Below are 57011 nucleotides of genomic sequence, written 5' to 3'. Positions count from 1 at the left end.
CCCCGCCCCCGGCTCGCTCGGCCTGTTCTCCCAGAGCGGTGGCGTCGGCGTCGGCCTCCTCGCGTCCGTCGCCCGTCGACGCCTCGGCGTCTCGGTGTTCGCTTCCGCGGGCAACCGCGTCGACGTCTCCGGCAACGACCTCATGCAGTACTTCATCGACGACGACCAGACGACCACCGTCGGCCTCTTCCTCGAATCCGTCGGCAACGCCCGCAAGTTCTCCCGCATCGCCCGCCAGCTCGCGATGAACAAGCCCGTCGTCGCCGTCAAGACCGGCACGAGCGGCACCGTCCCGCCCGGCCACCGTGCGCGTGCCTCCCAGGTCGGTCAGGCGGCGTTCCACTCCCTCCTCGCGCAGGCCGGCGTCATCCGCGCCGCCAGCATCCACGAACTCGTCGACATCGCCGAGCTCGTCGAGCACCAACCCCTGCCCGCCGGCAGCCGCATCGCCGTCGTCGGCAACTCCCTCGGCCTCAACGCGATCGTCGCCGACGCCGCCCACCGCGCGGGCCTCGAGGTCACCCACGGCCCCGTCGCCCTGCCCACCGGCTGCGACGCCACCGGTGTCGCCGCCGCCACCGAGGCCGCGTTCACCGACCCCGAGGTCGACAGCGTCATCGTCGCCGTCACCTCGCCGATGAAGTCCTCCGACGAGGAGGTCGCGAGCGCCATCGCCCACACCGCGTGGCCCTACGGCAAGCCGTGCATCGCGACCTTCTTCGGCCTGCGCGACGTCACCGAGATCATGCACCGCGCCGGCCGCCCCCGCTCCAGTGGTGGGCGCTACATCGTGCCCGTCTACAAGACCCCCCTCGACGGCATCGCCGCCCTCGGCGCCGTCACCCGGTACGCCCTGTGGCGGCAGGCCGACCACGGCGAGGTCGTCCTGCCCGACGGCATCACCAAGGGCGCCGCCCGCCGCCTCGTCGATCGCGTCCTCGCCGAGACGCCCGCGGGACGCGCCCTCCACCCCGAGGAGGTGACGACGCTCCTCGCCGCGTACGGCCTCGACGTGTGGCCGATGCTGCCCGTCGCGAGCCCCGAGGAGGCGGTCGACGCCGCCCGCCGCCTCGAGGGCACCGTCGTCGTCCGCTCGATGCTCCCGGCCGTCCGCACCCTCCCCGGCAGCGTCCGCGGCGGCCTCACCGACGACGCGGCCGTCGCCGCCGCCTACACCGCCCTCGCCGAGCAGCTCTCCTACGCCGACGACCCGATGCTCGTCGTCCAGCAGATGGCACCCGTCGGCGTCGCCACCCTCGTCCGCTCCGTCGAGGACCCCCTCTTCGGACCGGTCGTCTCCTTCGGCGTCGCCGGAGCCACGTCCGAGCTCCTCGACGACGTCTCCCACCGCATCCCCCCGCTCACCGACGTCGACGCCCGCGGGCTCCTGACCGACATCGCCTCCGCGCCGCTCCTCCAGGGCTATCGGGGTACCCCCGCCGCCAACACCGACGCCCTCGTCGACGTCCTCTTCCGCGTCGCCGCGCTCGCCGACGACATCCCCGAGGTTGCCCACCTCGAACTTCACCCCGTCAACGCCCACCCCGGCGGCGCCGACGTCCTCGGCGCCGAGGTCGTCCTCGCCCCCGCGAACGCCCGCACCGACGCCGGCCGGCGGGCCCTCACATGACCCGCCGCCGCTCGGGGGACACTGGGGGAATGAGCTTCTCCTCCCGCGCCTCGGGTGGGTTCCCGCCCGCCCTCGTCCGAGACATCGAACGCGCCGGGTACTACCCCGCGCTCGTGCAGGACGTCGTCGGCACCGCGCTCGCGGGCGACGACGTGGTCTCCCACCTCGTCCACCAGGAGACGACGTTCGACCACGACTCGGTCCGACGCCACGTCACCGTCCTCGTCCTCACCTCGACGCGGCTCGTCGTCGCCCACGCCGACGACCACACCGAGGAGGGCGCCCCCGTCGGTACCGCCACCGCGACGACGGAGAGCGTGCCGCTCGCCGGGGTGCGGGGCGTCATGCTCACGCACGTCGTCGCCGACCCGGCCTCCTACCGGCCCGGCATCCTCGGCCACGAGATCACCGTGACGATCGGGTGGGGTTCGGTCACGCGCGTCGACCTCCTGCCCGCGACGTGCGGCGATCCCGCCTGCGACGCCGACCACGGTTACGAGGGCACCCTCACCGCCGACGACATCAGCATCCGCGTGAGCGCCGTCGCCGACGGCGACCAGGCCCTCTCGCAGGCGGTCGCGTTCGCCTCCGCGCTGCAGGCCGCGACGGCGCGGTGAACGCCCCCAACGGTCCCGGGCCCGATCTCGCGGCGACGCCCGGCGGGGACGCGACGGCGGGGACGCCGGAGGACCTTCTCTCGCCCGCGCCCGCCTACGACGGCGGCGGCCTCGCGGACGTCCTCCCCTCGGTGTGTGCCGCGCTCGGCGTGCCCGACGTCGTCGGACGCCTCGACGTCCCCGAATGCGCCCGCGCCGTCGTCGTCCTCGTCGACGGGCTCGGTGACGTCCTCCTCCGGCGCCGCGGTGGTCACGCCCCGTTCCTCCGGTCGCTGCTGCCCACCGGCCGGTCGCTCCTCTCGGGCTTCCCGTCGACGACCGCGACGAGCATGGGCTCGTTCGGAACCGGCCTGCCGCCCGGTGCGCACGGCATGCTCGGATACACCGTCCTCGTGCCCGGCGCCGACCAGCTCTTCAACGAGCTGAGCTGGGAGGACGGCCCCGATCCCTACCTGTGGCAGCCCCGCCCCACCCTCTTTTCCGAGGCCGATCGTGCCGGGGTCCCCGTCACGCGCGTCGGACCCGGGTTCTTCGACGGGTCCGGCCTCACGAACGCCGCCCTCCGCGGAGGACGGTTCACGGCCGCGCACTCCCTGCCCGACCGGGTCGACGCGAGCCTCGCCGCCCTGCGCCGCGCACCGCGGGGACTCGTCTACCTCTACTGGGGCGACGTCGACAAGGTCGGCCACGTCCGCGGCCCCGACAGCTGGCAGTGGGGCGCGGAACTCGAGGCGCTCGACGCCGAGCTCCGTCGACTCGCCGCGTCGGTGCCCTCCGACACGGCGGTCGTCGTCACCGCCGACCACGGCATGATGACGTGCCCGCACGAGAACCGCATCGATCTCGCGACCGACGCCGAACTGGCCGCCGGGGTGCGTCACGCCGGGGGAGAACCCCGCGCGCTGCAGCTCTACTGCGAGCCCGGCGCCGCGTCCGACGTCCTCGCGACGTGGACGGCGCGTCTGGGGGATCGGGCCTGGGTCGTCGGCCGGGAGCGTGCGGAGGGGCTGTTCGGCGGGGTCGACCCGCAGATGGCCGATCGCGTCGGCGACGTCGTCGTCGTCATGCGGGGGGACGACGCGATCGTCGACTCACGCACGCAGCGGCAGGAGTTCCGCAGCCTCCTCGGACTGCACGGCTCCCTCACACCCGACGAGCTGACGATCCCGTTCCTCGTCGTCCCGCCCCGCGGGAGGTGACCCGTCGGGTCGGCCGCACGACCGATCCGAGGGTGCGGGTCACTCCTCGCCGGGCTTGGCCCCGAACATGATGTCGTCCCAGGCGGGGACGCGGGCACGGCCGCGCCGACGCGACGCCGACTGCTGGCGCGCGGAGGACGATGCGGAGCCGTCGCCGTCGTCGGCGGCCCCGCTCGGGGCGGGACGGCTCTTCGCGGGCGTGTCGGTGGTCTTCGCGGCGCCCGCGGCGGGGGCGGCGGGGTCGGCAGGCGCAGCGGGGTCGGACGTTCCCGAGGTGGCGGTGTCCTCGGCCGGGGCGGCAGAGCCGGGCATGCCGGAAGCGGGGGCGGCATCGGTGGCCGGCGTCGGGGCTCCAGCCTTCTTCGTCGTCCGTCGACGCGTGCGTCGCGGACCCTTCGCGGGCGCCTCTGCGGGGGCAGGCGTCTCGGCCGCCGGGGCCGGCGACGGCGTGGGGGAGTCATCGCCGGTCGTCGTCCTGGACGTGGCCGCGGGGGCCGCTGTGGGCGCGGCCATGTCGTCGTGCGTGGAGCGCGGTGTCTCGTGCCGCTCCGTCGCCTCCTCGGACAGCGGGGCGGACGTCGGGGCCTGATCGGCGGGGACGTCGTCGACGGTGGGGGCGTCGGGGTCCGGCGGGAAGGTGTCGTCGTCGGCGGCCGTCCGGTCGTCGTCGGCCGTACGGGTCTCGGTGGTCGAACGGGACCCGGAGGTCGCGGAGATGTCGCTCGTCGCCACCTGGCCCGTCGACCGTGCCGGGGACGTGCTCTCGTCGGCCGGGGTGCCCGCGGCCTCCGCGATGTCGGTGGTGCGGGGGGCGTCGTGCGTGTCCGTGGACCGGCGGTTCTCCCGCGTGGGGGAGGGGCGTACGGCGGCCTCGGCGTCGGCCTCGAGGGCGACGGCGGAGGCGGTCAGGTCGGAACGGGCCTCGGCGACGGCGGCGGCCGTGTCCGCGTCCGTGCGCTCGGCCGTGTCGCCCCGGGGTGTGGGCGAGGTCGACGCGCCGGCGTCGGTGCTCGCACGTGCCGCACGCGACGTGGCGTCCTCGGGTGTGGCGGTGTCGGTCGGGGTGGGCGAGGAGATGTCGGCGGACGGCGCGTTCTCGACGTGGTCGGCGGGAGACGGGGCGACCGCGGCGAGAGATTCCCGCGCCTGCCTGACGATCTCGTGCTCGGCGGGTTCGACCGTGACGGCCGCGAGGTCGGCGCGGGCGTCGGCGACGGCCTCGTCGACGTGACCCTCCGGGGCGGGCGAGACCGAACGGGCCTCGGGCGCGGGGGTGGGACGGCTCTCGGTGTGCGACTCCTGCGCCGTGCGAACACCCTGCGGGCGCCGGGTCGGGGGGAGGGTCTCCTCCTCGACGAGGATCGGGTCCTCGTGCGTCGTCGTCGTGGCGCCGGAGTGGGCGCGGCGCTGGCCCCGGCGTCGGTTACGTGCCCGGGAGGTGGAGCGGAGCGTCGCCATGAGGTCGGCCTCGACGTCACCGGTGTGCTCGGGGTGACGTCGCTCGTGCTCGGGCGCGAACGGAGCGACGTGCGGGACGTGCGGGACGTGCCCGGGGTCGCCGAGACCGTAGCCCGAGCCGTACACCCCACCCTCGGGGGCAGGGTCGGCCGCGTCGTAGACGGTGGGGGCGAGGGGGGAGTCCACCTCGTACGGCTCGGGGTCGTCGTCGGTGAGGAGCGAGGCCTCGCGGTCGAGGGGACGCACCGACATCGACGACTTCTCGAAACTCCACGAGGCGCGCGTGCGGTGACCCTCGTGGGTGTAATCGAGTTCGAGGACCCACCGGCCGTCGTCGTCGCGCCAGGAGTCCCAGTCGACGTCGTCGACGGAGACCCCACGCTCGCCGAGGCGGCGGGTGACGCGGTCGAGCAGGGTGGGGGAGCCGGAGGCTGGGCCACGGGGACGGAGTCGGCTGCCGATGGCGATGCGGGCGACGTGCTCGCGCTCGGCGAGGATCGGGCCCTCGTAGCGGCGGACCTTCTCGACGCTCCACCCTGCGCGCTCGGCGGCCTCCTGGGCGTCGGCGCCGCCACGGATGAGGGCCTGCACCTCGACGGGACTCATCGGCTGGTCCTTCGTGTGCCCGGGGATGACGTGTCGGGTGTCGCGGCGGAGGGCCGCGCGCAGTGCGGCGTCGATCGGCAGCGCGTACTCGGCGTCTCCGTCGGTGAGGACGAGGTGGGTCGCGTCGTCGCTGACGCCGGCGAGTCGCAGTGCGTGCATCGAGTCTCTCCCATCGCGTGGACCGCCACGTCGTGGTTCACGGCTGGCCGTGGGGGCGTTCCCCCGGCAGGGTGGGGGTGTGCGTGGGCGGTCGACAGTCCTGGTCACGATAGCGTGAGCAGGCACGTCCGCTGCACGACGTGTCCGAACGGAATGTCCGCGTGTGCCGGGCCGTACGCCTCGTGCGTGCCCGCCGGGCGGCGTCGACCCGCGGCGGGGTGCGACCCCGCGGCCGAGGAGGATCCTGGTGAATGCCCTGGCGCCCTATGACGCAGTCCTGCTGCTCTCGTTCGGTGGGCCGGAGGGGCCCGAGGAGGTGCTGCCCTTCCTCCGTCACGTCACGGGCGGCCGGGGGATCCCCGACGGGCGTCTCGCCGAGGTGGCGCATCACTACGACATCCGTGGCGGGGTGAGCCCCATCAACGGGGAGAACCGCCGTCTCGTGGCCGCGCTCGAGGCGCAACTCGCCGAGCGCGGGGAATCGCTGCCGATCCTCTGGGGCAACCGGCACGCGGCCCCGTTCACGGCCGACGCGCTGCGGGAGGCGCGTGAGCGCGGCCTCACCCGGCTCGTCGCGCTCGTCACGAGCGCCTACCCCTCCTACTCCGGCTGCCGTCAGTACCGGCAGGACCTCGCCGACTCGATGGTCGAGCTCGGTCTCGACCTCACGGCCGAGGGTGGGCGCGACGGCGGCGGCACGCTCGTCGTCGACAAGGTGCGTCCGTACGCCGACCATCCGGGATTCGTCGAGGCCGTCGCCTCCCGCACCGTCGCCGCGGTGCAGGACTTCCTCGCGGCCCACGAGCTCGCCCGCCCGCACCTCGCGTTCGTCACGCACTCGATCCCCACGGCGATGGCCGGGGCGTCGGGCCCGGCAGGGGACGAGTACGTCCGGCGCCACGAGGAGATCGCCGAGCTCGTCACGGCCGCGGTGCGCGAGGCGCTCGCCGGGACGACCGCCGCGGACGCCCTCGACATGAGCCTCGTGTACTGCTCCCGCTCGGGCCCGCCGCACCAGCCGTGGCTCGAGCCGGACATCTGCGACCACCTGCGCGACCTCGCCGACGCCGGGGTCGACGGCGTCGTCGTCAGCCCGATCGGGTTCGTCGCCGACCACATGGAGGTCGTCCACGACCTCGACACCGAGGCCGCGGAGGTCGCCGCCGACCTTGGGATCGCGTTCGTGCGGGTGCCCACCGTGCGCGACGACCCGGCCTTCGTCATCGCGCTCGCCGACCTCCTCGAGGAACGCGCGGCCGAGGCCCGCGGGGAGGACGTGTCCCCGGCGACCGTGTCGCCCTCCGGGGCCCTCCCCTCCCTGTGCGTCCCCGGATGCTGTCCCGACCTGCGCCCGGGCGGTCCCCGCCCGGCGCTCTGCGGCGTCGACAGCCCCGGCCCGGCCGACGACACCGACCCCGGGCCCGGGGGAGCGGCCACGTCCTCCCGCACACCCTCGTCGGCGGCCGGAGCCCCCGCCACCGCCTGCCCCACCCCGCTCTCGACGAAGGAGAACCGATGACCCCCACGACGGAGTCACCCGTGCCGCAGGAGGAGCTCCGGGAGCTCGAGGAGCTCGCCGTCTCGGTCGCCGCCGAGGCGGCCCGGTTCGTCGTCGGGAGTCGCGCGGCCGAGCTCGAGGTGACGACGAAGTCCTCCGACGTCGACATCGTCACCGTCATGGACGCCCGCAGCCAGGAACTCCTTGGGCGCCGGCTGCGCGAGGCCCGGCCTGCCGACGGGTTCTTCGGCGAGGAGGGGGGCGCCGACGCGGCCGCCGCGGGCGCGACGAGCGGCCTCACGTGGGTCGTCGACCCCATCGACGGCACCGTCAACTACCTCTACGGATTCCCCCAGTACGCCGTGTCGGTCGCGCTCGTCGAGTGTGACCCGACGACGCCGGGCGGGTGGCGGCCGATCGCCGGGGCCGTCGCCGACGCCGTGGCCGGGAGCGTCCACCACGCCCGCCTCGGCGGAGGTGCGTGGACCCGCGAACCCGACGGGACCGAGGCCCCCCTCCACGTGAGCGACGCGACCGCCCTCGCGACGAGCCTGGTCGGCACGGGGTTCGGTTACGACGCCGCCAAGCGGGGCCGTCAGGCACGCGCGCTCGTCGAGGTCCTCCCTCGGGTGCGTGACATCCGTCGCGGCGGGTCGGCCGCGCTCGACCTCTGCCACGTCGCCGCGGGCCGCCTCGACGGGTACTACGAGATGGGGATCAACCCCTGGGACATGGCCGCGGGCTGGATCGTCCTCACCGAGGCGGGCGGGTCCTGCACCGGCGCCGAGGGCGCCCCGCCGTCGACGGACTGCGTCGTCGCCGCCGCACCCGGCATCCGCGAGGCGCTCACCGGCCTCGTCGACGAGGTCGTCCTGATCGTCCGGAACGACTGAGGGCGCGGACGACCCGGGACCACGCAGGCGATCCCGGCGCCGCACGCGGCCCCGCCGTCGCGCGAACCGCCCACACCGGAGCGTCGAGATGGCACCGGTGACCCGAGGTGACCCACGACGACGCACGGGCCCGACCCCCGTCGGCGTGGGGGTCGGGCCCGTGCGCGTGTGCGGCGAGCGTCTCGCCCGTGCCGGACGTGCCGGTCGGGACGGTCAGGCCACCTGCGGCGCGTAGGGGCGCAGCTGCGGCACGTCGAGGTCGTGCTCGTCCGCGGTGCGGGCGAGGGACTCGAGCTCGCCGAGCCGGATGTGCGCGAGGTGAAGGTCCTGCTCCGCCTCGGCGGCCTGCAAGGATGCCAGCGCCTCCTGCGCCCGGTGAACGATCTGCATCTGGAGTTCGGTCATGACCCACCTCCTGAGGTGTCTACGGGGAGGCCTCGCCGGCGGGGAGGGCCCGGGTCGGGCCGTCCGGGATGCGGGCGGGGCGTGGACGACGTCCGCGCCGAGACTAGACGACGTCGGGGACCACTCGTGACCACCGCCGGACGACGATCGGGTGACGGCCCGGGGACTCCCGGTCGTCCGTCCAGGAAAAGCCCTGGTGAGCCTGCGGGGACACCGTTCGACGGGTCCGCCGGAAGACAGGTGGGCGGCCGGGGTACTCTCGCCCCCCACGATGGGGCACAATCCCGGCGTCGGAAACGTTGTGCCACCTGGCGCACGGGTCCGGTGACGGCCCGCGCCGGACCGTGTTGAAGAGATGACGAGGAGAGACGAGCCGGATGGCCACTGACTACGACGCACCCCGCAAGACCGACGACGACGAGCTCGGCGAGGACAGCATCGAGGAGCTGAAGTCGCGGCGAGTCGACAAGTCCGCCTCCAGCGTCGACGTCGACGACGCCGAGCAGGCCGAATCGTTCGAGCTGCCCGGCGCCGACCTCTCCGGCGAGGAGTACTCCGTCCGCGTCGTGCCCAAGCAGGCCGACGAGTTCACGTGCTCCCGCTGCTTCCTCGTGCACCACCGCAGCCAGCTCGCCAAGGAGGTCAACGGCCTGCCCGTGTGCCGCGAATGCGCGAGCTGACGCCGGACGGCGCGGCGGGCCGGGACGTCGACGGCGGTGGGCTCGGCATCCGTGTCCGACGCCTCGACGCGGAACTGCCGCTCCCCCGGCGCGTCCACGCCGACGACGCCGGGGCCGATCTCTTCGCCGTCGACGACCTCACGCTTGCGCCGGGGGCCTGCGGGCTCGTCGGCACCGGCGTCGCGATGGAGATCCCGACGGGATGGGTGGGCCTCGTCCACCCGCGCTCGGGACTCGCGGCGCGCCACGGCATCACCGTCCTCAACGCGCCGGGCACGATCGACGCGGGTTACCGCGGCGAGATCAAGGTGAATCTCGTCAATCTCGGCGCCGAGGAGGTCGTGCTGCGCCGCGGCGACCGCATCGCCCAGATCCTCTTCATGTCCGTCCCACCGGTGCGGTTCGTCGAGGCCGATGTGCTTTCGGACACCCTCAGGGGTGACACTGGACATGGCGACAGCGGCGGATTCGGGTCCGGGACGGGCTGATCCGCCGGTCCACAGCGAGGGACGGCACCCGGGGGTGCCCACGAGGAGGAGATCGACATGGCGTGGTTCCGCCGCGGCAGGAAGAACGACGACACGCAGGCGTCCGAACCTTCGGGCGCGGAGGTCGTCGACGCCCGGGCGGGCGACGCGCCGGTGGCCGACGCCCCCGACGAGATGGCTCCGATCGACCACGCCGTCGACGCCGAGGACGTGGGCCGGGGGCCCTACGACGCGGCCGACGTCACCGACCCCGAGGGATACGTCCGTCTCGGAGCCGTGTGGATCCCGGCGTTCGAGGGGCTCATGCTCACGTTCGAGATGGACCAGACCCAGAGCCAGGTGGCGGCGGTCCAGGTCGTCCTGGGCGACTCCACCCTCCAGCTCCAGGCGTTCGCCGCGCCCAAGTCCTCCGGGATCTGGGACGAGATCCGCACCGAGATCGCCGAAGGCATCGCCGGTCGGGGCGGCACGGCGACCGAGGAGCAGGGCGACTTCGGCACCGAACTCGTCGTCTCGGCGAACGGCACGCTCATGCGCTTCCTCGGCTGCGACGGTCCGCGCTGGTTCCTCCGTGGTGTCCTCAGCGGACGCGCGGCCCAGGACCCGTCGGCCGCGGCCCCGCTGCGCACGGTGTTCGCGCACGTCGTCGTCGACCGTGGTCACGAACCCATGGGGCCGCGCGAGCTCCTCGCCCTACGCCTGCCGGACGACGGCGTCGAGGCCCCGTCCGAGGCAGACGCACGCAGCGCCGACGACCTCGACCCCTTCACGCGAGGCCCGGAGATCACGGAGATCCGCTGACGTGAGCGGGAACCACCGATGAACCTGCTCCACCGCCTGCGTGACCGCATCGCCGGGCGCGTGCAGGAGCACGAGGCGCGGGAGGTCCGGAGTCGCACGGGGGCGCACGGCACCCCCATCGCCGACGTGGAGGACCGTCGGCCTGCGGAGGTGTGCGGCGTCGTGCGCAACCTCACCCATCCTCCGTCGACCGGAGGGCCCCTGGAGCTCGTCGTCGAGTTGTACGACGGCTCCGGCACGCTCGACGTCGTCTGGCTGGGACGCAGGTCGATCCCGGGGATCCGACCCGGGACGACCCTGCGCGTGCGCGGCCGCATGAGCCGCCGACGCGGCGTGCGGACGATCTTCAACCCCGACTACGAGATCCTGCCCACCTGATCGTCGCCCCGGCGGGACCGACCGGAGGGCCGGTCGCGCCCGGGTGCCCAGACCGAGGCCGGAGGCGGGGTGTCCTCGGTCGGAGCCGTCGACGCACGCGACTCGTCGTCGACCGCCGCGGTGGTCGAGGTGTCGGCGTCGCCGGGGTGGGGGGAGTCGGGGCCCATCTCGACGACACCCTCCGTGGTGAGGAGGAGCCGGGCATCCGGCGCGAGTTCGCCCACGGGGGTCCACCCCGGGTGACCGCCGACGCCGTGTGCTCCTCCCGACGTGTCGTCCTCGTCGTCGAGGCGCACCGAGGCGGGGTTGAGCAGCCGTGCGAGCTCGCGTTCCTTGTCGACGGCGGTGACGAGGATGAGCTCGTCCCCGACCTCGAGCACGTCGTCCCCGCTGGGGGCGATGGCGCGCTGCTCCCGCACGAGACAGGTGAGCACGGTGTCCGCCGGCCACGGCACGTCCGCGACCAGCCGACCCGTCCACGGGCTGCCCTCGGGGAGGGTGAGCTCGACGAGGATCGCCTGCGACCGGGAGAACTCGAAGATCCGTACGAGGTCACCGACGCTCACGGCCTCCTCGATGAGGGCGGTCATGAGTCGCGGCGTCGAGACCGCGACGTCGACGCCCCAGGTCGAGTCGAAGAGCCACTCGTTCTTCGGGTTGTTGACGCGGGCGACGGTGCGCGGGACGCCGAACTCCGTCTTGGCGAGGAGGGAGACGACGAGGTTCGCCTTGTCGTCGCCGGTGGCCGCGACGACGACGTCGCAGTTGTCGAGCCCGGCGTCGTCGAGGGCCGTGAGCTCGCAGGCGTCGGCGAGGAGCCAGGAGGCGTCCGGCACGCGGGAGGACTGGACGTCCTCGGCGTCGTTGTCGATGAGGAGGACCTCGTGGCCGTTCTCGATGAGTTCGCGCGCGATGGAGCGACCGACGCTTCCGGCTCCGGCGATGACGACGCGCATGGGGGTCCTTTCGGGGGGATCGGTCCGGCGAGCTCGGGCGAGCGGGTCAGTCCGGCCGCGCAGGCGGTTCGAGGAGCACGCCGGAGACCTGGGGGAGTTCGTCGGCCTGGCAGAGGACGTGGAGCACGTCGAGCTCCTGGTAGACGGTCGTCGGCGTGGGGAGCATGCCCCGGTCGAGTCGGGTGAAGTAGGCGATGCGGGCGCCACAGGCCGACTCCATCTCGCTCATCCGGTGGCCGATCCACGCCTCGTGGGCGGGGACCTCGGCGAGGACGACCCTGCCGCTCGGGTCGGTGTAGACGGGCACCGCACCGAGGGGGAGGAGCCGCCGCAGGATGCGGTCGGAGGTCCATCGCACCGTGCCGACCGTGGGGATCCCGAGGCGCTGGTAGACCTCGGCGCGGCCGGGGTCGTAGATGCGGGCGACGACGTTGTCGACGCCGTACGTCTCGCGCGCGACACGGGCGGCGAGGATGTTGCTGTTGTCGCCGCTGCTCACCGCCGCGAACGCGTAGGCGTGCTCGATGCCGGCCTTGACGAGGGTGTCGCGGTCGAATCCCACACCGGTGACGCGGCGGCCGTCGAAGTCGGGGCCGAGGCGACGGAAGGCGGCCTTGTCGCGGTCGATGACGGCGACGTCGTGCCCCCGGGCCTCGAGACTGAGCGCGAGAGCGGCGCCGACACGGCCGCATCCCATGATGACGAAGTGCACGGATCCCACGCTAGCCGGTGACGGCGAGGGTCGTCGCCACCCGTGCGCGTCCGAGGCCCCGGCGGGCCTACATTTGGGGGTGTGTCCGATCTGACCCGTGCCCTCAAGCGACTGCTCGTCGGTCGCGCGATCCGTAGCGATCGCCTGGGAGAGACGTTGCTGCCGAAGCGCATCGCGCTGCCGGTGTTCGCGAGCGACGCGTTGTCCTCCGTCGCGTACGCTCCCGACGAGATCTTCCTGACCCTCGCGATCGCGGGTGGGACGATGGTCGCGCTGCACAGCTGGCAGATCGGTCTCGGCGTCGTGTTCGTCATGGTCGTCGTCGTCATGAGCTACCGCCAGAACGTCCACGCCTACCCCTCCGGCGGCGGTGACTACGAGGTGGCGACCGTCAATCTCGGACCGCGTGCGGGCGTCACGGTGGCGAGCGCACTGCTCGTCGACTACGTGCTCACGGTGGCCGTGTCGGTGAGCTCCGGCGTGCAGAACGCCGCGGCGGCGCTACCGTTCGTCCGGGGCCACGAGGTGTGGGTGGCGCTCGGGCTCGTCGCGCTCCTCACGACGATCAACCTGCGCGGCGTGCGCGAGTCGGGCACGGCGTTCGCGATCCCCACGTACGCGTTCATGATCGGCATCCTCGGGATGACGATCTGGGGCAACGTGCGGGCGGCGACGGGCACCCTGCCGCAGGCGCCCAGCGCCGGGTTCGAGCTGCGTCCCGAGCCGGGGTACGAACTGCTCACGGGTGTCGCGTTCATGTTCCTCATGCTGCGGGCGTTCTCGTCGGGCTGTGCCGCGCTCACGGGCGTCGAGGCGATCAGCAACGGTGTGCCCGCGTTCAAACCGCCGAAGAGCCGCAACGCCGCGACGACGCTCGTCATGATGGGCACGATCTCCGTCGTCATGCTCATGTCGATCATCTCGCTCGCCCGCCGCACGGGCGTGCAGTTCGCGGAGAACCCCGCGACCCAGCTGTACCGCGACGGTGTCCCGGTCGGGCCCTCCTACGTGCAGGAGACGATCATCGGGCAGCTCGCGACGACCGTCTTCGACGGGTTCCCGCTCGGCGTCGCGTTCATCGCGATCTGCACCGGCATCATCCTCATCCTCGCCGCGAACACGGCGTTCAGCGGGTTCCCCGTGCTCGCCTCGGTGCTCGCCAAGGACGGGTTCCTGCCGCGGCAGCTCTCCCAGCGTGGCGACCGCCTCGCCTTCAGCAACGGCATCCTCATCCTCGCGGGCGCGGCGATGCTCCTCATCTTCGTGTACGACGCCGAGGTGACGCAGCTCATCCAGCTCTACATCGTCGGCGTCTTCGTGTCGTTCACCCTCAGCCAGATCGGCATGGTGCGGCACTGGAACCGGCGCCTCGACGAGGAGAACGACCCCAAGGAGCGGGCCCGGATGATGCGGTCACGCGTCGTCAACGTCGTCGGCGCGACGATGTCGGGCGTCGTCCTCCTCGTCGTCCTCGCGACGAAGTTCGTCCGCGGCGCCGGGTTCGCGATCGCCGCGATGATCGTCCTCTTCTTCATCATGCTCGCGATCGACAAGCACTACCGGCGCGTGTCGGAGGAGCTCGAACTCTCGCCCGACGCGCGGACGGAGCGGGCGCTGCCCTCCCACGTGCACGCCGTCGTCCTCGTGAGCAAGCTCCACAAGCCGACGACGCGGGCCCTCGCCTACGCGCGGGCCTGCCGGCCCTCCGTCCTCGAGGCGGTGTCGGTCGCCGTCGACCAGGAACGCAGCGACGAGCTCATCGCCGAGTGGGACGCCCTCCAGGTGCCCGTCCCGCTCAAGCTCCTCGACTCGCCCTATCGCGAGATCACCCGGCCGGTCACCGACTACGTCCGGTCGATCCGCAGCAGCAACCCCCGCGACGTCGTCACGGTCTACGTGCCGGAGTACGTCGTCGGTCACTGGTGGGAGCACATCCTCCACAACCAGAGCGCCCTGCGACTCAAGGCGGCGCTCCTCTTCACCCCCGGCGTCATGGTCGTCTCCGTGCCGTGGCAGCTCCGGAGCTCGGAGGGCGTGGAGGACAGGTACATCGGAGCGACAGGCGCACCGGAGACGGTGCATGGACCGGGAGGCGGTCAGGCATGAGCGACGGACACGACGCACGACGGGACGGGCGGGGGCGCAGCGGCGGCCCCCGGCGGGAACGGAGCGCAGGAGGCGATCGGCGTCGCGGGCGCGAACGGCCACCCGCCCCGAACAAGGAGTCGCTCGTCGGCGCCGAGGCGGAACTGGACCTCACCGACATCGCCCACGGCGGACGCTGCGTCGGCCGGGTCGAGGGCCAGGTCGTCTTCGTCCGCCACGGCATCCCCGGCGAGCGGGTGCGCGCCGTCGTCACCAAGGGACGGGAGGGCGACCGGTTCGTCTTCGCCGACGCCGTCGAGGTGCTCACCCCCTCCGAGGATCGCGTTGAGCCCCGCTGCCCGGTCGCCGTGCCCGGCGGCTGCGGGGGGTGCGACTTCCAGCACGTCACGCTCCCGCGTCAGCGGCACCTCAAGGCGCAGGTCGTGCGGACCCAGCTCTCGCGGCTCGCCAAGATCGACCGTGACCTCGAGGTCCGCCCCGTCCCGGGCGACACCGACGGTCTGCGGTGGCGCACCCGCGTCGAGTTCGCCGTCGACGAGGCCGGACGCGCCGGTCTGCGGCCGCAGCGCAGCCACGACGTCATCCCCCTCGCCGACTGCCCCATCGCCACCGAGGGCGTCGTCGGCACCGGCGTGCTCGACGCCGATTGGAGCGGGATGCGTGCCGTCGACGTCGTCGCCCCCTCGGTGGGCGAGCCGACCCTCGTGCCGATCCCCGTCGAGGACGACGTCGTCGTCGAGATCGACGGCGTCGAGGCGGGGGAGCAGTGCGTCGTCGAACACGTCGACGCCGCCGCGTGGCAGGGCGACTTCGAGGTCCACGCCCGCGGTTTCTGGCAGGTCCACCCCGGTGCGGCGGCGACGTTCGTCGACCACGTCCTCGGTCTGCTGCGACCGGAGCCGGGGGAGCGGGCACTCGATCTCTACGCCGGCGTGGGCCTCTTCGCCCGGGCGATCGTCGACGCCGTCGGCCCGGACGGTGCCGTCCTCGCGATCGAGGGCGACGAACGGGCCTGCGTCTCGCTCGCCGCGCTCACGCCCGACGTCGAACAGCTCGAGGTCCGTCACGGTGACGTCGCCCGCGAGCTCGCCCCCCTCGTCGAGGGCGGGGACGAGGTCGACCTCGTCGTGCTCGACCCGCCGCGCACCGGCGCCGGAGCGGACGTCGTGCAGGCCCTCGCCGCGCTGCACCCGCGGGCGATCGCCTACGTCGCGTGCGATCCCGCGGCCCTCGCCCGAGACATCGCCACCGCCGCCGGGCACGGCTACGAACTCGCCGACGTCGTCGCGTTCGATGCGTTCCCCATGACCCATCACGTCGAGACGATCGCGCTGCTCGTCCCCTCGGCCTGAGCCTCACGGGGGGCCGCGTGGATCGGTCGGCGGGTTGGGCCGCGTCGGCACCCGAACTGCGAGAGGATCGGGAGTGACGCGGTCGTCCGCCACGACGCATGTGATTGAATGACCGTAGATGTCTCGATATCGAGAGACTCGGTGGAGCTGCCCGGCCGAGGGCCGGGCGACGACGCCGGACGCGCGTGGAACCGGGCGCGCGGGACTCAACGCGAAGGAGTACAGGTGAGTCAGGACAGCTTCCAGGCCAAGGACACGCTCGAAGTCCGCGGCAAGAAGTACGACATCTTCCGCATCGACAAGGTCGAGGGCAGCAAGACCCTCCCGTACAGCCTCAAGGTCCTCCTCGAGAACCTGCTGCGTACGGAGGACGGCGCGAACATCACCGCCGACCACATCCGCGCCATCGGCAACTGGGACGAGAACGCCCAGCCCGACACCGAGATCCAGTTCACGCCCGCCCGCGTGATCATGCAGGACTTCACCGGCGTGCCGTGCATCGTCGACCTCGCCACCATGCGGGAGGCCGCGGCCGACCTCGGTGGCGACCCCGAGCGCATCAACCCGCTCAGCCCCGCCGAGCTCGTCATCGACCACTCGGTGCAGATCGACGTCTTCGGCCGTCGCGACGCCTTCGAGCGCAACGTCGAGTACGAATACGACCGCAACGGCGAGCGCTACCAGTTCCTCCGTTGGGGCCAGGGCGCCTTCGACGACTTCAAGGTCGTCCCCCCGGGCACCGGCATCGTCCACCAGGTCAACATCGAGCACCTGGCCCGGGTCGTCATGGAGCGCGACGGCGTCGCCTACCCCGACACGTGCATCGGCACCGACTCGCACACGACGATGGAGAACGGTCTCGGCGTCCTCGGCTGGGGTGTCGGCGGCATCGAGGCCGAGGCCGCGATGCTCGGCCAGCCCGTCTCCATGCTCATCCCGCGGGTCGTGGGATTCAGGGTCACCGGCGAGATCCCCGCGGGCGTCACCGCGACGGACGTCGTCCTCACGATCACGCAGATGCTCCGCCAGCACGGCGTCGTCGGCAAGTTCGTCGAGTTCCACGGGGAGGGCGTCGCCTCGATCCCGCTCGCCAACCGCGCGACGATCGGCAACATGAGCCCCGAGTTCGGCTCGACCTGTGCGATCTTCCCGATCGACGACAAGACGATCGACTACCTGCGCCTCACCGGCCGCAGCGACGAGCAGGTCGCGCTCGTCGAGGCGTACACCAAGGAACAGGGCATGTGGCTCGACCCGAGCGCGCAGATCCGCTTCTCCGAGCAGCTCGAGCTCGACCTCTCCACGGTCGTCCCGAGCATCGCCGGGCCCAAGCGTCCGCAGGACCGCATCCTGCTCTCGGAGTCCAAGGCCCAGTTCGCCGCCGACCTCAAGAACTACGTCATCGACGGCAACGGCATCGACAAGAGCAGCGTCGACACCGAGCTCATGGAGTCCTTCCCGGCCTCCGACGCCCCCTCGCACGACGTGTTCGACGTCTCCGAGGCCGACGGTGCGCCGGTGCTCTCGCCCCCGCTGCGCAAGGGCATCGACCGGGCGACCAACCCCGTCACCGTCACTCGCGACGGCCAGAGCTTCGAGATCGACCACGGCATCGTCTCGATCGCCTCGATCACGAGCTGCACCAACACGTCCAACCCCTCGGTCATGCTCGCGGCGGGTCTCCTCGCCAAGAACGCGGTCGAGAAGGGCCTGAAGGTCAAGCCGTGGGTCAAGACGTCGATGGCGCCCGGCTCCAAGGTCGTCACCGAGTACTACGAGAAGGCGGGTCTCTGGCCGGCGCTGGAGAACCTCGGCTACCACCTCGTCGGCTACGGTTGCACCACGTGCATCGGCAACTCCGGCCCGCTGCCGGAGGAGATCTCCGCGGCGATCAACGAGAACGACCTCGCCGTCACCTCGGTCCTCTCGGGCAACCGCAACTTCGAGGGCCGCATCAACCCCGACGTCAAGATGAACTACCTCGCGTCCCCGCCGCTCGTCATCGCGTACGCGCTCGCGGGCACGATGGACTTCGACTTCGAGAACGAGCCCCTCGGGCAGGACTCCGAGGGCAACGACGTCTTCCTTCGCGACATCTGGCCGAGCAGCGAGGACGTGCAGTCGACGATCGAGAACTCGATCGATCGCGACATGTTCACGTCGCAGTACGCCGACGTCTTCGCCGGCGACGAGCGTTGGCAGGGTCTCGACACCCCGTCGGGCAACACGTTCGAGTGGGACGCGCAGTCCACGTACGTCCGCAAGCCTCCGTACTTCGAGGGCATGACGATGGAGCTCACCCCGGTGAACGACATCTCGGGCGCCCGCGTACTGGCCAGACTCGGCGACTCGGTGACGACCGACCACATCAGCCCTGCCGGTGCGATCAAGCCCGACAGTCCGGCCGGCACGTACCTCGCCGAGAACGGTGTCGACCGCAAGGACTTCAACTCCTACGGGTCGCGTCGTGGCAACCACGAGGTGATGATCCGCGGCACGTTCGCGAACATCCGCCTCAAGAACCAGCTCCTCGACGGCGTCGAGGGCGGCTTCACCCGCGACTTCACCAACGGTGGCGAGCAGAGCACGATCTACGACGCGTCCGTCAATTACCAGGAGGCGGGCATCCCGCTCGTCGTCCTCGCGGGCAAGGAGTACGGCTCGGGCAGCTCCCGTGACTGGGCGGCCAAGGGCACGCGTCTCCTCGGCGTCAAGGCGGTCGTCGCCGAGAGCTACGAGCGCATCCACCGCTCGAACCTCATCGGTATGGGCGTCCTGCCGCTGCAGTTCCCCCAGGGTGAGAACGCCGAGAGCCTCGGCCTCGACGGCACCGAGACCTTCGACATCTCCGGCATCACGGAGCTCAACGAGGGCCGCACGCCGAAGACGGTCAAGGTCACGGCCACCAAGGATGGCGGCGAACAGGTCGAGTTCGACGCGGTCGTCCGCATCGACACCCCCGGAGAGCGGGAGTACTACCTCAACGACGGCATCCTGCAGTACGTGCTGCGTTCGCTCGTCGAGCACTGAGGCACGCGCCTCTCGCGAGGGCTGTCCGGGTTCGCCCGGGCGGCCCTCGCCGTGTGTGTCGGGTCCTCCGAGCGCCGGCGCCGTGCTGTCGGCGCCGTGCCGGTCGGGGATTCCTCGGCGCCGCACGTGCCCGTCCTGTCGACCCGAGAGGGTCAGGAGACGGCGGAGAGAGGGACGCCGGTGTGGTGGAGGGCGACGAGGTCGCCGTCGAGGTCGTGCACGGCGATGCGGAGGCCGAAGACGTCGCCGAGCACCGTGGGGTCCATGATCTGCGCGGGGGTGCCGTCGGCGACGATGCGTCCGTCGCGCAACGCGACGATGCGGTCGGAGTAGGCGGCGGCGACGTTGATGTCGTGGACGACCATGACGACGGTCTTGCCGAGCTCGTCGGCGGCGCGGCGCACGAGCCGCATCATCGACGCGGCATGGGCCATGTCGAGGTTGTTGAGCGGTTCGTCGAGGAGCAGGTGGTCGGTGTCCTGCGCGATCGTCATCGCGACGAACGCGCGCTGGCGTTGTCCGCCGGAGAGCTGGTCGAGGAACCGCCGCCGGTAGGGCAGGAGGTCGAGGAACTCGAGTGCCCGGTCGACGTGGTCGGTGTCCTCCGGGGTGAGGCGGCCGCCCGAGTGGGGGAAGCGCCCGAACGCGACGAGGTCCTCGACGCGGAGGCGCGCGGTGAGGTGGTTGTCCTGCCGGAGGATCGCGAGGGTGCGGGCGAGGTCCCGGCGGGGCGCGGTGGCGACGTCGAGGCCACCGACGGTCGCGCTGCCGGTCGTGGGGTCGAGGAGGCGCCCGAGGATCATGAGGAGCGTCGACTTCCCGGCACCGTTGGGGCCGACGAGGCTCGTCACGCCGCCGTCGGGGATGGTCCCGCTGACGGGGCCGAGCACCCGGGTGGCCCCGTAGCTCTTCGTGACGTCGGTGAAGGTGATCACAGGCTTCTCCTTCGGAGCAGCAGGACGAGGAAGCACAGGCCGCCGACGAACTCGATGAGCACGGTGAGGAACCCGGCGGCGTAGAAGACGTGCTGGAGGAGGAACTGACCGCCGGCGAGGAGGATCACGCCGAGCGCGGTGGCCATGGGGACGACGGCGGCGTGTCGGTAGGTGCCGGTGAGCTGGTACGCCAGGGTGGCGACGACGAACCCGAAGAAGGTGAGCGGTCCCACGAGGGCGGTCGAGAACGACACGAGGACGGCGACGAGGACGAGGGTGATCGTCATCTCGCGCCGGTGGTCGACGCCGATGCCGCTTGCCGCCTCACGGCCGAGGAGGAGCGCGTCGAGGGTGTGACGGCGGCGCCACGCGACGATCCCGGCCCCGACGCAGACGGCGAACGCGAGGGGAAGGGTGTCGGTGCGGACGTCGGTGATCCGGCCGAAGAGTTCGACGGACAGGAGGTCGTGGTCGGTGGGGTGGAGCAGCCGCTCGAGGAACGTCGAGAGGCTGCGGAACGCCATGCCGACGACGACCCCGACGAGCAGGAGGACGTGGAGGCTCGCGAAGGTGCCCGAGAAGAGCCACCGGTAGAGGAGGAGCGCGAAGCCGACCATGACGCCCGTCTGGGCGAGGAGGAGGGGGACGCCGTCGAGGTCGGTGAGGATCAGACCGCCGAAGAGGGTGACGAGCAGGGTCTGGACGAGGACGAAGAGGCTGTCGAACCCCATGATCGACGGGGTGAGGATGTGGTTGTCGGTGACGGTGTGGAACACGACCGTGGCGAGGGCCTGGGTGAAGGCGGCGACGAGGATCGCGGCCGCCGTGGGCAGACGCAGCGAGAGGGCGAAGTCGACCGGGCCGACGATGGACGCGAAGAGGTAGAGGCCGAGACATCCTGCGGCGAGCACGGCGGCGACGGCGAGGCGCAGGGCAGGACGAGGCGGACGATCGGCCCGGGCGGGCCGCGCAGCGGTGGCGGGCGCGGCGAGGTCAACCGACGTCACGACGACTCCTCACGACGAGGACGACGAAGAAGACCGCGCCGACGACACCGAGGATCACCGAGGCGGGGATCTCCATCGGCGCGACGACGACCCGGCCGACGAGGTCGCAGACGAGCAGCAGCGCCGTCCCGGTGAGCGCCACCCAGGGGAGGTTCCGGCGCAGGTCGTCGCCGAGGACCATCGACACGAGGTTGGGCACGACGAGGCCGAGGAACGGGACGAACCCGACGACGACGGACGTGATCCCGGTGGCGAGGGCGACGAGGCACGTGCCGAGGAGCACGACGGCGTGGTAGTTCACGCCCAGACTCGTCGCCGTGTCCTCGCCGAGCCCGGCGACGGTGAAGCGGTCCGCCGCGATCCAGGCGAGGGCGGTGACGACGAGCACGGCCCAGAGCGGTTCGTAGAAGCCCTCGACGATCGAGCTGAAACCGCCGGAACGCCACGCCGACATCGACTGCAGGAGCGAGAACTGTCCGGCGAGGAACGTCGAGATCGCCCCGACGACGGCGCCGAGCATGATCCCCGCGAGGGGGACGACGACCGAGTTGCGGACGGCGATGCGACGGAGGATCGCGAGGAAGACGAGGGTGCCGATGAACGCGGCGGCACTCGCGAGGGCCATGCGGGCGAGGACGGGGGCGCCCGGCCACAGGACGAGCGTGAGGAGGATGCCGAGCCCGGCCCAGTCGGCCGTGCCGGCGGTCGTCGGTTCGACGAACCGGTTCTGGGTGATCATCTGCATGATGACGCCGCAGACGCTCATCACCGTGGCGGCGAGGACCAGCGCGAGGGTGCGGGGCACGCGCGAGACGAGGAACATCCGCATCTGCTCGGGGTCGTCGGCCATCTCGCGGGGGTCGATGTCGTACCCGCCGACGAGGAGCGAGGCGACGACGAGGACGGCGACGCCTGCGAACAGCGCGCACAGGGCGGGGGTGCCGCCGCGACGAACCGGTGCCCCGCGGGCGGCCGTGTCGAGGGACTCGGCCGGCCGCCCACGGGTGAGGGTCGGGGTGCTCACCGCTGCAGGGTCTCGGCGATCCGCGTGTAGGCGTCGGTGTAGGCCTGGATGCCCTCCGTCGTGTAGAACGTGTCGCGCAGGTACACGATGTCGCCGTTCTTCGCGAAGGTCGTGTTCTTCCAGGCCTTCTGCGCCTCGATCGTCCTGCTGGCGGGCGTGACGGTCTCGCCGGGCTTTGCGACGGCCGCGTCGCGGTCCATGACGATCATGACGTCGGGGTTCTTCGCCGCGATCGTCTCGGGGGAGAGGCTCGAGTCCTGGTGGACCGACTCGGAGTTCGGCGTCGTGCCGAACACCTCGGTCATCGGCAGCGGCTGGAGGAGCGCGCCGATGCGTCCGGCGGCGTTGTCGATCTTTCCGCCGTTGTGGTTGGCGAGGAAGACGGTCTGCCCGGAGGTGGCCTTCGCGGCCTTCACGGCCTTCGCCACCGAGGCGTCGAGGGCGTCGTTGAGCGCCTTCGCGTCGGCCTGCCTGCCGAAGATCTCGCCGATGGTGGTCGTCTGCTTCTTGAGGTCGGCGACGTAGTCGCGCGACTCGACCTCGGGGGCGAGGTCGACGACGGGGCTGAGCTTCTGGAGGTCATCGGTGACCTTCTCGAACCGCTTGCCGCCGACGATGAGGTCGGGGCGGGCCTGGGCGACGACCTCGAGCTTGGGCTCGCGGTGGTTGCCGACGTCGAGGACGTTCGGGTCCTTCTTCCACGCGTCGAGGTCCTTGGGGAGGAGCCCCTTGGGTGCGGCGACGGGGGTGATGCCGAAAGCCTGGAGCGTCTCGAAGGACGTGTTGTCGAGGGCGACGACCCGCTGGGGGTTGCGGGGGACCTGGACGTCGCCTCCCTTCGAGGCCACGGTGAGCGTGCCCTGGGCGTCGGGAGAGGAGGAGGCGGCGGCGCCGGTAGCGGCCGCCTTCTCGTCGGTGGGGGAGCCGCAGGCGGCGAGTCCGAGGGTGGCGGTCAGGGAGAGGGTGATCGCGAGCGTGCGTGACATCGTCGTCTTTCCGGACGGGGGCGATTAGGTGAGGCAAACCTAACATGACCTGCGAGGGTGCCTTCCACTCACGCAACGAGGTTCGGCGGCCCGCTCCTCGCGCGCCGGCGGTGGCGGGTCCTCGCATCCGGAGACGACGACGCGGGCCGGCGACCAGGTGGTCGCCGGCCCGCGTGCGGGGCCAAGAGGGTGCGTCAGTGCCTGGCGGTGGCGGCTCGGCTCGCGCGCCGGGCCCGGGCGTCGTCGGAGGCCTGGCGGCGCATGTCCTCGATGTCCTGCATCTTGCGCTGGGTCCACGGCACGAGGAACCACAGGACGAGAGCGGTGACGAGGGTCATGCCACCGAGCGTGTAGTAGAAGACCGAGTTGGACAGCCCGGCCATCGCCTTGATGAGGAGGGCCGCGACGCCCTGACCGACGGCGGAGGTAAGCAGCCACAGTGCCATCGCCTGGCTCGCGAACGCCCGCGGGGCCAGCATCGTCGTCGCGGACAGGCCGACGGGCGAGAGGAACAGCTCCGCGACGGTCTGGAGCGCGAACGCGAGCGCGAGGAACCAGAACGGCGCGAGGGCCGTCCCGCCGGGCCACGTGGCGAAACCCCATCCGACAAGGATGGCCGAGAGGCCGATGCCGGTCACTGCGAGAGCGAACTTGGCCGGGGTCTGCGGGAACCGGCCCGCGCGGCGGGTGAAGAACCATCCGATGACGGGCGCGAGGAGCACGATGACGAACGGGTTGATCGACTGGTACCAGGCGGGGTTGATGTGGAAGGAGCCGACGTCGAGCTGCGTGTGGCCCTTGGCGAACGTCGCCATCTTCACGGAGGCCTGCTCGAAGATCATGAAGAACAGGGCGCCACCGACCCACAGGGGCAGGTAGGCGAGGAGGTGGGTGCGTTCCGCGTCGCTCACCTTGGGGCTGCGGAACATCGTCGCGAAGTAGCCGACGGCCGCGATGATCGACAGGGTGGCGACGACGTCGACGATCGCGGAGGTGACAGCGCCCTTCTCCATCCACACGAAGAGGAGGTAGAGGGCCGCGGAGAGCACGACGACGGCAAGGGCGCCGAGGCCGAGGCGGGCGCCGTCCTTGCCGGTGAGCGGGTTGGGCACCTGGGAGCCGACGCCGTGGAGGGCCGGGCGGCCGATGAGGAACGCGATGATCGCGAGACCCATGCCGAACGCCGCGACGGAGAACCCGGCGTGGTAGCCCCAGCGGGCCTGGATGACGCCGACGAGGAGCGGGGAGAAGAACGCGCCGATGTTGATCGACATGTAGAAGATCTGGAAACCGGCGTCGCGGCGCGGGTCGTCCTTGTCGTACAGCTCACCGACCATCGTCGACAGGTTCGGCTTGATGAAGCCGGTGCCGAACGCGACGAGGCAGATGCCGACCCAGGCGGTGGCGTGGGTGGGGGTGGCCAGGCAGATGTGGCCCAACATGATGATGATGCCGCCGTACAGCGTGGACCGCCATGCACCGAGGAGGCGGTCGGCGGCGATCCCGCCGGGGATCGCGAGGAGGTAGACCGCCGCGCCGTAGGTCGCGACGATCGCCTCGCCGGTGCTCTCGGAGATGCCCATGCCGCCGTTGGCGATGGTGTCGACGATGAAGTAGAGGAGGATCGCCTTCATGCCGTAGTAGGAGAACCGCTCCCATAGTTCGACCTGGAACATCCAGGCGAGGCCCTTGGGGTGGCCGAGGAAGCCGCGGTCCTCGAGGGAGGAGGGGCGGCTCGGGGATGCCCCCACGGGGGGAGGGGCGTCGGGGGTGGTCGCCATGGTGGTGGCTGCCTCTCGTCGCGAGGCCTCGCCCGCGTCGACGGGTGGGCCGGGTGTCGTACCGTCCGGCGCCCGGGTTATCGGGTCGGACGCGCGAGGCACGGAACGGCCTCGGCGGGCTCACTGTACAGAGGGGTGACCCGCGGCACACCGGGTACGCGACTCGGGGGTCACGGGTCCCGGGTGTGCGGTCCGGGCGCGGGATCGTGGGGGATCGCGTCGGTGGCGGGCGGCCGGGCGGCCGGGGCCGGGGCCGGGGTGCCTCGTGCCCGCGGCGTCGACTGTCGGTGGCAGCAGGCACGGTGGAGGGCATGGACGAGGTTCACGTACCCCCGGGGTGGCCGGTGGAGGTGCCGCCGCCCGGTGACGACGACTTCGTGGAGTCGGCGGTGGGTTGGCTGCTCGACCTCTGTCCCGCGGACTACCGCGGGTACGACGTGTGGCGTCGGCATCCCCGGGCGCTCGCGTGGATCGCGGTGCAGCACGTCGAAGGGCAGGTCGCCGTCATGCGGGAGGCCTATCGGCGGGCCCGGGTCGATCTCGGTGAGCGGGTGCCTCCCGAGGCGTTGCGGGAGGTGCTCGGCACCCTCGAACGTGAGGGGCTCAGGTTGCGGGCCGCGGTGCGTGCCGCCTCGCTCGTCCGTGACGCCCTCGACGGGCAGCGGTTCACTCCCCGGTTGTGAGACACGAACGGCCCGCCGCCGTGCCGTCGGTGGGCGACGTCGCGGCGGGCCGATCGGGCCGTGTGTCAGTCCTGGGGCTCGGTGGGGACGTGTTCGCCGTGGCCGAGGCTGCGGAGGCGCTCCCGCAGGCGGTGTGCGGCCTCGTCCATGCGGGCGGGGTCGGGGTCCTGCTGGACTCGGCGGAGGTCGAAGTCCTCGGGGGAGTTCACGGGCCACACGTGGACGTGGAGGTGGGGGATCTCGAAGCCCTGGACGAGGAGCCCGACGCGGGCGCTGTCCCACTCCTCCTGCTGCGCGGTGCCGATGCGCCGCGCGACGGCGGTGAGGTGGGCGAGGAGGTCGTCGTCGGCGTCGAGCCAGTGGTCGATCTCCTGCCGGGGCACGACGAGGGCGTGCCCGTCGGTGATCGGGCCGGCGGTGAGGAACGCGACGCACGTGTCGTCCTGCCACACGAAGCGGCCGGGGATCTCTCCGTCGATGATGCGCGTGAAGATCGTCGTCATGCAGGCAGCCTAGATGTCGGCGAGGAGTCGGACCGCGTCTCCGGGGTGGTCGCAGACGACGGCGTCGACGCCGCAGTGGGCGAGGTGGCGGAGGTCGGCGGGGTCGTCGACGGTCCACGGGACGACCCCGAGCCCGGCGGCGTGGGCGCGGCGGACGAAGTCTGCGTCGACGACGTCGTAGGCGGTGAGGTCTGCGGCGGCCCGTCCGGGGATCCCCTCGTCGAGGGCCTGCGCGCGTCGGCGGGCGCGGTGCCGGGGACACACGTAGTGGGCGCCGACGGCGCGGGCCGCGTCGACGAGGTCGCCGTCGTGGTCCTCGTAGACACCGGAGACGAGCCAGTCGCTCCCGGCGAGGAACGTCTCGCCGGGGAGCGCGAGGGCCGATCGGGGCAGGTCGGGGGCGAGGTCGGCGACGAGGGGGAGGACGGACCAGTCGAAGGAGTGCATGACGACCCGGTCGCGTGCCCCGGCGGCGTCGACGTCGCGCAGGGTGGCCTCGACGAGGCGTCGACGCCGGTCGGGGGCGGCGGCACCGCGGGGGTCGCTCTTGACCTCGACGATGACGACGAGGTCGGGGGCCTGGTCGCGAAGCACGGCGAGGACCTCGGCGAGGGTGTGGGGACGAGCGCCGGGCACGGCGCGCTGGTGGGGGAAGGCCGCCTGCGTGCGGGAGCCGATGTCGAGATGCATGAGCTCGCCGAGGGTGCAGTCGAGGACGGCACGGCCGACGAGACCCGGCAGGTCGGTCGTGCACTTGTCGTCGGCGAGGACGGGGTCGTGCCAGACGATCGCCGCGTCGTCGGCGGTGAGGAGCACGTCGAGCTCGACGCCGAGCGCCCCGACGCGGGCGGCGTGGAGGAAGCCCTCGACGGTGCTCTCGCAGACGTCACCGCGGGCGCCGCGGTGACCGAACACCGCGACGTGCTCCCGCGGCGCCGGCAGGAGCGGGTGACCGCCACGGGCGGGTACGGCGGGGCCCGGGGACGCGGTGGGGGAGGACGACGCGGGACGAGTGCTCACGCCGCCGATCATTCCGGAGACCCCGGAGGCGGCCCGTGGGAGGGCGGCACGGACCGCCTCGCCGCTCTCCCACGGGCGGTCGGGGGAGGGCGTGCGCGCCGCGCCCGCTCCACCTGCCGGTGCCGACGTCGACCCACGCACGAGGCCCCCGCCGTGGTGCGACGGGGGCCTCGTGCGTGGGGCCGGGTGCGACTCAGCCGGTGTTCTGGAGACCGGCGGCGGCGCCGTTGACGGTGAGGAGGAGGGTCTGCGTCCAGGCGGCCCTGTCGGGCCGGTCCTCCCGACGCGGGTCGACAGGGAGGCGGAGGACGCGCAGGGCCTTGTGCTGGAGCAGGCTCAGGGCGTCGATGTACGGCAGGCGCAGCCCGACCGCGGTGCGCAGGTGCGGCTTGCGTTCGAGGAGCTCCTCCTGGTCGAGGACCTCGAGGACGAGCCGCCGCGCGAGGTCGTACTCGGTGAGGATCTGGTGCGCGAGGTCCGGACGCTCGCCGAGGGCGAGGAACCGCTCCGCGAGCGCACGGTCGGCCTTGGCGAGGCTCATCTCCGCGACGTCGATCATCGACGCGAACAGTGGCCACTCGGCGTACGCCCGGCGGAGGAGCTCGACGTCACCGACGGCCGACAGGCCGCTGCCGAGGCCGTACCAGCCGGGGAGGTTGACGCGGGTCTGCGCCCACGAGAACACCCATGGGATCGCCCGCAGGTCCGCGAGCGACCGGCCCGTGTCGGTGCCGCTGCGCCGCGACGGACGCGACCCGAGGCGCAGGTCGCCGATCTCGTCGAGCGGGCTCACCGCGGCGATGAGGTCGGCGAACCCCTCCTGGCCGACGAGGGCGAGGTAGCAGCCGCGGCTCTGCGCGTCGACGACCTCGGCGAGGTTGCGGTACCGCTCGGCGGCGGCCTCCCGCGCGCTCGCGACCTGGGGGGCGTCGGCGAGGAGTACCGCGGAGGTGAGGCGCTCGAGGTGACGCTGACCGATCATCACGTCGCCGTACCGGGCGAAGATGACCTCGCCCTGCTCGGTGACCTTGAACCGACCGTCGACCGAGCCGCTCGGCTGGGCCATGATCGCGCGGTGCAGCGGGCCGCCGCCGCGCCCGAGCGAGCCGCCGCGGCCGTGGAAGAGCGTGAGCTGCACGTCGCTCTCCGCCGCCCACGCGACGAGTTCGCGCTCGGCCCGGTCGAGGGTGAGCGTGGCGCTCGCGGGGCCGACGTCCTTGGCGGAGTCGGAATACCCGACCATCACCTCGACGCGCCGACCCTGCGCCGCCCACACCTCCTGGGTCCCCGGCAGTTCGGCGAGGTCGGCGAGGATCGACGGCGCGTTGTGGAGGTCCTCACCCGTCTCGAAGAGGGGGATGACGTCGAGCTCGAGGGGGCGGTCGCCGACGGCGAGCCGCGCGAGGGCCCGCACGGCGGCGAGGTCACCGGCGCGGCGGGTGAAGCTGATGATGTAGCGGCCGCACGAGCCACGTCCCCACCGCTTCTGCAGCCAGGCGACGACACGGATCGTGTCGAGCACCTCCCGCCCCATGTCGGTCGACGGGCTGACGTGCCGCGGCCATCCCTCGCGGGCGAGCCGGTCGAGGAACTCGGCGTCGGCGACGGCAGCCTCCGGGTCGGCGACGTGCTCCGGGCCGAGCTGGGCGAAGAGGTCGAGGAGGACCCTCTCGTGGACGTGGCTGTGCTGACGCACCTCGAGCTCGGCGAGGTGGAACCCGAACGTCTCGACGAGCCAGATGAGCGCCTGCAGCTCCCCGCGGGCGCTGCGGTGGTCGCCGGCGGCGAGGAGGCTGTCCTGCACGAGATGCAGGTCGGCGAGCATCTCCTCCGGCCCCGCGTAGGCGAGACCGACCTGCTCGGCGAGCGTCGCCTCGACGCGCGCGGCGACGACGAGGACCTTCTGACGGTGCGGTTCGCCGGGGGAGTTCTTCGCGATCTCCGCGAACGTGCCCGGCAGCGCGACGGCGTCGGCCTCGAGCGAGGCGTGCAGCGCGTCCGACGGGGGCGTCGTCACCGTGTCCATCGTGAGGGTGCGGGCGACGCGGTCGGCGTGGGAGGCGAGCAGCGTGAGGGCCTCGTGCGCCTGCGCCGTGAGGGTCTCGCGGGTGACGGCGGCGGTGACGTACGGGTTTCCGTCGCGGTCGCCTCCGACCCACGTGCCGAACCGCACGAAAGCCGGGACCCGTCCGCCGCGGCGACCCTCCTCGCCCGGCAGTGCGGCCTCGACGGTGCGGTACAGGCGCGGCACGGCGCGGAAGAGCGTCTGGTCGAAGACCGAGAGCATCGTCTTCACCTCGTCGCGGGGCTCGGGGCGGTCCCGGCGCAGCGTCGAGGTGCGCTGGAGGATGTCGATGTCCTCGAGGAGCCGCCGCCGCGCGTGGGCGCGTTCCGTCGCGCCGTTGTGGGGGTCGTCGTACCGGTCGAGCTGAGCGGCGATGCGCACGAGCGCCGACGTCACGGCCCGACGACGGGCCTCGGTGGGGTGCGCGGTGAGCACGGGGTGGATCGAGAGTCCCTGCAGCCGCGTGAGCACCGATGTGCCCTCCCGCGAGAGGGCGGCGAGGGCCGAGGCGACGCCGCCGGCCTCGATGCCGCCGGTGAACTCGCCGTCCTCGGCGCGCAACGAACGCACGCGTTGCCGCTCCTCGGAGAGGTTCGTGAGGTGGAGATGGACGGTGACGGCGCGGGCGACCTCGGCCGTCGTCGCGGCGTCGAGGGAGTCGACGAGGACGTCGGCCTCCGACCCGGCGCGGCCGCTGGCGGGTTCGCGGCAGGCGTCGACGAGGGTGCGGACGATGCGGAGCAGCTCGGCACCACCGGCCTCCGAGAGCACCTGTTCGTGGAGTTCGGTGAGGAGGTCGATGTCGCGTTGCAACGCCTCCGTGTGCGATTCCGGGGTGCCCGGGGTCGTGGGGTCGATGCCGTCGAGAGGGGAGGCGGACATGACACCCAGTCTAGGAACGCGCCGACGTGCCCGCGTCGCGCGTCCGTCCAGGCGATCCCCGGCGCTCGCACATGTGCGTCCCGGCCGGACGACGTATCGTCACGGGGTCGGCACGTCCGCACCGGTCGACACGTCGTGGAAGGAACCCCCGTTGAGTCTGCTCGCCTCCATCACCACCCCCACCGATCTCGACGCCCTCTCATGGGCCGAGCTCGACGAACTGGCAGCGGAGATCCGCACGTTCCTCGTGAAGTCGGTCTCGGCGACCGGAGGTCACCTCGGGCCCAACCTCGGCGTCGTCGAACTCACGATGGCGCTCCACCTCGTCTTCGACTCCCCGCGCGACTCGATCGTCTTCGACACCGGTCACATCTCCTACGTCCACAAGCTCCTCACCGGGCGGCAGGACTTCGGAAGGCTCCGCTCGGCAGGCGGCCTGTCGGGCTACCCGAGCCGAGAGGAGTCCGAGCACGACATCGTCGAGAACTCCCACGCCTCCACGTCGCTCGCGTGGGCCGAGGGCATCGCGAAGGGCCGACGCCTACGCGGCGAGACGGACGCGTGCACGGTCGCGGTCATCGGCGACGGCGCACTCACCGGCGGCATGGCGTGGGAGGCGCTCAACGACATCGCCGCCGACAAGGATCTTCCGCTCGTCATCGTCGTCAACGACAACGAACGCTCCTACGCACCCACCACGGGTGGCCTCGCCGAGCACCTCGCCGTGCTCCGTGCGACGCGCAGCTACGAGCAGGTCATGTCCTGGGGGCGGCGCACCGTCGAGAGCGTGCCCGTCGTCGGCCCGCGGGCGTTCGAGGCCCTCCACGGCATGAAGAAGGGCCTCAAGGACATCATCGCGCCGCAGGTACTCTTCGAGGACCTCGGCCTCAAGTACCTCGGGCCCATCGACGGCCACGACGTCGACGCCCTCGCGACCGTGCTGCGCCGGGCACGCGACTTCGGAGGGCCTGTCATCGTCCACGCCATCACGCAGAAGGGCCGCGGCTACCAGCATGCCCTCGACAACGCCGACGACGCCTTCCACGCCGTCGGGGTCATCAACCCCGAGACGGGTCTGCCGCTCGAGATCGCGGGCCGCAGCTGGACGGAGAACTTCTCCGACACCCTCGTCGAGCTCGGCGAGGAGCGGCAGGACGTCGTCGCGATCACGGCCGCGATGCTCATCCCTGTCGGCCTGCGGGAGTTCGCCGAGGCGCACCCCGACCGCGTCCTCGACGTCGGCATCGCCGAACAGCACGCGACGACGATGGCCGCCGGCCTCTCCTTCGCCGGGATGCACCCCGTCGTGGCGATCTACGCGACGTTCCTCAACCGCGCCTTCGACCAGATGCTCATGGACTGCGCCCTCCACGGCCAGGGCGTCACGTTCGTGCTCGACCGTGCCGGCGTCACCGGCAGCGACGGCGCCTCGCACAACGGCATGTGGGACTTCGCGCTCGCCTCCGTCGTCCCGGGCATCCGGGTCGCGGCGCCGCGGGACGGGGTCCGCGTGGGCGAGCTGCTCCGCGAGGCCGTCGCGATCGAGGACGGGCCCACCGTGCTGCGGTTCCCCAAGGGCACCGAGCCCGAGCCGATCCCCGCGCTCGACCGCATCGGTGGTCTCGACGTCGTCGCCCGGCACGGTCTCGACGACGTCGCCGACCCCGACGTGCTCCTCGTCGCCGTGGGCGCGATGGCTCCGGTCGCCACCGGTGCCGCGTCCCTCCTCGCCGATCAGGGCCTGCGCGTCCTCGTCGTCGACCCCCGCTGGGTCCTCCCGGTCTCCGAGGACCTCGTCGCCCTCGCCCGCACCGCCGGCTACGTCGGGGTCGTCGAGGACCACGTCGCCGCCAACGGCATCGGCTCGGCCGTCGCCGCCGCGCTCGCCGAGACGGGGGAGCCGGTCACCGTCCACCGGTTCGGTCTGCCCAAGACGTTCTTCACCCACGACAGCCGCAACCGGATCCTCGCCGACGCCGGGCTCACCGCGCCCGCGGTCGCCGACGCCGTGCTCGCCTCCGTCCGGCCGACGGACACGCCGGCCTGAGCCGACCTCGCGGACGCCCGCACCCCGGGCGTCCGCGACGACGGGGCATGCCCAGGCGAGGCCCCACGGCCGACCCGACGAACGGGCCCGCGACTCAGATGTCGCGGAAGGTCTCGACCTTGGCGCCCAGCTCGTTGAGGCGGTTGGCGAGGTCCTCGTAACCGCGGTTGATGACGTAGACGTTGCGCAGCACCGAGACGCCCGGCGCCGCGAGCATCGCGATGAGGATGACGACGCCCGGACGCAGCGCCGGCGGACAGATGACCTCCGCGGCGCGCCAGCGGGTCGGGCCGTCGATGAGGACGCGGTGCGGATCGAGGAGCTGCACCTTGGCGCCCACCTTGGTGAGCTCGGTGAGGTAGATCGCCCGGTTCTCGTACACCCAGTCGTGAATCATCGTGCGACCCTCCGCGCACGCCGCGATGAGGGCGAAGAACGGCAGGTTGTCGATGTTGAGACCGGGGAACGGCATCGGGTGGATCTTGTCGATCGGCGCCTTGAGCGGCCCCGGCTTCGTCGTGAGGTCGACGAGGCGGGTCTCGCCGTTGTCGGAGCAGTACTCCTCGGTGAGTTCGTACTTCATGCCCATCTCGGAGAGGAGCGCGAGCTCGATCTCCAGGAACTCGATCGGCACGCGGCGGATCGTGATCTCCGACTCGGTGACGACTGCGGCGGCGAGGAGGCTCATCGCCTCGATCGGGTCCTCGCTCGGGGAGTACTCGACGTCCACGTCGATCTCGGCCCTGCCGCGCACGGTGAGCGTCGTCGTGCCGATGCCGTCGATCTCCACCCCGAGCTTCTGCAGGTAGAAGCAGAGGTCCTGGACCATGTAGTTGGGGGAGGCGTTGCGGATGACCGTCTCGCCCTCGTGGCGGGCGGCGGCCATGAGCGCGTTCTCGGTGACCGTGTCACCACGCTCGGTGAGGACGATCGCCCGCGCGGGGGAGACCCCGGGGGTGACCTGGGCCTTGTAGGCGCCCTGGGTGGCCTCGACGTCGAGACCGAAGTGACGCAGGGCCGTCATGTGGGGCTCGATGGTGCGAGAACCGAGGTCGCAGCCGCCGGCGTAGGGCAGCTCGAAGTCCGTGAACTCGTGGAGCAGCGGACCGAAGAACATGATGATCGTGCGCGTGCGGCGGGCCGCGGCCTCGTCGAGGGCCTCGAGGTCGAGGCGGGCCGGGGGGATGATCTCGAGGTCGCTGCTGTCGGGCAGCCACCGCGTCTTGACGCCGATGCTCGACAGCACCTCGAGGATGCGGTTGACCTCCTCGATGCGGGCGATGTTGCGCAGCGTGGTGCGTCCCTTGTTGAGCAGGGAGGCGCACAAGAGGGCCACGGCGGCGTTCTTGCTCGTCTTGACGTCGATGGAGCCGTGCAGCTTGGTGCCGCCCTCGATGCGCAGGTGCTGCGGACCGGAGGTGCCGAGCGCGACGAACTGCGAGTCGAGGTTCTGCCCGATGCGGGAGAGCATCTCGAGGCTGAGGTTCTGCTTCCCCTGCTCGATGCGCACGACGGCGCTCTGGCTCGTGCCGAGCAGATCGGCGAGTTCGTTCTGGGTCATGCCCTGGTGCCTCCGCGCTTCTCGGATGAGCGTGCCGATGCGGGCCAGGTAGTCCTCTGTCATGGTCATTATCTTAACTCACATGTGAGATATTGCGCGCTTCGGGCGTGCGGGCGGGTGTCACGGCATCTGGACGATCGACCCAGTGTGTCACGGCCGCGGCCCGGCCCGGCCCACGGTATGCCGCACGGCGGGCGGCGAGGTCCCTCGGGAGGGGATCCTCACCGCCCGCCGTGCGACGACCGGGCGTGCGTGGTGCCGGTCAGGCGGGCACGTTCGCCGCGCCTGAGGGCAGGAACCGTGCACCCGTGACCTTCTCGGCGATGCCGGAGCGGTCGAGCAGCGGCGTGAGGCCGCCGTTCCAGAACTGGAATCCGGCGCCCGTGATCATGCCGAGGTCGAGGTCCATCGGCGCTGCGACGACGCCCTCCTCGAGCATGAGGCGGGCCTCCTCGGCGAGGCCGGAGAGGACCTTCTCACGCACCTGCTCGGCCGTGAGGACCTCGGTCTTCTCGCCGGCGTCGTAGATCGCGGCGATCTCCGGGTCGACGACCTGCGCTCCGTCCTTCTCGACGTAGAACGCGGCCTTCTTGGCCTCGACGACCTTGCGCAGGTTCTCCGAGACGTAGAAGCGCTCCGGGAACGCCTTGGCGAGTGTCTCGTTGTTGTGGAGCGCGATCGCCGGGCCGACGAGGCCCATGAGCTGGAACGGCGGCATCGGCGCGACACCGGCGAAACCGGCGTCGGCGACGTCGATCGGCGTGCCCGCGTCGACGATGCGCGCCATGTCGCTCATGAACCGGCCGAGGAGGCGGTTGACGACGAAGCTCGGGCTGTCCTTCACGAGGATCATCGACTTGCCGAGCTTCTTGCCCGTGGCGAACGCCGTGGCGAGCGCCGCGTCGTCCGTCTTCTCACCCGAGATGATCTCGAGCAGGGGCATGACGGCGACGGGGTTGAAGAAGTGGAAGCCGACGACCCGCTCGGGGTGCTTCAGCTCCGAGGCCATCTCGGTGATGGAGAGCGAGGAGGTGTTCGTGGCGAGGATGCACTCCTCGTTCACGACGGCCTCGACCTCCGACCACACCTGCTTCTTGACCGACATCTCCTCGAAGACGGCCTCGATGACGAACTGTGCGTCGGAGAAGCCCTCCTTGCTCGTCGAGCCGGTGATGAGGGCCTTGTAGCGGTTGGCCTTGTCGGTGTTGAGGCGGCCCTTGGCGACGAGCTTGTCGAGCTCGGCGTGGACGTAGGCGACGCCCTTGTCGACACGACCCTGGTCGAGGTCGGTCATGACGACCGGCACCTTGAGGCGGCGCACGAACAGGAGCGCGAGCTGGCTCGCCATGAGACCGGCGCCGACGATGCCGACCTTCGTCACCTTGCGGGCGAGGGCCTTGTCGGGTGCACCGGCGGGACGCTTGGCGCGACGCTGGACGAGGTCGAAGGCGTAGAGGCCCGCGCGGGCCTCCTCACCCATGAGGAGCTCGGAGAGCCCCTCCTCCTCGGCCTGGAAGCCGGCCTTCTTGTCGTTCGTGCGGGCGGCCGACAGGCAGTCGAGCGCGCGGTACGGCGCGGGGGAGTAGCCACCCGTGCGGGCGTCGGCGACGGCGCGGCCCTTGGCGATCGCGGCCTCCCACGTCTTCTCGTCGCGGTCGATCTGCGGGCGCTCGACGACCGTGCGGTCGGCGATGACGTCCGCGGCCCACCGCAGAGAGCGCATGAGGAAGTCGGCGGGCTCGAACAGCTCGTCGAACAGACCGAGCTGGTGGGCCTTCTTGCCGTTGATCATGCGGTTCTGCGAGAGCGGGTTCTCGACGACGAGTGTCACGGCCTTCTCGGGACCGACGAGGTTCGGCGTGAGCCACGTGCCGCCCCAGCCGGGGAGGATGCCGAGGAAGACCTCGGGGAACGCGATCATGCCCACGTCGCCGGACACGGTGCGGTAGTCGCAGTTGAGGGCGATCTCGAGACCGCCGCCGAGCGCGATGCCGTTGACGAACGCGAAGCTCGGCACGCCCAGCTCGCCGAACTTGGCGAAGACGCGGTGGCCGAGCTCGGCGATGGCGCGGGCCTGCTCGAGCTCCGTGACGGCGCCGATGCCGGAGAGGTCGGCGCCGGCGGCGAAGATGAACGGCTTGCCCGTGATGCCGACACCGACGATCTCGCCTGCCTCGGCGCGCGTCTTGAGCGCGTCCAGGGTCTCGCCGAGACGCGCGACGGTCTGCGGGCCGAGAGTCGTCGGCTTGGTGTGGTCGAGCCCGTTGTCGAGGGTGATGAGGGCGAGGGTGCCCGCCTCGTCGGGAAGCTCGACGTCACGAACGATCGAGTTCGCGACGACCTCGTCGGGGAAGATGGCGGCGAAGTCGATGCTCATCGGTTGGCCTCGCTGTTCGTCTCGGTACCGGAGATGCTCGGCACGTAGTCGGCGTGGTGGGGGTTCTCCCAGATGACGGCGACGCCCATGCCGATGCCGATGCACATCGCGGTCATGCCGTAGCGCACCTCGGGGTTCTCGGCGAACTGGCGCGCGAGGTTGCTGCAGAGGCGGATGCCGGAGCTCGCGAGCGGGTGGCCCACGGCGATGGCGCCGCCGTACTTGTTGACCTTGTCGGAGTCGTCCGGAATGCCGAAGTGGTCGAGGAAGCTCAGGACCTGGACGGCGAACGCCTCGTTGATCTCGAAGAGGCCGATGTCGTCGATCGTGAGACCGGCCTGCGCGAGCGCCTTCTCGGCGGCGGGGACGGGGCCGTACCCCATGACCTCGGGCTCGCAGCCGACGAACGCCCAGTTGACGAGGCGCATCTTGACGCCGAGACCCATCTCGGTGGCGGCACGCTCGGAGGCGAGGATCGCCGCGGTGGCGCCGTCGTTGAGGCCCGCGGCGTTGCCGGCGGTGACGCGGCCGTGCGGCCGGAACGGGGTCTTGAGGGACGCGAGGGCCTCCATCGTCACGCCGGCGCGCGGGGGCTCGTCCTTGGTGGCGAGGCCCCAGCCGAGCTCACCGGTGCGGATCGCGACGGGGACGAGGTCGGGCTGGATCTTGCCCGACTGGTAGGCCGCCTCGGTCTTGTCCTGGCTGCCCTTGGCGTAGGCGTCGGCCCGCTCCTTGGTGAGGTGCGGGAACCGGTCGTGGAGGTTCTCCGCGGTGTTGCCCATGGAGAGCGCCTCGGGGTCGACGAGCTTCTCACTGAGGAGCCGCGGGTTGGGGTCCATGCCCTCACCCATGGGGTGGCGGCCCATGTGCTCGACACCCGCGGCGATGGCGACGTCGATCGCGCCGAAGCCGATCGCGCCGGCCGTCGTCGTGAGCGCGGTCATCGCACCGGCGCACATGCGGTCGATGGAGTACCCCGGGACACTCTGGGGGAGCCCGGAGAGGAGGACGGCGAGCCGTCCGAGGGTCATGCCCTGGTCGCCGGTCTGCGTCGTGGCCGCGACGGCGACCTCTTCGACGCGCTCGGGCGGAAGGGAGGGGTTGCGGCGGAGGAGTTCGCGGATGCAGGCGACGACCAGGTCGTCCGCGCGCGTCTGGGCGTACATGCCCTTGTCTCCCGCCTTGCCGAACGGTGTACGTACACCGTCGACGAAGACGACCTCAGTTCGTGACACGGATGTCTCCTGTCGGCTCGGGGGCATGCGTCGTCGCATGCCGGAGTCTTGTCCATCGTCGATATTACTGATGAGTACGCGCCTTGTCGCCGGGCTCCGAGGAGACCTGGGCCACGTCCGGGAGGGATGTCCCCACGAGGGAGGTTGTGCTAGTCCCCACCCCTCCGGGCCGAAGCGCGTCGGCGCGACGACGACCGGGGGCGGGGCCGGGCTCACGCGGGCTCCGCCGTGGCGAAGGCGTGGTCGAGGACGGGTGCGGCGATGTCGGCCTGCCACGGTCGTGCGCCGAGCTCGCGGAGGGCGGCGTGCAGGCTCGCCTCGTCGGGGTCCGCGGGCGGGTTCCACACGACGCGTCGCAGCGTGTCGGGGGTGAGGACGTTCTCCAGCGGGATGCGGTGCTCCTCGGCGAACCGGGCGAGGTCGTCCTTGGCCCTCGTGAGGCGGGCGGCGGCCAACGGGTCGCGGTCGGCCCACGAGCGCGGGGCGGGCGGGCCGCTGCTCGGCAGCGACGTCGGCGGGAGCTCGGACTCGGGGAGGTCGAGGGCGCGACGCACGGCGCGCGCCCAGATCTCGGGGTGACGCCGGACGGCACGGTGGGAGCTCGCCGCCGTGACCTCCGCCGACGTCGTGGGGGCCGCCCCGGCGAGCGCGCCGATGACGGCGTCGGGGGCGATGCGCCCGGGCGCGGTGTCCCGGTCGCGGGCGAGATCGTCGCGGACGTACCAGAGCTCCCGGAGGATCGCTGCGGCACGCGGGGTGCGCAGCCGCCGCATGCCGGAGACGCGGCGCCACGGGTCGGTGCGCACGGGGTGACCGGTGAAGGAGGTGAGCGCCTCGAACTCCTGGCGCGCCCACTCGATCTTGCCCTGGGCGGTGAGGTCCTCGATCATCGCCTCCCGCACCTCGGCGAGGCACTCGACGTCGAGCGCGGCGTAGATGAGCCAGTCCTCGGGCAGTGGCCGGGTCGACCAGTCGACGGCGGAGTGCTCCTTGGCGAGGGAGAAGCCGAGGTAGTGCTCGACGACGGCGGCGAGACCCACGCGCGGCAGACCGGCGAGGCGGGCGCCGAGCTCGGTGTCGAAGAGGGCGTCGGGGGAGAGGCCGACCTCCCGGAGACAGCCGAGGTCCTGCGTGGCGGCGTGGAGGATCCACTCGACGCCCCGGGTGGCCCGCTGCACGGGTTCGAGATCGGGGCAGGCCATGGGGTCGAACAGCCACGTGCCCGCGCCCTCGCGGCGGACCTGGACGAGGTAGGCGCGTTGCCCGTACCGGTAACCGGAGGCACGTTCGGCGTCGATCGCGAGCGGGCCGTGCCCGGCGGCGAGGGCGTCGGCGACCTCGAGGAGCCGGTGCTCGTCCTCGACGACGCCGGGGACGCCCTCGGCGGGCCGGGTGAGGACGACGGGGGGTGCGACCTCCTGCTCCTCCGCGGCCGGAACGCTCCCGCCGTCCGCGTGACCGTCCGCGTGGCCATCCGAGTGATCGTCCGTGTGGGCGTCCGTGTGGGCGTCCGCGGTGGAGCCCGTGGCCGGGCCGACGGAGGCTCCGGGTGCGTGTGCGCCGCGTTCGCCGACGCCGGTGTCGGACCGACGGGCTCGGCCGGTCTCTCGGGCGGGGGGCGTCTGCCGTCGCGGGTCGCGCGGATGCTCGTCGGCGTCGGCGGTCCCGCGCGCGTGGTCGTCGGGGGACCCGTCTTGGCGGGCGCCCTCGCGCGGGCGGTCGTCGCGGTCGTCCTCGCGCGGGTGGTCGTCGGGGTCGGCGGTGGTGCCGCGGTCGCGGGGGGCGGGCGGCGTGGGCTGCTCCGGCACGGCGAACGGGTCGGTGAGGTAGGACATTGGGTGGTTCGCGGCTCTCTCAGTGCAGTCGGTGCCCGAGGGGGGTGACCCCGTGGGGCACCGGGGGGACGCCCGCGACGGTGGCGAGGACGTCGGTCCAGGTGGTCAGGTGGTCGACGAGGTCGTCCCCGTCAGGGGTCCAGGATGCCCGCAGCTCCATCTCGACGGAGGGGTCGGTGTCGGCAAGCGTGCCGAAGCTCTCCGAGACGACGCGGGTGACGGTGCCGCCGAGGGCCCGGTGGGCGGCGCCACTCGTGTGGAGTGCATCGGTGAGCCAGGACCATCCGACCTCGCCGAGGAGGGGATCGCTCGCGAGTTCGGGCTCGAGGCGGGCGCGGGCGAGGGTGACGATGCGCCACGTGCCGTCCCACGCCTCGGGGGCGTCGTCGTCGAAGAGGACGACGAACCGGCCGGTGGCGAGGGGGTCCTCGTCGAGGTGCGTGGCGATCTCGGCGGAGAGGGCGACCGAGTGCGGCGCGATGCGCTGCGGTGCGGGGATTTCGGTGAGGTCGACCTCGGGGCGCAGGGAGACCCCACGCAGCCGCTCCACCGCCTCGGCGAACTGCGAGGCGGCGCGTGAGGGGGCGCGGCGGTCGGTCACATCCGGCACAGTACGGCCCGGCACCGACAACCCTCGGGTTCCCACGCCGTTCCCGTGGGAAGATCGGCGTCGTGACGACGACGCCCGCCGCCCCCGACCCCTCCACCCCCGGTTTCACCGGTGCCCGCCCCGGCGGGCTCCCGCCGGAGAGCGCCGGCGAGACCACCCGCGAGGGGTTGCCGTCGCGCAGCCGCCTCGTCCGGGCGGCCCGGGGCGAGAAGCTCGACCGCCCGCCGGTGTGGTTCATGCGTCAGGCGGGGCGGTCGCTGCCGGAGTACCGCGAGGTCCGTGAGGGTACGACGATGCTCGAGTCGTGCCGACGCCCCGAGCTCGTCACCGAGATCACCCTCCAGCCCGTCCGGCGCCACGGCGTCGACGCGGCGATCTTCTTCAGCGACATCGTCGTCCCCCTCCAGGCCGTCGGCGTCGATCTCGACATCGTCGCGGGGGTCGGCCCGGTCGTCGCCGAGCCGTTCCGTACGCGCGCGGATCTCGACCGTCTCCCCGAACTCACGCCCGAGCACGTGCCCGACATCACCGACTCGGTGCGGATGCTCGTCGCCGAACTCGGTGCGACGCCGCTCATCGGGTTCTCGGGTGCGCCCTTCACGCTCGCGAGCTACCTCGTCGAGGGCGGCCCGAGTCGCCACCACGAGCACACCAAGGCGCTCATGCACGGCGACCCGCAGCTGTGGCACGACCTCTGCGCGCGTCTCGCCCAGATCGCCGGGACCTACCTGCAGATCCAGGTCGACGCCGGGGCGAGCGCGATCCAGCTCTTCGACTCGTGGGTCGGCTACCTCCCGCGGGCCGACTACGAGGCCTACGTGCGCCCCCACTCGGCCCACGCCCTCGAGGCCGTGGCCGGCCGGGTGCCCCGCATCCACTTCGGCGTCGGTACGGGCGAACTGCTCGCCTCGATGGGTGAGGCCGGTGCGGAGTGTGTCGGCGTGGACTATCGCGTGGGCCTCCTCGATGCCCTCGAGCGCACGGGTGGGCGCCATGCACTCCAGGGCAACCTCGATCCGGCGCTGCTCTTCGCGCCGTGGCCCGTCGTCGAGGAGGCCGTGCGCCGCATCGTCGCCGAGGGGCGTCAGGCGCCTGGGCACGTCTTCAACCTCGGTCACGGCGTGCTGCCCTCGACCGACCCGGGCGTCCTCACGCGGGTCGTCGAGCTCGTCCACTCGCTTGCCGACGAGGGCTGACATCACTCCCACCCGACCGGCGTGAGCGACCTCACAGGTCGTTTGCGCAACGTATGACGACGCTCTGGGCCGTCCGGAGGGTCGAGCGGCACAGGGGCGATCATCGGTCGCGTCACGCGGCAGCACGGTCTCCACCTGCGACGTCGCCGCTCCGTGGGTCGCCGTGGGGTCGCTCCTCGACGCCGGTCACGAGGCTCCCGACCGCACCAGGGCCGTGGGTCCCGAAGTCGGCGAACCGCCTCCTGGCTGAGACGATGCTGCCCATGACCGTGGACGCCGCCTATCTCGTCGTCGGCATCGGACTCCTCCTCGCCGTCGCCCTCCCCACCCTGCTGCAACGCTGGGCCTTCTCCGCGCCGATGGCGCTCGTCGCCACCGGACTCGCGGTCGGACTGTTGCCGCCGTTCCACGACGTGAGGGTCTCCCCGCTCGAGCACCCCACCCTCACCGAGCACGCCTCCGAACTCTGCATCATCGTCGCCCTCATGGGCGTCGGTCTCGCCCTCGACCGGCCCCTCGGACGCACCCGGGCCTCGTGGCGCGCCTGGCGGTCGACGTGGCGTCTCCTCCTCGTCGCGATGCCCTTGTGCATCGCCGCCGTCGCTTTCCTCGGCTGGTGGGTCATGGCGCTGCCGCCCGCCGCAGCGCTCCTCCTGGGATCCGCCCTCGCACCGACCGACCCCGTGCTCGCCGCCGACGTCCAGGTCTCCGGCCCCACCCTCGAGGAGGAGGAGCACATCGACGAGAACGACGACGTGCGCTTCGCCCTCACCTCGGAGGGCGGACTCAACGACGCGCTCGCGTTCCCGTTCGTCTACGCCGCGATGTTCCTCGCCTCCAAGGGGCCCGTCTCCGAGTGGTGGCTCGAGTGGTTGTCGTGGGAGCTCTTCGGCAAGGTGCTCATCGGCATCGCCACCGGGTACGTCGGCGGCATGCTCCTCGGCAAGCTCGCGTTCCGCGGGGAGCCGCGGGTCTTCCGCTTCGCCGAGCAGGGCGAGCCGCTCCTCGCCCTCGCCGGCACCCTCGCCGTGTACGGTCTCACCGAACTCGTCGGCGGATGGGGCTTCCTCGCCGTCTTCGTCGCGGCGATGCGTCTCCGGTCGGAGGAACGCCACGACGACTACCAGGGCGTCATGCACGAGCTCGTCGAGCGCCTCGAGTTGCTCCTCACCCTTCTCCTGCTCCTCGCGCTCGGGATCGCCCTCAGCGACGGCCTCCTCTCCCACCTCACGTGGCAGGGCGCCCTCGTCGCGGTGCTCCTCGTCTTCGTCGTCCGTCCCGTCACGGCGTGGCTCGCCCTCGGCCGGCAGAGTTCTGTCGACGCCGACGGCACGCAGAGTCTCGGGCCGCGTGAGCGACTCGTCACGGCCTTCTTCGGGGTGCGTGGCATCGGCTCGATCTACTACATCGCGTACGCGTTGCAGGAGGCGCACTTCCCGCAGGCCGAACTCCTGTGGTCGACGGTGGGATTCACGATCGTCCTGTCGGTCGTCGTCCACGGTGTCGCTGCCACCCCCGCGATGCGTTGGCTCGAGAAGGTGCGGGAGCGCACACCGGTTCCCACCGCCGCGTCGGCTCGGTGAAGAATGACGCCATGACCGACGTCCAGACGAACGCGGCGAAGATCCGCGCCCTCAACGAGACCATCCGTTACGCCATGTGGTCGGTGTTCCGGGTGTCCGACCCGCTGCCGGTCGACGAGGCCGACCGTGACCGCATGGTCGCCGACCTCGAGGCCTTCTGCGAGACCCTCCCGGAGACGGGGGTGACCCTGCGGGGCCTTTACGACATCGCCGGGTTCCGTGCCGACGCCGAGATCATGGTGTGGTGGCACGCCGAGGACCCCGAGGCGCTTCAGGCGGCCTACAAGGTGTTCCGACGCACGCAGGTCGGGCGCCACCTCACGCCCGTGTGGTCGCAGATGGCGCTCCACCGCCAGGCCGAGTTCAACAAGGGTCACGTGCCGGCGTTCATGAAGGAGGAGCGTGTCCGCGACTACGTGTGCGTGTACCCGTTCGTCCGCAGCTACGACTGGTACGTGCTGCCCGAGGAGGAGCGTCGCGAGATGCTCGCCGAGCACGGACGCATGGCGCGGCCGTACGCGGAGGTGCGGGCCAACACGATCCCGAGCTTCGCCCTCGGCGACTACGAGTGGATCCTCGCGTTCGAGTCCGACGACCTCCCGCAGATGGTCGACATGATGCGTGAGCTGCGCAGGTCCCGCGCCCGGCTGCACGTGCGCGAGGAGACGCCGTTCTACACCGGCCCCCGCGTCGACGCCGCGACCCTCGTCCACGGTCTTCCGTGACCGTCGATCCTCTCACCGCGTCGCTCCCCGACGAGTGACGCACGTGACGCACGAAGGCCTCCGGATCGAGTCGATCCGGAGGCCTTCGCCCGTGGTGAGGCGGGTCAGTCCTCGGTGAGGCGCATGCTGATCGAGTTGATGCAGTAGCGCTGGTCGGTGGGGGTGTCGTAGCCCTCGCCCTCGAAGACGTGCCCGAGGTGGGAGCCGCAGCGGGCGCACCGCACCTCGATGCGCTTCATGCCGAGGGAAGTGTCCTCGATGTACTCGACCCGGTCATCGGCGAGAGGGGCGTAGAAGCTCGGCCACCCGCAGTGGCTCTCGAACTTCGTGTCGCTGCGGAACAGTTCGGCACCGCAGGCGCGACACGAGTAGACGCCCTCCGTCGTCGTGTTCGTGTACTCCCCGATGCCGGGGCGCTCGGTGCCCGCCTGCCGCAGCACCTGGTACTCCGCGGGGGTGAGGAGTTCACGCCACTCGGCGTCGGTGCGCTGGACCTCGTACTTCTGCTCGCTCATGGACGGTTCAACAACGCGGGGGCCCGATCGGTTCCCACAGGGGTGCACCCGCCCGAGCGCGCCTGGACTCCGCGCGCATCCTCGACGCCGAGCCCGACCTCACGGTCGTGGCGCAGGTCGGCGGCGGGGCCGAGGCCGGCGAGCGCGTCACCGACGGGGACATCGACCTCGCGGTCCTCGACGTGTCGATACCCCGCATGACGGGCCGGCAGACCGCACGCGAGATCACCCGGCGCGGCCTGCCCACCGAGCTCCTCATGTTCTCGATGCACGACAACGAGCAGTACCTGTTCGAGGCGCTGGAGAACGGGGCGAGCGGCCACGTCCACAAGTCCGTCGCCGTCCGGAACCTCGTCGAGGCGTGTCGCTCCGCCCTGCGCGACGAGCCGTTCCTCTACGCCGCGAGGCCGGCCGGGCCGAGGTCGCCGATCTCGCCCACCAGGTCACGCACGGTGGCGGTCATCACTGCTCCGATCGGCCGGGGATGGATGCCGCTTCGAGCGTCCCCCGCCACGTGTCCTCGGCGCGTCGGTGCCGACACCCATACCGTCCCGGCGGACATCCATCACGCCCCCGCCACACCCCTGGGGTACGCCCCTGTGCGATGTGGGTGCCGGCACCGATACCGGTGAGCCGCCGCCGCGGGGAGACTGGACACCATCGAAGAGAAGGAGACGACATGACCGACCACATCGACACGAACGGTCGCGTCCTCGTGGGGTACGACGGCACATCGGCCGCCCACCACGCGGTCCTGTGGGCCGCCGAGGAGGCCGTGCACCGGCAGCAACCCCTCGTCGTCCTCATGGCACACGACATCTTGCCCACGGGGACGGTGAGGTCGGGCGCCGCTGCGGCCGCCTCGGTCGCGGTCCCCACCATCCAGGAGGCGGACCGTGCACGGCTCGACGCCCTCGAGGTCGAACTCGGCGGTTCCTGCCTCGACCTCGACATGAGCACCGAGTACGTCGTGGGACCCGCCGCACCCCACCTCCTCGCCCGCACCGCGGAGCCCGGGCTCGTCGTCCTCGGTGGACGCTCCCGTGGCCTCCTCGGCACCTCGATCCTCGGCGGGGTCGCGGACGCCGTCGTGACCGGGGCCCGGGGGCCCGTGGCGATCGTCCCCGAGTGCGACGCGGCGGGAGACACCGTCGTCGTCGGGATCGACGATGACGGCGCCTCGGCCGCTGCACTGCGCTACGCCTACGCCGAGGCGCAGGCGACGGGAACGTCCTTGGAGCTCCTCCACTGCGTCGACCTCCATCCCGAGGTCCCGACGACGAACGCGCTCGCGGTCGCGCCGCCGGCAGGGCAGGACGTCGTCGGCGTCGCGCGGGAGGACCTCCACGGCGTGGTTGCGACGGTGCGGAGGTGGGGCGACGTCGAGGTGACCGGCCGCGTGGAGCTCGCACCCTCGCATCGGGCACTCGTCGCTGCCTCGGGGGTTGCGCGTCTCGTCGTCGTGGGGACTCGAGGGCGGGGCAACCTCGCCGGTCTCGTCCTGGGGTCGACGAGTCGTCAGCTCGTCCGCAGTGCTCGCGGGCCCGTTGTCGTCGTCCCACCCGTCGAGGAGTGAGGCCCCCCGGGCGAGGTCATGCCGTGGGGGCGGCGGTCCGGCGTCGGCGGGCGGCGCGTCGCCACTCGCGGACGAGGACGCCCACCGTGACGAGGACGGAGACGACGGCGCCCACGCGCAGCCACGTCGGCCAGGTGGGCCAGGCCTGCAGGGCGAGCATCCAGACGGCGGCGAGGACGAGGGCGAGAACTCCCGCCATCCAGGTGGGGTCGCTCGATCGGACACGAGCGCGGACGACGTCTCGAACCCGGGGGTCCGGATCGGGGACTCCCCGACGGAGCGCGGCGTCCACCCGGTCGCGATCGTCGGGGGATAGCCGGTGGTAGCCGCCCAACCGGGTCTCCCGCCACGCGTTGACGCCCATGAGGACGGCGGCGAGGACGGTTCCGAGGAACAGCGCCCGGATCACGTCTCCCCAGGTCGGCACTCCGCCGTCCTCAGCAGGGCCGAGGTCGAGGAACACCCACACGAGCGTCAGCACCAGGCCCAGGGGCAACCGGTCGAGCAGCGCACGTCGCATGCGTGCAGTCAAGCACGCGTCCGAGTGCCGGGGCCGTGTTCTCGCCGTTGCGCCTCGCCGCCCGTACCCTTCGGGCATGAGCGAGGAGATCCTCACCCTGCCGGGGCGGGACGGGCAGGAACGGTCGGTGCGGTTGAGCAACCCCGACAAACCGGTCTGGCCGGCGACCGACGACGAACCCGCCATCACCAAGCGGGAACTCGCCGCGTACGTCGTCGCGGTGGGCGAGCCGCTGCTCCGTACGATCGCCGACCGGCCGGTCACCCTTCAACGGTTCCGCGGCGGCGTGACGGGGGAGGAGTTCTACAGCAAGAACCCGCCCAAGGGCGCCCCCGAGTGGGTGCGGACCGTGATGTGCACCTACCCCTCCGGGCGGCGACACCCCCAGCTCGTCGTCGACGAGATCGCGACCGCCGTGTGGGCCGTGCAGATGAGCACGGTGACGTTCCACCCGTGGCCCGTCCGCACCGAGGACACCGATCACGTCGACGAACTCCGCATCGACCTCGACCCGCAACCCGGCACCGGCTTCGACGAGGCGCGGGCCGCCGCACACGCACTCCGGGAACTCATGCTCGACCTCGACCTCACCCCGTGGGTGAAGACGAGCGGTCACCGTGGCCTCCACGTCTACTCGAGGGTGAGGCCCACGCACGAGTTCCTCGACGCCCGCCACGCGGCCATCGGCATCTGCCGGGAACTCGAACGTCGCCTTCCCGATCTCGTGACGACGGCCTGGTGGAAGGAGGAGCGCGGCGCGCGCATCTTCCTCGACTACAACCAGATGAACCGCGACCGCACCATCACGTCCGCGTACAGCCCCCGCCCCCTGCCGGGTGCGCCCGCGTCGATGCCCCTGCGCTGGGAGGAGCTGGACGCGGCGAGCCCCCGCGACTTCACCGTGCGCACCGTCCCCGGCCTCCTCGCCGAGCGTGGGGACGCCTGGGCGGGGATGGACGCGGCCGTCGGGGACCTCGTCGCCGCCCACGCGTTGTGGAAGGCCGACGTCGACCGCGGACTGCCCGAACTCAACTTCCCGCCCGACCACCCGAAGATGCCGGGCGAGCCGCCCCGGGTCGCCCCCAGCCGAAAGAACGCCGCGAACTGGAGCGAGGACGGCACGCGCCGTTCACCGCGGCGCCCGTGATCGGGCCGGCGCGGCGAGGGCTGCATGCCGCGGTGTCGGTGTGCCGTCCTCGTGACGAGATGCCGAGGGGGAGGTCGGTGCGTCGGGACCCTGCCCCGCCGGCCGTCTGCGTGCCCCGACGGGCTCGCGCGAAGACCCACCCCCGGGCGACGGTTCGCACGCACCGGTGACGTCCCGGCCCGCGAGGAGCGTCGCCGGTGTTCTTCTAGGCTGTGACCATGCCTGACACGATGCGTTTCCACTCCCGCAAGTGGGTCAAACCCGAGGATCTCAACGCCAACGGCACGCTGTTCGGCGGCAGCCTGCTGCGGTGGGTCGACGAGGAGGCCGCGATCTACGCGATCCTCCAGCTCGGCAACGAGCGCTGCGTGACCAAGTACATGTCGGAGATCGAGTTCGTCTCCTCCGCGTGGCAGGGCGACCTCATCGAGCTCGGCCTCATCCCCACGGAGTTCGGCCGCACGTCGCTCACGCTGCGTGCGCGGGTGCGCAACATGGTCACCCGCCACACGATCATCGACATCGAGCGCATCGTCATGGTGAGCCTCGACGACGAGGGGCGCCCCCAGCCCCACGGGTACGACCACATCACCTTCGACCGCGACCGGGTGCCGCAGCGGCACGCGCCGATCCCGCGTCCGCCGCTCGTCACCCCGGCGACGGGGCCGATCACCGACCTCGACTGACCCCTCGACCTCGACCGATCCCTCTCGGGGAGACGCCTCGACGGGCCCCGCACCCGGCCTCGTGCCGGTGCGGGGCCCGTCGTGTCGGTCTTGGAGTGGGGTTCCGCGTCACTCGTCGAGGACGGCGCCGAGGTCGTAGGCGGGGGCGACGTCGATCTGGGCGAGGGTGCACGATTCCGGGTCGCGGTCGGGGCGCCAGCGCAGGAACGTCACGGCATGACGGAACCGCTGCCCCTCGAGTTGGTCGAACGCCACCTCGACGACGCGCTCGGGTCGGAGCGGCACGTAGCCGACGTCCTTGTTGCCGGAGAACCGCGAACGGTCGGTCTCGGCGTGGACGACCCCGCCGTCCTCGTCGCGGAGGACGAGGGGCTCGAGCTCCTCGACGAGTTCGAGACGCCGCTTCGCCGTGAACGCCGCGATACCGCCGACACCGATGAGGTGCCCGTCGTCGGCGTAGAGCGAGAGGAGGAGCGACCCGACGCCCGCGCCCGACTTGTGCACCCGGTACCCGGTGACGACGGCCTCGGCGGTGCGCTTGTGCTTGACCTTGAGCATCGTGCGCCTGCCCGGCGTGTACGGCCCGGCGAGGGGTTTGGCGACGACGCCGTCGAGTCCCGCCCCCTCGAACCGGACGAACCACTCCTGTGCCTCCACCGCGTCCCGGGTCGCGCGGGTGAGGTGGAGGGGGCCGTCGTGGCCGCGCCCTGCGAGGGCGTCCTCGAGCCGCGCACGGCGCGGGGCGAACTCGACGTCGAGGAGCGACTCGTCGTCGAGGGCCACGAGGTCGAACGCGACGATCTCGGCCGGGGTCCGTTCCGCAAGCGTCGCGATGCGGGAGGCTGCGGGATGGATGCGCTGGGAGAGCGCGTCCCAGTCGAGCCGTTCGGCCCCGCGCCGACCCGACCGTACGACGATCTCCCCGTCGACGAGGCACCGGCGGGGGAGCACCTCGAGGAGCGGTTCGCGCAGCTCGGGGAAGTATCGGGTGAGGGTCTTCGAACCGCGGCTCGCGAGCTCGAGTTCGTCGCCGTCGCGGAGTACGAGGCACCGGAACCCGTCCCACTTGGGCTCGTACGCGAGCCCTCCCGCGACGGAGTCTGATTCGGGGACCTCGGCCACGGACTTGGCGAGCATCGGGGCGAGCGGCAGGGGGACGGGCAGATCCATGACGTCATTGTCGCCGCCCTCGGCGGCGGTGGTCGTCTCCCCGCCCCGTGTCGGGCGACGCGCCCGGTGTCCGCACGGACCACGCGGGTCCGCCTGTCGCACCGCGGTGTTCCCGCGCAGGTGGGTGGTGCCGGGATGTCACCATGGAGCGATGACGACCGACCGCACGACGTGGTGCCGGGCGAGCAGGATCGCCGTGGCCGGCGTCGGTGTGCTCGCCGGAGCCGGGATGGCCGCCTCCCTCGGCGTGGCCTGGTACTTCGCCCGCGTCCTCCTCACCCCGGAACGCGAGAAGCCCGACAACACCGTCGTCCTCGACGTCGACGAGGACGCCCGCACGATCACGCTGCGCCTCGACGCCGAGACCCGTGTCCGGGGCCGCTACGGCCTGTGGCTCGACGGAGGCCGCACCCACGTGCGCGTCGGCGACGTCCTCGACGTCGACGCGCGCCGACGCCGTGTCACCCGGGAGCTCCTCGCCGTCGACCTCGGGAGTCCGGCACCCGGGCCCGGGCGGTGGACGAGTCACATCTTCGTCGGCGACCCCGGTCTCTCCCTCGGCATCGCCGCCCGCGACGTCGTCGTCGAGGGGGAACTCGGACCCCTGCCCGCGTGGGTCGTCGACGCGCCGGCGGCCTCTCGCGCCGCCTCCGACGACGCCACGAACGCTGCCGGCGCGACTGAGACCACCGGCGGTGGGCCGAGGCGGTGGGCCGTGCTCGTCCACGGACGCGGGGCGATGCGCGAGGAGTGCCTGCGGGCCGTGCCCGTCCTTCACGAGCTCGGCATCACGTGCCTCGTGCCCTCCTACCGCAACGACTCCCTCGCACCGGCGAGCCCCGACGGGCTCATCGCCCTCGGACTCACCGAGTGGCGCGACGTCGACGCGTCCCTGCGGCACTGCCTCGCCGAGGGGGCGGAGGAGGTCCTCCTCGTCGGCTGGTCGATGGGCGGCGCGATCGTCCTCCAGACCCTGGCCCGCTCGGAGGTGCGCGACGCGGTCCCGGGCGTGGTCCTCGACGGCCCCGTCGTCGACTGGGTCGAGGTCATCGAGCACCAGGCGTCGATGCGGCGGCTGCCCCGCCTCCTCGGCCACCTCGTCCGGATCCTCCTCGGCGACCGGTGGGCCTCGCGTCTCCTCGTCGGCGCCGAACAGCCGGTCGACCTGGCACTCACCCGCTGGCAGGTCCGCGCCGACGAGCTCGACCGGCCCGTCCTCCTCATCCACTCGCGCGACGACGACGTCGTCCCCGTCGGCGCGTCGGCGGCGCTCGCCGAGCTGCGCCCGGACGTCGTCCGGTTCGAACCGTGGGACGATGCCCGCCACGTCAAGGAATGGAACGTCGACCCCGACCGCTGGAACGCCGTCGTCACCGACTTCGTCTCGACACTCCCCGCTCACCGACAGGAGCACACGCATGGGTAAGAAGAAGGACAAGCACTCCCGCGAGGACGAGAAGGATCTCGACGCCACCCGCCGGGCGTCTCGGGACGACGTCGACGAGAAGACCGCGAAGAAGACCGAGGGGAAGAGCGGCAAGAAGGCGGAGAAGAAGGCCCACAAGAAGGCGGAGAAGAAGCTCGAGAAGCAGCGCGAGAAGGCGAAGAAGGCGCTCGCGAACCTCGTCGAGGCGGCCGACCCGGTCGACGGCGCCCCCGAGAGCGTCGACGAGGCCGTCGAACAGGTCCTCGCGACGAACGCCCACGCCGTCGTCGCCGACGTGGCCGACTCCGTCGCGTCGACGTTCGTCGGGGCGCTCCGGGTCGGCCCCGACGTGCGTCTCGCCGACATCGACCCCTCCTCGACGCCGGGGTTCACCGGTGACCGGGACGACGCGGAGGCGCTCATGGCGGCCGCCGCCCCCGAGATCGCGGAGCTGCAGGAGCGGCTCTACGCGGAGTCTCGCGACGGTGAGGGCCGGTCGGTCCTCCTCGTCGTCCAGGGTCTCGACACCGCCGGCAAGGGCGGCATCATGCGGCACGTCGTCGGGCTCCTCGACCCGCAGGGTGTGGCGATCCACGCGTTCAAGCAACCGACGGCCGAGGAGCGCCGGCGCCCGTTCCTCTGGCGCATCCGCCGGGCGCTCCCCGAGCCGGGGATGATCGGTGTGTTCGACCGCTCCCACTACGAGGACGTGCTCGTCGCCCGAGTCGACAACCTCGTCCCCGCCTCGACGTGGCGTCGCCGCTACGGACAGATCCGTACGTTCGAGAACTCCCTCACCGCCTCGGGCACGACCCTCGTCAAGGTGATGCTCCACATCGGCAAGGAGGAGCAGGGTGAACGCCTCGCCGAGCGGCTCGCGCGGCCCGACAAGCACTGGAAGTTCAACCCCGGCGACATCGACACCCGTCGGAAGTGGGAGGCGTACGAGGAGGCCTACGACGAGGCGCTCGCGAAGACGTCGACCGACGAGGCGCCCTGGTACGTCGTCCCGGCGAACCACAAGTGGTACGCCCGCCTCGCCGTCCAGCAGCTCCTCCTCGACGCGCTGCGCCGTCTCGACCCGCAGTGGCCCGCAGCGACGTTCGACGTCGAGGAGCAGAAGGCCCGCCTGGCCGACTCCTGAGCCACCGGGCACGGCGCCACCGCACTGCGGCTCCCTGCACACGGCGGCGCCCCGCACCCCGGCGAGGGGATGCGGGGCGCCGTCGGCGTCTGCGCGGTCAGAGCGTCTCGCCGTGCTCCTTCGCCCGGGCGGCACGCTCGGCTGCCTTCTCGACGAGCTCGGGGGAGCGCTCGACGCGGCCCGACGCCGCGGCCTGCGCCATCATGCCCGCGGCCTCGCGACGCGCCTCGGCGGCGTCGATCTCGAGCTGGTCGGGCTGGATGTCGCGGCTCTGGAGGATCACCATCGACCTCGCCTCGAGGGTGAGGGTCTCGCCGGAGGCGTGGGCCTCGACGGTCGGCTGCGGGATGCCCGTGGGGAGAGCGGTGTCGACCACCGGCACCCACTCGACGCCGTCGATGACGGACGCCACGACGAAGTCGAGGGGCTCGTGGTGGGCGTTGAACATGAGGACGAAGCTGTCGTCGCGGATGCGCTGCCCGAGGGGTCCCGGCTCGAGGATCGCGTCGCCGTTGAGGAGGACGGAGAGCGTGCGGGCGTAGCCGGTCTGCCAGTCCTCCTCGGTCATCTCCTCGCCGCTCGTCGCGAACCACACGATGTCACCGAGCGTCGACTGGCCACCGTGGTCGGCGCTGCCCTCGAAGAAGCGCCGGCGACGGAACACGGGGTGTTCGAGACGCAGGTTGACGACGTATTTGGCGAAGTCGAACAGCGCGTGCTGCTCCTGGCCGAGGTCCCAGTTGATCCAGGCGATCTCGTTGTCCTGGCAGTAGACGTTGTTGTTGCCGCCCTGGGTACGGCCGACCTCGTCACCGTGGGCGATCATCGGCACGCCCTGGCTCACGAGGAGGGTCGTGAGGAAGTTGCGGATCTGCCGCAGGCGCAACGCGCGGATCTCCGGGTCGTCGGTGGGGCCCTCGACGCCGCAGTTCCACGAACGGTTGTGGCTCTCGCCGTCGTTGCCGTCCTCGCCGTTGGCGAGGTTGTGCTTGTCGTTGTATGTGACGAGGTCGCGGAGGGTGAACCCGTCGTGGGCGATGATGAAGTTCACCGAGGCGATGGGTCGACGACCCGAGTGCTCGTAGAGGTCCGAGGAGCCGGTGAGTCGCGAGGCGAACTCCGAGAGGCCCGCCGCCTCGCCGCGCCAGTAGTCGCGGACGGTGTCGCGGTAGCGGCCGTTCCATTCCGTCCACAGTGGTGGGAAGTTGCCGACCTGGTAGCCGCCGTCGCCGAGGTCCCACGGCTCCGCGATGAGCTTGACCTGGGAGATCACCGGGTCCTGCTGGATGATGTCGAAGAACGCGCTGAGGCGGTCGACCTCGTGGAACTGACGCGCGAGGGTGGCGGCGAGGTCGAACCGGAAACCGTCGACGCGCATCTCGGTGACCCAGTACCGCAGGCTGTCCATGATGAGCTGGAGCACGTGCGGGTGACGCATGAGCAGGCTGTTGCCGGTGCCCGTCGTGTCGTAGTAATGCTCCTTGTTGTCGTCGACGAGGCGGTAGTACGCCGTGTTGTCGATGCCGCGGAAGCACAGGGTGGGGCCGAACTCGTTGCCCTCGGCGGTGTGGTTGTAGACGACGTCGAGGATGACCTCGATGTTCGCCTCGTGGAGCGTCTTCACCATCGACTTGAACTCGGTGACCTGCTGGCCGTCGGTGCCGTGCGCGGCGTACTCGTTGTGCGGCGCGAGGAACCCGATCGTGTTGTACCCCCAGTAGTTGCGCAGGCCCTTCTCCTGGAGGTGGGTGTCCTGCACGAACTGGTGCACCGGGAGCAGCTCGATCGCGGTGACGCCGAGCTCGGTGAGGTGATCGATGATCGCCGGGTGTGCGATCGCCGCATACGTGCCGCGGATCTCCTCGGGGATGTCGGGGTGCGTCATCGTGAGGCCCTTGACGTGCGCCTCGTAGATCACCGTGTCGTGGTATTCGTGACGCGGCGGGCGGTCGTGGCCCCAGTCGAAGAACGGGTTGACGACGACCGAGAGCATCGTGTGTCCGAGGGAGTCGGTCTCGTTGTAGGAGTTGACGTCCCCGAAGTTGTACGAGAACAGCGCCTCGTCGCCGGTGACCTGGCCGTCGATGGCCTTGGCGTAGGGGTCGAGGAGCAGCTTGTTCGGGTTGCAACGGTGCCCCTGGGCGGGGTCGTAGGGCCCGTGAACGCGGTAGCCGTAGCGCTGGCCGGGCTGGAGGTTGGGCACGTACCCGTGCCACACGTACCCGTCGACCTCGGTGAGTTCGAGCCGGGTCTCGGTGCCGTCCTCGCTGACGAGGCACAGTTCCACGCGCTCGGCGATCTCGGAGAACAGGGCGAAGTTCACGCCGGAGCCGTCGTAGGTGGCTCCGAGGGGGTACGCGTTTCCTGGCCAGATGTCCATAGGTCCGTCTTAGCTCTTCCGTGTCGTCCGTAGTTGCGGCGAGGTGCCGCAACGCGAGCGATTCACCCGCTGTCTCGGGGGATTCGCGGATCGGTCCCGGGCGGGGCCGGATGAACGGTAGCCCGTCGCGCGGCGTGGGGTCCCATGGGCGTACGCGCGGCGGGTGTTTCGGCGGGCGCAGCCGGGGCGGGGCGGGGCGTGCGACGGCGGGCGCCCGGGTGATCCATGAGCAGTGTGCCCCACGTCGTCCCCGCCTGCGCGCAGGCAGGCCGTGTGCGAGACGGGCCCGAGGGGAGCGGGGGGCCCGCAGCGGGCCGTCGACGGAGGAGGTGCGGAGGTGCGGAGGCGCGACGGCCGGGGACGGGAGGTGGGCGGACGTGATGCCGGAGTGCGAACCGGGGCGCCTGCGCCGAGGGAGATGGGATGCCGGCAGGGGAACGGCGGGGTGGTGCGCGTGTACCGGGACATGGAGATGTCGGTCCCGGCGGAGTGGTCTCGGGTTGGTGTCGGAGGGCTGCCGCCGACCGTCACGGCCTCCGCGTGATCTCCGTCCCCGGACTCTCCCTGGAGCATCCGCGCAGTTCAGAGGCTCTCTGCGTGGCTCTGACGCGGCCAGGTGAGGCGGCCCTCCGAGGCTCGGTTGGACTCCGGCGCCCGGAATCGGTTACTGTCTTCCAGCACGCCGCGGGAAGCCGAAAAGGCCGAAAGGTCCAACGGAATCACGCGACTGGCTTGCGGACGTAGCTCAGTTGGTAGAGCATCACCTTGCCAAGGTGAGGGTCGCGGGTTCGAGTCCCGTCGTCCGCTCGGAGGATCGCCTCCCTCGGAAGGCAGTCGTTCTGCCTTCGTGGTGGAGTGGCCGAGAGGCGAGGCAACGGCCTGCAAAGCCGTGTACACGGGTTCAAATCCCGTCTCCACCTCACAGAAACGCTTCTGGCGTTTCGACGGGCGATTGGCGCAGCGGTAGCGCGCTTCCTTGACACGGAAGAGGTCACTGGTTCAAACCCAGTATCGCCCACCACGAAGAAGAGTCCTTGACGCCTCGCCGTCGGGGACTCTTCGTGTGTCCGCCCCCGGTTCTGTCGTCGTTCTCGGGGGTCCGACTCACCGCGGAGCTCGGCCGTGCCCGGGGCCCAGGCCCTTCCTGCCGTGCCCGCGTCGGGCTCCACCCGTCCCGGACGATCGTTTTGCGCACGGGCCTCACGGTCGCGGCGCTGCGGTCGACAAGAGGAGGACGGGCTCCCCCCGAGTCGTCCCTGCCGAACCACCACCCCCCCAGGAGTGCATCCCTCATGAGCGTCATGGCGACGGCCGGAACGCGCCTCTACAGCGTTCTGCTCACCTCGCACGACGGCCGCCCCGGCACGTGGCTGACCGTCGCGGCCGACGACCTCGTCGACGCGATGCGTCGCGCCCGCGAGGACGCGTGGTGGGGGGAGGCCGCGCCGGGCCGGGAGCCCGTCCGGCAGGTGTCCGCCGTCGAGTGTCTGGGCCTGGCCTGGCACTGACCGGCCACGTCCGGGACCCCGCCCCGGCTCGCGCAACGCCACGGGAACGCGTCGTGGGCCTGCGTCGTTGAGGATGAGGACGTTCCCGTACGACGAGCCGACGACAGGGGGTGCCGTGACCGCCGCTGACACGACGCAGGAGGACGCCGCGCGCGACGACGACGGACACGGTGGCGCCCACCGGCTGTCGCGACCCCGCGACTGGGCATGGCGGCGCCGTATCCGGGCGAACCGGCAGACGTACCAGGTGTATCGGGCCATCGTCGCGACCATCGGCTTCGTCGTGGTCGCGGGCGGTCTCGTCGCCGTCCCGTTCCCTGGGCCTGGGTGGCTCATCGTGTTCATCGGCGTGAGCATCTGGGCCTCGGAGTTCCACTGGGCGCGTCGGCTGCACGAGTACGGCATGCGCAAGCTCCGCGAGTGGAACCGCTGGGTGATGAGTCGGCACCTCGCCGTCCGTGGGGGGATCGCCCTGCTCACCTGCCTGTTCGTCAACACGATCGTGTGGGTGACGCTCAAGATGTCCGGGGTGCCCTCGTGGGTGCCCGATCCGGCCGAGGCGTTCCTCCACACCCACCTCGCCCTGTGAGGTCCGCCGCCCGGCGTGCTCGATCGGGCGTCGACTTGGTACGTGCGTCAGGTTGCCGGTAGGGTGGGCGCTCGGCTCGCCGCACGCGATCCGTCGGACGTATAGCTCAGTTGGTTAGAGCGTTCGCTTCACACGCGAGAGGTCGCAGGTTCGAGTCCTGCTACGTCCACATCACGCACAAGGCTCGAACCCTTGCCAACGGAAACGTTGGTCGAGGTTCGGGCCTTGTGTTCGTCTGCGGCCCAGGTCAGGGCGTTCGCGTTGACCTGCGGATCGAGGAGCATCTCGAACGGCCGGTTGTGCTCGACGCGCAGCTCGTTGTCCTCATCGATGAAGACCTTGGTGAAGAACGCCTGGTTGCACAGCCGCCGGTTGGTGTCGTCGCACCTGCGGTAGATATCGGCGCAGTTCGCGAGCAGGCCGAGCGCGTCGTCGAGGTGGGCGCGGGCGTCGGCGTAGTCGCCGAAGTGGGCGTCGATGCGGCGGGTCACCTGGTCGAGTTCGGCGACGATGCGGTCCTGCTCGCGCTTGAGCACGGAGAGAGGGATCGCGTCTGCGTAGTGCGCCTGCATGAGCCGGTCCTGCTCGCCTTCGAGCCGGTCGCGGTTGGTAGTGAGGCGTTCCAGTTCCTCGGTTTCGGCGGCCATGAGCCGGTCGAACTCGTGGTGGAGCATGCCCGCGAGCGCGTCCTGCTGGGCGGGCGTGATCTGGACGCGGGTGTAGTAGTCCTCGACGAGCTTCTCGACGTCTTCGATGAGCATCGCCTGGCGTGTGCAGTCGGTGCGCTTGGAGTGCCGACCGGAGCACACGAAGTAGCAGTAGACGTTGCCGTGGCGGTTTTTCGCGTTGGAGACGATGAGCCGGGAGCCGCACTGGCCGCAGTGGATGGTGCCTTTGAGGTAGTGGCCGTGGACTTGGGTTGCCTCGACGGCGCACTGGTGCGCGGTGAGCACGGACTGGACCTGGTACCAGACCTCGGCGGGCACGAGCGCCGGGTGGTTGCCCTTGTAGCGGGTTGGATCGCCCCGGGTTCAGTGGAGAGCGGGTTGTGCCGCCCCGGCGGGTGCCGGGGCGCTGGCGTGTTCAGCGTAGAACAGGTCTTCGTACTCGATGGGTGGGATGTCGCCGCAGTGTGAGTGAAGGCGGTCGTTGTTGTACCAGTCGACCCACTCCATGGTGGCGAGTTCGACGGCATCCAGACCGCTCCACGGCCCACGTTTCCAGATGAGTTCCTTCTTGTAGATTTTGTTCAACGCCTCGGCAGCGGCATTGTCGTAGGAATCACCGGTCGATCCGACCGAGGGTTCGATTCCGGACTCAAGGAGGG

General features: G+C 71.6%; 47 protein-coding genes, 4 tRNA genes and 1 pseudogene (1 of these 52 running past the window's edge). 29 read left to right on the top strand and 23 right to left on the bottom strand.

Features of this window, described 5'->3' with window-relative positions; all coding sequences use genetic code 11:
• The 3 genes in view from MOPEL_RS12780 to MOPEL_RS12770 are tightly spaced (at most 29 nt apart) and all read left to right on the top strand, a layout consistent with a single transcriptional unit that may run on beyond the window.
• Window positions 1-1630, top strand: the 3' portion of a protein-coding gene (locus MOPEL_RS12780; RefSeq protein ID WP_009483285.1) for a bifunctional acetate--CoA ligase family protein/GNAT family N-acetyltransferase. The gene continues 1205 nt to the left of window position 1, outside the view; only the last 1630 of its 2835 coding nucleotides appear in the window; its start codon lies off the left edge, out of view; it ends in the stop codon at window positions 1628-1630.
• Between the two features lie 29 nt (window positions 1631-1659).
• A complete protein-coding gene (locus tag MOPEL_RS12775; RefSeq protein WP_009483284.1) occupies window positions 1660-2247 on the top strand; it encodes a DUF5998 family protein in 588 nt (195 codons plus the stop codon).
• On the top strand, window positions 2244-3446 hold the full coding sequence (locus tag MOPEL_RS12770; protein ID WP_009483283.1) for an alkaline phosphatase family protein: 1203 nt from the start codon (window positions 2244-2246) through the stop codon (window positions 3444-3446). The genes MOPEL_RS12775 and MOPEL_RS12770 overlap by 4 nt, the downstream gene beginning before the upstream one ends.
• A gap of 39 nt (window positions 3447-3485) precedes the next feature.
• Here MOPEL_RS12770 and sepH read toward each other — a convergent pair whose 3' ends face one another.
• A complete protein-coding gene (gene sepH / locus MOPEL_RS18785) occupies window positions 3486-5669 on the bottom strand; it encodes a septation protein SepH (RefSeq protein ID WP_009483282.1) in 2184 nt (727 codons plus the stop codon).
• Window positions 5670-5916: 247 nt separating this feature from the next.
• Here sepH and MOPEL_RS12760 point away from each other — a divergent pair, with 247 nt between their 5' ends.
• Window positions 5917-7188: a ferrochelatase gene (locus MOPEL_RS12760; RefSeq protein WP_009483281.1), complete on the top strand. Its 1272-nt coding sequence runs from the start codon at window positions 5917-5919 to the stop codon at window positions 7186-7188.
• Window positions 7185-8060 (top strand): inositol monophosphatase family protein, encoded by an 876-nt coding sequence (locus MOPEL_RS12755; RefSeq protein WP_009483280.1) that lies wholly within the window; start codon window positions 7185-7187, stop codon window positions 8058-8060. The genes MOPEL_RS12760 and MOPEL_RS12755 overlap by 4 nt, the downstream gene beginning before the upstream one ends.
• A 213-nt stretch (window positions 8061-8273) precedes the next feature.
• On the opposite strand, the gene MOPEL_RS12750 is transcribed toward MOPEL_RS12755, so the two are convergent.
• A complete protein-coding gene (locus tag MOPEL_RS12750; protein WP_009483279.1) occupies window positions 8274-8465 on the bottom strand; it encodes a hypothetical protein in 192 nt (63 codons plus the stop codon).
• A gap of 377 nt (window positions 8466-8842) precedes the next feature.
• Here MOPEL_RS12750 and MOPEL_RS12745 point away from each other — a divergent pair, with 377 nt between their 5' ends.
• From MOPEL_RS12745 to MOPEL_RS12730, 4 genes are read left to right on the top strand one after another with little or no spacing between them, the layout of a single operon-like run.
• Window positions 8843-9145, top strand: a complete 303-nt coding sequence (locus MOPEL_RS12745) for a DUF4193 domain-containing protein (RefSeq protein ID WP_009483278.1) — start codon at window positions 8843-8845, stop codon at window positions 9143-9145.
• Complete coding sequence (dut, locus tag MOPEL_RS12740; RefSeq protein ID WP_009483277.1) at window positions 9133-9633, top strand: dUTP diphosphatase; 501 nt, start codon at window positions 9133-9135, stop codon at window positions 9631-9633. The genes MOPEL_RS12745 and dut overlap by 13 nt, the downstream gene beginning before the upstream one ends.
• 57 nt (window positions 9634-9690) lie before the next feature.
• Window positions 9691-10434, top strand: coding sequence for a DUF3710 domain-containing protein (locus MOPEL_RS12735; protein ID WP_009483276.1), 744 nt, complete (start codon window positions 9691-9693; stop codon window positions 10432-10434).
• A gap of 18 nt (window positions 10435-10452) precedes the next feature.
• Entirely contained in the window at window positions 10453-10812 is a 360-nt protein-coding gene (locus MOPEL_RS12730) for an OB-fold nucleic acid binding domain-containing protein (RefSeq protein WP_009483275.1), read from the top strand.
• Between the two features lie 296 nt (window positions 10813-11108).
• On the opposite strand, the pseudogene MOPEL_RS12725 reads toward MOPEL_RS12730, so the two are convergent.
• A pseudogene (locus MOPEL_RS12725) lies at window positions 11109-11768 on the bottom strand (potassium channel family protein); the annotation flags it as partial.
• Between the two features lie 46 nt (window positions 11769-11814).
• Window positions 11815-12480, bottom strand: coding sequence for a potassium channel family protein (locus MOPEL_RS12720; RefSeq protein ID WP_040634615.1), 666 nt, complete (start codon window positions 12478-12480; stop codon window positions 11815-11817).
• 81 nt (window positions 12481-12561) lie between these two features.
• Between MOPEL_RS12720 and MOPEL_RS12715 the strand changes: the two genes are divergently transcribed.
• The 3 genes from MOPEL_RS12715 (at window position 12562) to MOPEL_RS12705 (ending at window position 18968) form a co-directional block, all read left to right on the top strand.
• Window positions 12562-14586: an APC family permease gene (locus MOPEL_RS12715; protein ID WP_009483272.1), complete on the top strand. Its 2025-nt coding sequence runs from the start codon at window positions 12562-12564 to the stop codon at window positions 14584-14586.
• Complete coding sequence (locus tag MOPEL_RS12710; RefSeq protein ID WP_009483271.1) at window positions 14583-15938, top strand: class I SAM-dependent RNA methyltransferase; 1356 nt, start codon at window positions 14583-14585, stop codon at window positions 15936-15938. The genes MOPEL_RS12715 and MOPEL_RS12710 overlap by 4 nt, the downstream gene beginning before the upstream one ends.
• A 108-nt stretch (window positions 15939-16046) precedes the next feature.
• Window positions 16047-18968, top strand: coding sequence for an aconitate hydratase (locus MOPEL_RS12705; RefSeq protein WP_141631345.1), 2922 nt, complete (start codon window positions 16047-16049; stop codon window positions 18966-18968).
• A 152-nt stretch (window positions 18969-19120) separates the two neighbouring features.
• On the opposite strand, the gene MOPEL_RS12700 is transcribed toward MOPEL_RS12705, so the two are convergent.
• The 5 genes from MOPEL_RS12700 to MOPEL_RS12680 form a co-directional block, all read right to left on the bottom strand.
• Window positions 19121-19903: an iron ABC transporter ATP-binding protein gene (locus MOPEL_RS12700; RefSeq protein ID WP_009483269.1), complete on the bottom strand. Its 783-nt coding sequence runs from the start codon at window positions 19901-19903 to the stop codon at window positions 19121-19123.
• Window positions 19900-20910, bottom strand: a complete 1011-nt coding sequence (locus MOPEL_RS12695; RefSeq protein WP_009483268.1) for an iron chelate uptake ABC transporter family permease subunit — start codon at window positions 20908-20910, stop codon at window positions 19900-19902. The genes MOPEL_RS12700 and MOPEL_RS12695 overlap by 4 nt, the downstream gene beginning before the upstream one ends.
• A complete protein-coding gene (locus MOPEL_RS12690) occupies window positions 20897-21934 on the bottom strand; it encodes an ABC transporter permease (protein WP_009483267.1) in 1038 nt (345 codons plus the stop codon). Before MOPEL_RS12690 ends, MOPEL_RS12695 begins: the two co-directional genes overlap by 14 nt.
• Window positions 21931-22920, bottom strand: a complete 990-nt coding sequence (locus MOPEL_RS12685) for a siderophore ABC transporter substrate-binding protein (protein ID WP_009483266.1) — start codon at window positions 22918-22920, stop codon at window positions 21931-21933. Before MOPEL_RS12685 ends, MOPEL_RS12690 begins: the two co-directional genes overlap by 4 nt.
• Before the next feature lie 194 nt (window positions 22921-23114).
• The gene (locus MOPEL_RS12680; RefSeq protein ID WP_009483265.1) at window positions 23115-24701 is read right to left on the bottom strand and encodes a peptide MFS transporter; all 1587 of its coding nucleotides are present in this window, start codon (window positions 24699-24701) and stop codon (window positions 23115-23117) included.
• Between the two features lie 311 nt (window positions 24702-25012).
• Here MOPEL_RS12680 and MOPEL_RS12675 point away from each other — a divergent pair, with 311 nt between their 5' ends.
• On the top strand, window positions 25013-25384 hold the full coding sequence (locus MOPEL_RS12675; protein ID WP_040634507.1) for a hypothetical protein: 372 nt from the start codon (window positions 25013-25015) through the stop codon (window positions 25382-25384).
• Between the two features lie 65 nt (window positions 25385-25449).
• On the opposite strand, the gene MOPEL_RS12670 is transcribed toward MOPEL_RS12675, so the two are convergent.
• The 3 genes from MOPEL_RS12670 to MOPEL_RS12660 all read right to left on the bottom strand — a co-directional run bounded on the left by MOPEL_RS12670 (window position 25450) and on the right by MOPEL_RS12660 (window position 29854).
• The gene (locus MOPEL_RS12670; protein ID WP_009483263.1) at window positions 25450-25887 is read right to left on the bottom strand and encodes an HIT family protein; all 438 of its coding nucleotides are present in this window, start codon (window positions 25885-25887) and stop codon (window positions 25450-25452) included.
• Between the two features lie 9 nt (window positions 25888-25896).
• Complete coding sequence (locus tag MOPEL_RS12665; RefSeq protein WP_245544784.1) at window positions 25897-26907, bottom strand: glycerophosphodiester phosphodiesterase family protein; 1011 nt, start codon at window positions 26905-26907, stop codon at window positions 25897-25899.
• A gap of 193 nt (window positions 26908-27100) precedes the next feature.
• Complete coding sequence (locus MOPEL_RS12660) at window positions 27101-29854, bottom strand: phosphoenolpyruvate carboxylase (protein ID WP_009483261.1); 2754 nt, start codon at window positions 29852-29854, stop codon at window positions 27101-27103.
• Between the two features lie 151 nt (window positions 29855-30005).
• Between MOPEL_RS12660 and dxs the strand changes: the two genes are divergently transcribed.
• Window positions 30006-31901 carry a 1-deoxy-D-xylulose-5-phosphate synthase gene (gene dxs / locus MOPEL_RS12655; RefSeq protein WP_009483260.1) on the top strand — a complete coding sequence of 632 codons (1896 nt, stop codon included), beginning with the start codon at window positions 30006-30008 and terminating at the stop codon, window positions 31899-31901.
• A gap of 94 nt (window positions 31902-31995) precedes the next feature.
• On the opposite strand, the gene MOPEL_RS12650 is transcribed toward dxs, so the two are convergent.
• The 5 genes from MOPEL_RS12650 to MOPEL_RS12630 form a co-directional block, all read right to left on the bottom strand.
• A complete protein-coding gene (locus tag MOPEL_RS12650) occupies window positions 31996-33525 on the bottom strand; it encodes a helix-turn-helix domain-containing protein (RefSeq protein WP_009483259.1) in 1530 nt (509 codons plus the stop codon).
• A 199-nt stretch (window positions 33526-33724) separates the two neighbouring features.
• Window positions 33725-35839 (bottom strand): 3-hydroxyacyl-CoA dehydrogenase NAD-binding domain-containing protein, encoded by a 2115-nt coding sequence (locus MOPEL_RS12645; RefSeq protein WP_009483258.1) that lies wholly within the window; start codon window positions 35837-35839, stop codon window positions 33725-33727.
• Window positions 35836-37101 carry a thiolase family protein gene (locus tag MOPEL_RS12640; RefSeq protein WP_040634504.1) on the bottom strand — a complete coding sequence of 422 codons (1266 nt, stop codon included), beginning with the start codon at window positions 37099-37101 and terminating at the stop codon, window positions 35836-35838. The genes MOPEL_RS12645 and MOPEL_RS12640 overlap by 4 nt, the downstream gene beginning before the upstream one ends.
• A gap of 185 nt (window positions 37102-37286) precedes the next feature.
• On the bottom strand, window positions 37287-38909 hold the full coding sequence (locus MOPEL_RS12635) for an HRDC domain-containing protein (protein WP_009483256.1): 1623 nt from the start codon (window positions 38907-38909) through the stop codon (window positions 37287-37289).
• Between the two features lie 19 nt (window positions 38910-38928).
• Window positions 38929-39510, bottom strand: a complete 582-nt coding sequence (locus tag MOPEL_RS12630; RefSeq protein WP_040634501.1) for a DUF3000 domain-containing protein — start codon at window positions 39508-39510, stop codon at window positions 38929-38931.
• 71 nt (window positions 39511-39581) lie between these two features.
• Between MOPEL_RS12630 and hemE the strand changes: the two genes are divergently transcribed.
• From hemE to hemQ, 3 genes are all read left to right on the top strand, one after another.
• Window positions 39582-40715 carry a uroporphyrinogen decarboxylase gene (hemE, locus tag MOPEL_RS12625; protein ID WP_009483254.1) on the top strand — a complete coding sequence of 378 codons (1134 nt, stop codon included), beginning with the start codon at window positions 39582-39584 and terminating at the stop codon, window positions 40713-40715.
• A gap of 263 nt (window positions 40716-40978) precedes the next feature.
• On the top strand, window positions 40979-42298 hold the full coding sequence (locus MOPEL_RS12620) for a cation:proton antiporter (protein WP_009483253.1): 1320 nt from the start codon (window positions 40979-40981) through the stop codon (window positions 42296-42298).
• Window positions 42299-42309: 11 nt separating this feature from the next.
• Window positions 42310-43023 carry a hydrogen peroxide-dependent heme synthase gene (gene hemQ / locus MOPEL_RS12615; RefSeq protein WP_009483252.1) on the top strand — a complete coding sequence of 238 codons (714 nt, stop codon included), beginning with the start codon at window positions 42310-42312 and terminating at the stop codon, window positions 43021-43023.
• A 104-nt stretch (window positions 43024-43127) separates the two neighbouring features.
• Here hemQ and msrB read toward each other — a convergent pair whose 3' ends face one another.
• Entirely contained in the window at window positions 43128-43538 is a 411-nt protein-coding gene (gene msrB, locus MOPEL_RS12610) for a peptide-methionine (R)-S-oxide reductase MsrB (protein ID WP_009483251.1), read from the bottom strand.
• Between the two features lie 26 nt (window positions 43539-43564).
• Between msrB and MOPEL_RS16150 the strand changes: the two genes are divergently transcribed.
• The gene (locus MOPEL_RS16150; RefSeq protein ID WP_083841857.1) at window positions 43565-44170 is read left to right on the top strand and encodes a response regulator; all 606 of its coding nucleotides are present in this window, start codon (window positions 43565-43567) and stop codon (window positions 44168-44170) included.
• Between the two features lie 47 nt (window positions 44171-44217).
• On the top strand, window positions 44218-45114 hold the full coding sequence (locus tag MOPEL_RS12600; protein WP_009483249.1) for a universal stress protein: 897 nt from the start codon (window positions 44218-44220) through the stop codon (window positions 45112-45114).
• 16 nt (window positions 45115-45130) lie between these two features.
• Here MOPEL_RS12600 and MOPEL_RS12595 read toward each other — a convergent pair whose 3' ends face one another.
• Window positions 45131-45634 carry a hypothetical protein gene (locus tag MOPEL_RS12595; RefSeq protein ID WP_009483248.1) on the bottom strand — a complete coding sequence of 168 codons (504 nt, stop codon included), beginning with the start codon at window positions 45632-45634 and terminating at the stop codon, window positions 45131-45133.
• A gap of 76 nt (window positions 45635-45710) precedes the next feature.
• On the opposite strand from MOPEL_RS12595, the gene ligD reads away from it, so the two are divergent.
• Both ligD and MOPEL_RS12585 read left to right on the top strand, forming a co-directional pair.
• A complete protein-coding gene (gene ligD, locus MOPEL_RS12590) occupies window positions 45711-46781 on the top strand; it encodes a non-homologous end-joining DNA ligase (RefSeq protein ID WP_009483247.1) in 1071 nt (356 codons plus the stop codon).
• Window positions 46782-46999: 218 nt separating this feature from the next.
• On the top strand, window positions 47000-47467 hold the full coding sequence (locus MOPEL_RS12585) for an acyl-CoA thioesterase (RefSeq protein WP_009483246.1): 468 nt from the start codon (window positions 47000-47002) through the stop codon (window positions 47465-47467).
• A gap of 108 nt (window positions 47468-47575) precedes the next feature.
• On the opposite strand, the gene MOPEL_RS12580 is transcribed toward MOPEL_RS12585, so the two are convergent.
• On the bottom strand, window positions 47576-48637 hold the full coding sequence (locus MOPEL_RS12580; RefSeq protein ID WP_009483245.1) for an ATP-dependent DNA ligase: 1062 nt from the start codon (window positions 48635-48637) through the stop codon (window positions 47576-47578).
• Between the two features lie 151 nt (window positions 48638-48788).
• Here MOPEL_RS12580 and MOPEL_RS12575 point away from each other — a divergent pair, with 151 nt between their 5' ends.
• Window positions 48789-50063 carry an alpha/beta hydrolase family protein gene (locus MOPEL_RS12575; protein WP_009483244.1) on the top strand — a complete coding sequence of 425 codons (1275 nt, stop codon included), beginning with the start codon at window positions 48789-48791 and terminating at the stop codon, window positions 50061-50063.
• Entirely contained in the window at window positions 50056-51207 is a 1152-nt protein-coding gene (locus MOPEL_RS12570; RefSeq protein WP_009483243.1) for a PPK2 family polyphosphate kinase, read from the top strand. Before MOPEL_RS12575 ends, MOPEL_RS12570 begins: the two co-directional genes overlap by 8 nt.
• A gap of 97 nt (window positions 51208-51304) precedes the next feature.
• Here the strand turns inward: MOPEL_RS12570 and glgX are convergent, their stop codons facing one another.
• Window positions 51305-53587 (bottom strand): glycogen debranching protein GlgX, encoded by a 2283-nt coding sequence (gene glgX / locus MOPEL_RS12565; RefSeq protein WP_009483242.1) that lies wholly within the window; start codon window positions 53585-53587, stop codon window positions 51305-51307.
• 734 nt (window positions 53588-54321) lie between these two features.
• Here glgX and MOPEL_RS12560 point away from each other — a divergent pair.
• The 6 genes from MOPEL_RS12560 to MOPEL_RS12535 all read left to right on the top strand — a co-directional run bounded on the left by MOPEL_RS12560 (window position 54322) and on the right by MOPEL_RS12535 (window position 55853).
• Window positions 54322-54394, top strand: a tRNA-Gly gene (locus tag MOPEL_RS12560).
• A gap of 42 nt (window positions 54395-54436) precedes the next feature.
• Window positions 54437-54507 (top strand) — tRNA-Cys (locus tag MOPEL_RS12555).
• A gap of 26 nt (window positions 54508-54533) precedes the next feature.
• Window positions 54534-54608 (top strand) — tRNA-Val (locus tag MOPEL_RS12550).
• Window positions 54609-54879: 271 nt separating this feature from the next.
• Window positions 54880-55095 (top strand): hypothetical protein, encoded by a 216-nt coding sequence (locus MOPEL_RS12545; RefSeq protein ID WP_009483240.1) that lies wholly within the window; start codon window positions 54880-54882, stop codon window positions 55093-55095.
• A gap of 115 nt (window positions 55096-55210) precedes the next feature.
• Entirely contained in the window at window positions 55211-55684 is a 474-nt protein-coding gene (locus MOPEL_RS12540; protein WP_009483239.1) for a TIGR02611 family protein, read from the top strand.
• Window positions 55685-55779: 95 nt separating this feature from the next.
• Window positions 55780-55853, top strand: a tRNA-Val gene (locus MOPEL_RS12535).
• Here the strand turns inward: MOPEL_RS12535 and MOPEL_RS16805 are convergent.
• A complete protein-coding gene (locus tag MOPEL_RS16805) occupies window positions 55813-56637 on the bottom strand; it encodes a recombinase zinc ribbon domain-containing protein (RefSeq protein ID WP_245544790.1) in 825 nt (274 codons plus the stop codon). The two genes, MOPEL_RS12535 and MOPEL_RS16805, sit on opposite strands and share 41 nt — an antisense overlap.
• Window positions 56638-56715: 78 nt before the next feature.
• On the bottom strand, window positions 56716-57011 hold a 296-nt coding region (locus MOPEL_RS16800; RefSeq protein WP_009483237.1), incomplete at its 5' end, for an IS3 family transposase.

The sequence above is a fragment of the Mobilicoccus pelagius NBRC 104925 genome (assembly GCF_000247995.1).
GTDB classification, from domain to species: domain Bacteria; phylum Actinomycetota; class Actinomycetes; order Actinomycetales; family Dermatophilaceae; genus Mobilicoccus; species Mobilicoccus pelagius.
The sequence above is the reverse complement of the archived record's forward strand: the minus strand, read 5'-3'. Positions and strand labels throughout refer to the sequence as shown.

What these genes read in the sequence shown, in the direction of transcription:
- MOPEL_RS12775 (WP_009483284.1), top strand. Translation starts at nt 1,660, where the DNA reads ATGAGCTTCTCCTCCCGCGCCTCGGGTGGGTTCCCGCCCGCCCTCGTC.
- sepH (WP_009483282.1), bottom strand. Translation starts at nt 5,669, where the DNA reads ATGCACGCACTGCGACTCGCCGGCGTCAGCGACGACGCGACCCACCTC.
- MOPEL_RS12755 (WP_009483280.1), top strand. Translation starts at nt 7,185, where the DNA reads ATGACCCCCACGACGGAGTCACCCGTGCCGCAGGAGGAGCTCCGGGAG.
- MOPEL_RS12750 (WP_009483279.1), bottom strand. Translation starts at nt 8,465, where the DNA reads ATGACCGAACTCCAGATGCAGATCGTTCACCGGGCGCAGGAGGCGCTG.
- MOPEL_RS12745 (WP_009483278.1), top strand. Translation starts at nt 8,843, where the DNA reads ATGGCCACTGACTACGACGCACCCCGCAAGACCGACGACGACGAGCTC.
- dut (WP_009483277.1), top strand. Translation starts at nt 9,133, where the DNA reads ATGCGCGAGCTGACGCCGGACGGCGCGGCGGGCCGGGACGTCGACGGC.
- MOPEL_RS12735 (WP_009483276.1), top strand. Translation starts at nt 9,691, where the DNA reads ATGGCGTGGTTCCGCCGCGGCAGGAAGAACGACGACACGCAGGCGTCC.
- MOPEL_RS12730 (WP_009483275.1), top strand. Translation starts at nt 10,453, where the DNA reads ATGAACCTGCTCCACCGCCTGCGTGACCGCATCGCCGGGCGCGTGCAG.
- MOPEL_RS12710 (WP_009483271.1), top strand. Translation starts at nt 14,583, where the DNA reads ATGAGCGACGGACACGACGCACGACGGGACGGGCGGGGGCGCAGCGGC.
- MOPEL_RS12705 (WP_141631345.1), top strand. Translation starts at nt 16,047, where the DNA reads ATGACCGTAGATGTCTCGATATCGAGAGACTCGGTGGAGCTGCCCGGC.
- MOPEL_RS12685 (WP_009483266.1), bottom strand. Translation starts at nt 22,920, where the DNA reads ATGTCACGCACGCTCGCGATCACCCTCTCCCTGACCGCCACCCTCGGA.
- MOPEL_RS12680 (WP_009483265.1), bottom strand. Translation starts at nt 24,701, where the DNA reads ATGGCGACCACCCCCGACGCCCCTCCCCCCGTGGGGGCATCCCCGAGC.
- MOPEL_RS12675 (WP_040634507.1), top strand. Translation starts at nt 25,013, where the DNA reads ATGGACGAGGTTCACGTACCCCCGGGGTGGCCGGTGGAGGTGCCGCCG.
- MOPEL_RS12670 (WP_009483263.1), bottom strand. Translation starts at nt 25,887, where the DNA reads ATGACGACGATCTTCACGCGCATCATCGACGGAGAGATCCCCGGCCGC.
- MOPEL_RS12660 (WP_009483261.1), bottom strand. Translation starts at nt 29,854, where the DNA reads ATGTCCGCCTCCCCTCTCGACGGCATCGACCCCACGACCCCGGGCACC.
- MOPEL_RS12650 (WP_009483259.1), bottom strand. Translation starts at nt 33,525, where the DNA reads ATGACAGAGGACTACCTGGCCCGCATCGGCACGCTCATCCGAGAAGCG.
- MOPEL_RS12645 (WP_009483258.1), bottom strand. Translation starts at nt 35,839, where the DNA reads ATGAGCATCGACTTCGCCGCCATCTTCCCCGACGAGGTCGTCGCGAAC.
- MOPEL_RS12640 (WP_040634504.1), bottom strand. Translation starts at nt 37,101, where the DNA reads ATGCCCCCGAGCCGACAGGAGACATCCGTGTCACGAACTGAGGTCGTC.
- MOPEL_RS12635 (WP_009483256.1), bottom strand. Translation starts at nt 38,909, where the DNA reads ATGTCCTACCTCACCGACCCGTTCGCCGTGCCGGAGCAGCCCACGCCG.
- MOPEL_RS12620 (WP_009483253.1), top strand. Translation starts at nt 40,979, where the DNA reads ATGACCGTGGACGCCGCCTATCTCGTCGTCGGCATCGGACTCCTCCTC.
- hemQ (WP_009483252.1), top strand. Translation starts at nt 42,310, where the DNA reads ATGACCGACGTCCAGACGAACGCGGCGAAGATCCGCGCCCTCAACGAG.
- msrB (WP_009483251.1), bottom strand. Translation starts at nt 43,538, where the DNA reads ATGAGCGAGCAGAAGTACGAGGTCCAGCGCACCGACGCCGAGTGGCGT.
- MOPEL_RS12600 (WP_009483249.1), top strand. Translation starts at nt 44,218, where the DNA reads ATGACCGACCACATCGACACGAACGGTCGCGTCCTCGTGGGGTACGAC.
- MOPEL_RS12595 (WP_009483248.1), bottom strand. Translation starts at nt 45,634, where the DNA reads ATGCGACGTGCGCTGCTCGACCGGTTGCCCCTGGGCCTGGTGCTGACG.
- ligD (WP_009483247.1), top strand. Translation starts at nt 45,711, where the DNA reads ATGAGCGAGGAGATCCTCACCCTGCCGGGGCGGGACGGGCAGGAACGG.
- MOPEL_RS12585 (WP_009483246.1), top strand. Translation starts at nt 47,000, where the DNA reads ATGCCTGACACGATGCGTTTCCACTCCCGCAAGTGGGTCAAACCCGAG.
- MOPEL_RS12580 (WP_009483245.1), bottom strand. Translation starts at nt 48,637, where the DNA reads ATGGATCTGCCCGTCCCCCTGCCGCTCGCCCCGATGCTCGCCAAGTCC.
- MOPEL_RS12575 (WP_009483244.1), top strand. Translation starts at nt 48,789, where the DNA reads ATGACGACCGACCGCACGACGTGGTGCCGGGCGAGCAGGATCGCCGTG.
- MOPEL_RS12570 (WP_009483243.1), top strand. Translation starts at nt 50,056, where the DNA reads ATGGGTAAGAAGAAGGACAAGCACTCCCGCGAGGACGAGAAGGATCTC.
- glgX (WP_009483242.1), bottom strand. Translation starts at nt 53,587, where the DNA reads ATGGACATCTGGCCAGGAAACGCGTACCCCCTCGGAGCCACCTACGAC.
- MOPEL_RS12545 (WP_009483240.1), top strand. Translation starts at nt 54,880, where the DNA reads ATGAGCGTCATGGCGACGGCCGGAACGCGCCTCTACAGCGTTCTGCTC.